Here is a 44922-nt window from a genome sequence, read left to right as displayed (position 1 = left end):
ACACCCGTGTTGTCCGACTTCACCCGGACCTTCACGTTGTAGTCGACCACGCGCTTGACTGGCACCAGAATTTTCATGGGTGCATATCTCCTTGCTTGAATGATTCGAAAAGAGCCGCGCGGATCAGCGCCGACTGTCGGGCTCGACGAGGACGAGCGCAATCGATGCATCGCTTCCCGACGACCGAGGCGCGAGATGAAGCGCAGGCGCGCCCGGCATGCGCGTCAACACGTGACCTTCCGCCAGCATGATCTCGTCGTCGCTGTCGGCAGCGTGGACGAGGCAGCGGCCATTCATCGTCAGCACGAGCGCGACACATTCGAGGGGCACGAACGCGGCGTCGCGCAATGGCTCGATGCGTGCTCGATAGCGCCCGCGCAACGCCATGACATTGAGCGCGACAACAGGGCCGTCGTGCAACGTGGCTTGCCACGCAACGCCGCCGTCGTATTCCATGGCGATACCGCGCCGCAAGTGACATTGCACGGCGTCGTCTTGCAGCGTGACGCCCGCACCGGTCATGACGAGCGATTGCCGCGTCATGCCGGGAAAGCGCGAATACGGACCGTCGCGTTCCACGTCGGCCAGGCTGATGCGCCAGCCGCCCTCCGCATCTTCCGCGAGCGCGCGCGTGGTGCCGCCGCCGTTGCGCCACGCCTGCGGCGCAAAAGACGCGAGCGGTGCAATGGCGACGCCCTCGGGCGCGCGCGCTTCAGGAGACGGCGCCGACACCGTACTTTCCAGTGAGCAGCGCGCCGGTCTCGAAGCGTTCGATCGAGTAAGGCGCGAGCGAGACATCGGTTTGCAAGCCGAGTGCGGCTTGCGCAAGCACCTTGCCGACCGTTGGCGAGAGCTTGAAGCCGTGCCCCGAAAAGCCGTAGCCGACGACGAGCCCTTCGATGCCGGGCAGCGCGCCGAGCACCGGATTCCAGTCGGGCGTGACGTCGTACACGCCCGTCCACGACGACGCAATGCCCGCCGTTTCGTATGCGGGAAACCGTTCGGCGACCTGAGCGCCGACCTCGACGACATAGTCCATCGAGATGTCGCCCTGTTCGGTATCGGCCGTGGCGAGTTTTTCTCCGGCGGTGCCTTCGCTGACGAGCATCTGATTGCCGCCATAGCAGCGGTAATAGAGCATGCCGGGCGAGGCCAGATCCTTGAACACCGGCATGGTGTAGGTGTAGGCCGCGCCCTCGCATTCGAGCGCGAGCACCGCATGACGCTCCGGCGAGACGGGCAGTGTGCGGCCGGTCCATCCGGCGAGTTCCGGGGTCCAGATGTTCTGCGTGCTCACGACCATTGCCGCTGAAAAATCTCCGATGCTCGTCGAAACGCCGCTCACCTTGCCGTGCTCGATCAGCAAGCGGTTCACGGTGACGTTCTCGCGGATCGTCACGCCGCCGCGCCGCGCCGCGCGAGCGAAACTGGTCGCCGTGAGATACGCATCCGCGAAGCCCGCCTCGGGTTCATAGCCGATCAACGCGGCGTCGTCGAACTGCGCGATGGGCATGAGCTCGTGAGCCTGGCGAGCATCGAGCAATTCGAGCGGAATGCCTTGCTGCTTCTGCTGTTCGAGCGATGCGCGCAGCGGTTCGACCTTGTCGCCATCGGCCGCGACGATCATGTAGCCGCACTTCACGAGTCCGCACGAGGCTTCATCGTCGCCGACGTAGCCCGCGAAATCGTTGAACACGGCCCACGACTTGCGTGCGAGTTCGACGTTTTCCTTGACCGAATAATGCGTGCGCAAAATGCCCGACGATTGCGACGTCGTGCCCGCGCCGATGGTCGCGCGATCGAGCACGAGCACGCTTTTGGCGCCAAGCTTTTGCAGATGAAACGCAACGGAACTGCCGATCACGCCCGCGCCGATCACCACTACATCGTACGTATTCACTGTCGCGCTTCCTTTCTCATGCGGATGATGTTTGCAGTGTGCCGGGTTGCCGCCATCGCGAGCGCTTCATAAGCAAAAGCGATGGATAGCAGCAGTACCGGCGCGTTCGAACGTCAGCCAGCGCCTTCCAGGCCTCGCATGACTTCGGCCTGCACCGTTTCCCAGATCGACTTCTTCATCTCCAGATACGCAGGCGATAGCTGCACTTCGGCGGTACGCGGCAAGGGCAGGTCGTTGCGGATGTCCTGCACGATGCGCCCCGGTTTCGCGCCCATCACGATCATGCGCGTGGAGAGCAGCAGCGCTTCGTCGATCGAATGCGTGATGAAGACGATCGTCTTGCCGCTCTTCTCGTAGATCGACAGAAGCTGTTCCTGCAGCACTTGCCGCGTCATGGCGTCGAGCGCGGCGAAGGGTTCGTCGAGCAGCATCACGTCCGGGTCGTTGGCGAGTACGCGCGCAATCGACACGCGCTGTTTCATGCCGCCCGAAAGCGCGCCGGGATAGCTGTCCTCGAAGCCTTTCAGCCCCACGGCTTCGATATAGCGACGCGCGGCATCACGCCTTTCAGCCCGGCCGACACCGCGCATCTTCAACCCGAACGCGACGTTCTCGCTGACCGTTTTCCACGGAAACAGCGCGTATTGCTGAAAGACCATGCCGCACGCCGGCTCGACATCCTTCACTTCGCGGCCATTGACGAGCACGCGGCCCTGCGTCGGCGGCTCGAAGCCGGAGATCATGTTGAGCATCGTCGATTTGCCGCAACCCGACGCGCCAAGCAGCACGAGAAACTCGCCCTTCGCGACATCGAGATCGACTTCCTTGAGCACTTGCAACGCGCCGAAGGACTTCGCCACGCCTTCGAGGCGAATCATAGGGGCATCTATCGTTGCCATGCGAGCACTCCGCGTTCGATGAGCCTGAACAAGCCATCCGTGATGAGCACCGTGATGCTGATCAGCACCATGCCGAGCACGACCGTATCGGTCTGGAAGAATTCGCGGCCGTTCATGATCATGAAGCCGAGCCCTTGCTGCGCGGCGACGAGTTCGGCGGAAATCACGCAGGTCCACGAGAGGCCGAGAATCACTTTCATGCCCGACAGGATCTGCGGCATGCAGCCCGGCAGGATGACTTCGCGCATGACCTGCCAGCGGTTCGCGCCGAGATTGCGCGCCGCGCGCACGAAGATCGGGTCGATGTTGCGCGTGGCGTCGATCACATAGAGAAGGGCAGGCGCGAACGATCCCATGAAGACGATGCTGTACTTCTGCGTCTCGGTGATGCCGAACCACAGCAGCGACAGCGGTATCCAACTCATCGACGGCAGCGGGCGCAGGAAGGACAGCAGCGGGTCGAACACGGCGCGCGCCACGCGCGAGGTGCCGAGCGCAATGCCGAGCGGTATCGACACGACCGCCGCGGCGAGAAAGCCCACCATGACCCGGCGTATGGAGGCCAGCACGTTATCGAGCAACGTATGCTGATTCCACATGCGGATGCCGCGGCTCAGCACTTGCGACGGCGCGGGCAGAAACACCGCATCGACCAAACCCGCGCGGCACACGAGTTCCCAGAGCAGCAGAAAGCCGATCAGCGAGCAGGCGCTGACGACGAAAAGCCCGCCGCGCTTCGTCCATTTGTTGTCGGATGCCATGCTGCGCGCTCAGAGATACGACGCGTTGATCCAGTCCGCCACTTTCGGCGACTGGTCGATCTGCTTGAGATCGACGAGCATGTCGCTCAGCTTTTGTACGCCGTCGACGAACGGTCCCGGCTTTCCGCCGCTGCCGACGAATAGCGTCTTTTGCTGCGCGTGGGAATACCACTGCGTCTGCTTGAGCACGGCCATCTGCTCGTCCTGCGTGAGATTCGTGAGCGTCATCAGAATGGGCGCGACCTTCTCCGGCTCGTGCGTCATCATGTCGTTGGCTTGCGCGACACCTTGCAGAAAGGCTTTCGGCACATCAGGATGGGCGCTGGCGAATGCGGTGCGCACCAGCAGCACGTCCGGGCCCGGCGTCAACTGATATTGCTTATAAAGCGAGAACGAGGAATCGTCGAGCAGCAGTTTGGTATCGGGCAGCGCCTTGATGCGGTCGAACGTCGGTGTCCATGCGGCGGCGGCATCGATCTGATTACCGCGATACGCCGCCAGCAGTTCCGTCGCCGGCAAGTTGATGATGCTCACGTCCTTCGCCGGGTCCAAGTTCGCCTGGCGCAGCACGTCGAGCAGCAGGACATGCGAGCTCGACGCATACGTGACGCCGATCTTCTTGCCCTTGAGATCGGCGAGCGACTTCACATTGCCACGCACGAGAAGGCCTTCCGATTTGCCGAAGTTGTTCGGCGTCGAGATGAGCTGAAACTGCTTCGCGCCGCTTGCCATCAGCGCGAGCGCCGAGACGACGCCGGTCCCCGCAATGTCGATGTTCCCCGCCATCACCGCGCCCATGCGCGCCGACGAAGTGGAGAACGATTGCCAGCGGCAGTCGATGCCGAGCTTCGTGAAGATGTCCGTCTTCATCGCGACATAGGCCGCGTAGTGCCCGAGCCATGCCGAGCCGCCGTAGTTGACGACGGTCGCGGCGCGCGCGAATGACGCAAGGCCCGAGGTGGCCGCGGCTACGCCGACGAGTGAAGCCTGCTTCAGAAAACTACGGCGGTTTGTGGTCATCGTCCTGCCCTGTCTCTTAGGTTGAACTGCGTGTATCCGCTGTCAGCTACGGATGGTAGAGGCGAACGCATCCCTGCCATTAAGCCGCGCGGCCGAATCAGAAACTCTTATGTTTTGAAGCAGTTCCGCTAATTTCATGCGGCGCTTTGCGCGGCGAACGCGGCGGTGTAGGCATCGAAAAGGTGGGGCGGCGCGCCGGGCAAAGCCGCAAGCAAGCCGGGTGCAATTACGTCGCGCGTCACGGCCACCGACTCGCGCGCGACGGCCTCTGCCATCGACGACCATTCGGCCTGACGCGTGAGAATGTAGAAATGACGATGCCCGATGCGCGTCGTGGCCAGCGGCACGACCGCGATATCCGCCAGATGCGCGCGCGATTGCCAGAGACACAGCGGCGACGTGATGGCGCAGCCGAATCCCGAGCCGACCAGACTCAGAAGCGGGTCGGTATCGTCAAATTCATAGCGGTTCGGGGCGTTGAAATTCATGTGCCTGATGAGCCGCTCCACTTGCTGCCCGATGAGCGAGCGGCCCGTATAACGCAAGAGCGGCAACTCGCGCAGCACCTCATGAAAGGACTCGGGCGCGCGCTTGCCGCTGAAGCGCCTCGGCGCGACCGCAATGAAAGTCTCGGAGAAAAGCGGCCGTAGTTCGACGCGTCGTGGATCGAGCGTGGCTTCCGTGCAAATGGCGAGATCGAGTTCGCGATTGGTAAGCTGTTCGCTGAGGGTCGGCGTGAGGCCGGACCACATCGACAAGGTTTTCATGCGCCCGGAAAGACGTTGCACGAGATGCGGCCCGACGCTTCCGGCGAAGGAATCCACGCAACCAATGCGCAGACTCGGCACGCCTTCGCTCGTCGCCGTACGCACGTCGTGCGAGACCGCCTGCGCGTGTTCGAGCAGCGCGCCCGCGCGATCGAAGAGAATGCGGCCCGCCGCGTTGGGCCGCACCGGACGGAACTCGCGATCGAAGAGCGCCACGCCTTGTTCGCGCTCGAGCGCCGCGATGAGCTGGCTCACGGCGCTTTGCGTGACGCCGAGTACGCGCGCCGCTTCCGTCATGGAGCGGGTTTCGCAGACCGCGACGAACGCCTGCAACGCGCGCAGATCGACCCCGACGAACGAATTTCGCATGCTTTCTCCTCGGCCGATTCCGCCGCAGATGCAGCGCGTGTCGCCGCTCAGATCCCATACCGTTGCGGCACTTCTGGCCATACGCTTGTTTTAGCGACCATAATAGCGCTCACATGCCTGGCCCCAAGCCGCCTTCGCGAATGCGGAGGTTCGAATCGTCCATTGCGAATCGCGCGTTGCTCAAATCCGCTTCTTCGTCCGCCGCCGTGCCTCGCCAGTTCGTGTTCTTGCTGGCCGATGGCTTGTCCATGATGAGCCTCTCGTCCGCCATCGAGCCGTTGCGCTCGGCCAACCGCCTCGCTGGCGAAACATTGTATGCGTGGACGCTCGCCAGCCTCGACGGCGAGCCGGCGCCTGCATCGAACGGCATCGCGCTTGCCGCGCGCAAGTTCGACGACGTGCTGGCCGGCGCGGACTATGTGTTCGTCTGCGGCGGCCTGCGGCTCGCGCCCGCGCTCGAACCGGCCTTCGTCGCCGCGTTGCGACGCGCGGCGCGCACCGGTGCGGTCATCGGATCGCTTTCCACGGGCACTTATCTACTCGCGCTGGCAGGCCTGCTCGATGGCTATCAATGCACCATCCACTGGGAAAATCTGCCGGCTTTCACGGAGGCTTTTCCCGACCTGCTGTGCAGCAGCAAGCTGTATGAAATTGATCGTGACCGCATGACGTGCTCGGGCGGCATTGCTTCGATGGACCTGATGCTGCATCTCATCAAGATGCAGCACGGCAGCGATCTCGCGGTGCGCGTGGCGAACCAGTTCCATCACGAGCGCATGCGCGACACCGCCGACAGCCAGCGCGGCTGGCGCGACCAGAATCACGCGAGTCTGCCGCGCGGCATCCGCCGGGCAATCGAGATGATGCGCGCGCATGTCGAGACGCCGTTGCAGATCAACGATATCGGCTCGGCTATCGGCATGACGTCGCGGCAGATGGAACGCCTGTTCCTGCGGCATCTGAACGCGACGCCCGCACGCTACTACGTGCAGTTGCGGCTGGAGCGCGCGCACGAAATGCTCACGTATTCGAGCGTGCCGGTCGCGGATGTCGCGGTGGCGACGGGATTCGCGTCGCCTTCGCATCTGGCGCGCTGGGTCCGGCGCGCCTACGGCATCAGTCCGACGGAGTTGAGGGCGGCGCAGACGCAGTCGTGAGCAGGCGGGCGTAAGGGCGACGCAATGCGCTCAGGCCGCTTCCAGCACCGGCGCCGATGCGCGCAGCGGCAACGGCAGCCAGCCCTGAAGCTCGCGCCAGTCCGGTTCGAGATGAGCGAAGCGCGCCAATCTCAGCGACGACAAATCCGCAAAACCGCAGCGCCCGTCCATCACGAGGTCGCGGATGGCGTGACCGCTTGCGGGCGAAAGGCCGAAGCCGACGCTCGATAGCGTGGCGACCGTCACATTGCCTCGTTCATCCGGACGATCGATCACGGGCCGTCCATCCGGCGTGTTCTCGATATATCCCGCCCAACTGCGGATGACTTTAGCGTGCGCCGCCTTGGGCAGCAACGCAGCCAGGCGCGCCGCGATACTGCACTGAAGCGGAGTCGATTGCGGCCGCACCTTCGGCACATCGTCGAGGCCGATCCATTCGTGCGGACCGCCGCCGTAAGCGAGATTGCCGCGCAGCGTCTGCCGTCCATAGAGGCCATTGCCGTCCACGCCGCCGATGGCCATTGGCGGCAACGGCTCGGTGACGATCATCTCGGCGCGTGCGGCGGCGAGCGGCACATCGATATCGAGTTGCGCCGCGAGCACGCCGGTATGCGGCCCGGCCGCGATCACGAGATGATCGCAGGCAATCTCGCCGTGAGCCGTTTTCACCGCGCTCACGCGTCCGCCTTGCCGGACGAATCCTGTCACCGGCGTGTGCTGGAGAATGCGCCCGCCGTGATCCTCCAGCGCCCACGCATAAGCCTGCAACGTGCGATGCGGATTCGCATGTCCGCCGAAGTGATAGAAGTAGCCGGCATGGACGTTGTCGCCGGCGAGCGGCACCAGTTCGCGCACCTGTTTGGCATCGAGCACGTCCGAGCGCAGGCCGTGGTGTTCGCCGTTTTCGAGCGCGCGCCGGTACAACACGAACTGCTGTTCATCGAGCGCAATGCGCAGACGCTCGGCGCGGAACTCGGTCGGATAGCCGAGCAGGTCGTCCATCATCGGCCAGAGACGCTGTTCTTCGAGAAAGAGCGGGCTGTGATGATGCGAGCAACCGCCGCCGTTGCGGCCCGACGCGCCCCAGCCGATCATTCCCGCTTCGAGCACCAGCACGTCGACACCCTCGCGCGCGAGCCACCATCCCGCCGACAAACCCGTTACGCCGCCGCCGACGATAACCACCGAAGCGCCCTTCGGCGTGCCGCTGTCCTGTTGCGTGTCTGCTTTCATGCTTGTCTGTCCGGAAGATTCGATTCGAGTGCGACGGCCGGTCGATGCTTCGTTCATTCGCTCGCCACCGGTTCGCCCTGACGGCGTGTGGCCGCGCGATACAGCGGATCGACACGCCAAAACGGCACCCATTGCGACGCCATGCCGAACCAGCTGTCCCAATGCGCGCCGGTCTCCTGCGCTTCGGCCACCTCGGCTAGCTGCCGCAGCGCGAGCGGCCGGACGGGCGCGCGGAATGTGGCGAGCGGAATCCGCGGCAGCGCGCAGCCGGAGCCTATCGCGAGCAGCGCGGCGACTTGCTCGCGGCATCGGCGGCCCTGGCACGGGCCCATGCATGCGCGCGTGAGACGCTTCACCGCGTCGGGACTGGGCGGCCCGCTTTGCGCGAGACCCGCGACGCCGCGTGTGTCGTGAAGCGCGTCGGCGGGCTGCCAGCCGAGGTAGCGCGGCGGACGCACATCGAGGATTTCGCGCGCCGTCACTTCCTCGCACTGGCAGACGAACGGCTCGCCCGCCGCGCCGATGACGCTTGCCCGCACCCATTCGACACGCGATAGCGCGATGTCTTGCGCGGGCGCATCGGGTTGGCGCGCGGGCGGCGCGTCGGCGAGAGAAGCGCTTTCATCCAACAACGATAAAGCCGCGCGCGCCGCAAGGCGGCCTTCTTCACGCGCGATCGTTTCGTCGCGGCTCTTCGCCGGCCAGACGCCCGCGCAGTCGCCTGCCGCGTAGGCGAACGGCAACGAGGTGCGCTGCATCGCATCGACACGGGCGATATGACCGCCGCGCGCGGCATCGAACGCAGTCGCGCAGCCTGCCGCTTCGAGCAGCTCGATTGCAGGCAACGCGGCGATGCCGAGCAGCACGGTATCGCAATCGAATGTCGTCAGGGCGGTCGTGTCGGGCGTGGCTGCGTCGACGGAAGTCACGCCATAAGCATCGCCATGTGCATGGCGCACGACATGACGCGTGAGAATGTGCGCGCCGCTCGCTTCGAGTTGCGCCGCGAGCGCCGCATCGCCGACGATTTTGCCAGCCTGTTCGATCACCGCGACGATCTGCACGCCGCGCGAGACGAGTTCGAGCGCCACGTTCAGCGCATCCGTGTCGCTGCCGACGAGCACCGCGCGCCGCGCGTCGAGCGCGCCGTAGAGAACCGCGAGCCGCCACGCGGCGCTCGCACCCATCACGCCCGGCCGTTGCCAGCCGTCGAAGGCAAGTCCCATGTCGCGCCGCCCCGACGCAACGATCACCTGATTGAACTGAAGCAGCCAGGTATGTTCGGCGTCCGCGAGACCGGCCACGTGCGTGCCGATCCAAGCGTTCGCCGGCCCGTGCGGGAAGAGTCCCCACACTGCCGTGCCCAGCTTCACGTCGATACCCGCTTCGAGGGCGTCGCCCAGTTCGGGACGGGCGTCGAGCATGGCTTCGAGCATCGCGTTGGCGTTGCCTGCCTCCGCGCCCATGCGGCTGCCGAAGTGCAGCGGCACGTCTTCGCCCATGGTTTCGAGCGGCACGGGGTTTTCGTCGACGAGCGTGACGCGTGTACCGCGACCGGCCGCTTCGAGTGCCGCCGCGATGCCGGCCGGCCCCGCTCCGACGATCAGCAGATCGGTCGATTCGCCGATGGGCGGCGCCTTGCCCGCCACGGACGCGGGATCGTGGAACGGCGTTGGGAATGCGTCGGGATTTACTGGCATGGCTCGTTGTTTCGTTGGCTGATCGGAGTGTTCATGTTTGCGACGCACTGGGCGGCGTGCCCAGCACGAGTTCGCACAGGCGCCCGGCGCGGGCGTGCGGTTCGGCGAGCGCATCCACCGCGTCTTCGAGTTCGCGCGCGAACCGTGCGCCGAAGCGCGCGCCGCAGAGTTCACGAAATTTGTCGCGCTCGGCGTCGGGTGTCATCGGGCGCGCGAGGTCGCCGCTTGCCTGCATCGGACCGGAATCGAGGCGGCGGCCGTCGCGCAGTTCGACCGTCACGCGCGCCCAGCGCTCGGCGGGAAACGCGGCGCTGAACGCGGCGTGCTCCTTTGCGACGAGGCGCGGCAGCAACGCGCACGCGGCGGGATCGGCAAGGCCCGAATCGCCGATGGTGCCGGCATCGACACGGCCATGCGCCAGCGCCGCCGCGACGGGAAACAGCACGCCATACTGCGCTTCCTCGGTGGTGCGTGGCAGCGCGGACCAGAGACGCGTCGCCTCGTGGAAAGTTTCGATCTCCACGCGCTCGATGTTGGCCGCATCGAAGCCGTCGAGCGCGCGCACTGCAAGCGCGGCGGCGATTGCCGGATGCGCCCAACGGCACACTGGATACGGCTTCATATACTGTTCGAGGATCAGCCAGCGATCGCCGAGGTCGGACCAGCAGGCGGGCGCATCGCGTTCGACGGTGGTCGCGGGCGCGCCGGTGTAGCCGCGCGCGGCAAGCAGGGCGGCGCTGATGCCCGCCAGCGCGCCCCAACCCGAGCCGTCCTTCAGCATGGTCGGATGATCGATGCAGCGCATCATGTCCGAACGCGGCCCGTGATATTCGGCGATGCCGAGCGCGTGGCGCGTCGCCGGTATGTCGAAGCCGAGCGCGCGGCTCGCGATAGCGGCGGCCGCCAACGCATTCCACGCGCCCGAGGTGTGATATTCGCGGCTCGTCGCATGCAGCGCGATACCGGCACGCGTGCCTATTTCATAACCGAGCACCGTCTGCACGATGAACTCGCGTCCGCTCATGCCGGGCACGCGCTCAGTCATGGCGAGCAGGGCCGGCAAGACGGTGACGCCCGCGTGGCCCTTGGTGAGCGCGTGGCCGTCATGGCCGTCGAGACTGTCGATGGTCGTTGCGCCCGCGAACGCCGCGCCCGGAGCACTGACAATGCGCCCGTCGAACAGCATGCGCGCGGGGGTGCGTCCGGCCGCGAAACAATCGAGCGCATGCTCGCGCGCGATTGTCGAAAGCCGTGTGGACGTGCCCGCCGCCGCGACGCCGAGCAGGTCGAGAATGCGGCGCTGCGCGTCGCGCACGACGGCAGCGGGAAGCATGTCGAAGCCAAGCGTGCGCGTGAAGCGGCTGGCGTCGTGATGAAGCGTCGGTGCCGTTTGCATGTCAGAAGGCGATTTCGACATCGGTCAAGGGACGGCTCGAACACGCGAGAATCCAGCCTTGCGCTTCTTCGGCCGCGGAAATTCCGCCTGCATGTTTCATCGCGACTTCGCCCGAAAGGTGGCGCACTTTGCACGTGCCGCACAGGCCGCTCGCGCAACCGCACGGAATCACCACTTGCTGACGCGTGGCCGCGACGAGCAGCGTTTCGCCCGCGCGCACATCGAAGCGCCGGCCGTTCAGCCACGCGTTGAAAATGGCATCGCGCTGTTCGTCGGACGAAGGTGCGCCGGTCGTCGCGGCTTCGCTTTCCATCGGCTCGATCACGGGACCGAAATGCTCCATATGAAACGCCGCGCGGCGGGCGCCTTCGGCCGCATGAATCTGCCGCACGCTCTGCATGAAACCGGCTGGACCGCAGCAATAGACCGTGCGGCGTCCGAAGTCCGGCGCCATTGCCCAGAGCGCGCCGCGCGACATGCGTCCGCGCAGACCGAACCAGCCGGGTGCGGGCGCGCTCAGCCACACGTGTACTGTCAGATTGGGCATGCGCGCCTGAAGCGTCGCGAGTTCATCGGCAAAAAGAATGTCGTCCACGCCGCGCGCGCAATGAAGCCAGGCGATGTCGGCGTGCGGCGAGCGGCGCGCCAGCGTGCGCAGCATGGACATCAGCGGCGATGCGCCCGAGCCCGCCGACACTAGCCCGAGAGGCGTATTGGCCGATGCATCGAGTGTGAAGCGTCCGAGCGGATAGCGCGTGTCGATGCGCATGCCCGGCGCGAAGCGCTCATGCAGCCAGCGGGTGACGACGCCGCCGGACTGCGCCTTGATCGTCAGTTCGAGCGCGTCCGCTTCGAGCGGCGTCGAGGCGATAGAAAACGTGCGGTCGAAGCGCCGCCCCTCGATATCGAGCGTCAGCAGCATGGCCTGGCCCGGCGCGTAGCGGCGCGCGCCGTCGGGGTGCGGATCGCGCAGGCGAAAGGTCTTGACGCCCGGCGCTTCGTCACGCACGCCGATGCACTCGAGCGTGCGCGATGCGGGCGTGTCGCAGGCGAAGGCGAGGGTGCCGTCGAACGCCGTATCGGAAGATGTCGGCACATCAGCCATTCGACACCTTCAGCGCGATTGAGCGCTGCCCGTGTGCGCCGTCCAGATGTGACGCGAGCTTCCTTGCATACCAGTTCGTGAAGTTGCGCAGCATGAACTCGGACGGCGCATACGGTCCCGGCGCATAGCCGAGTGAGCCCACGCCCAGCTGATTGTTCGCCGCGAGCCGCGCGTCCTGCACGTTGGTCGCGTTCCATACGGACGTGAGCGTATCGACGTCGTAATCGACGCCTTCGACGGCATCCTCGTGTACGAGCCACGTCGTGCGCAACACCGTGCGCGTGGCCGACAGCGGCAGAATGCGGAAGTGGATGATGTGGTCGGCGAGAAAATGATTCCAGTTGTTCGGCACGCGAAACATGCGCACCGAGCCGAGATCCGGATCGGTGAGGTCGCCGAGCAGCTTGCCGCACGCGGGCGATCCATCCGGCGTGAAGGACACCGCGCCGCGATGAAACGGCAGCCGGATGCAGCGGAATTCGTCGCCGCCATCGGCGGGCAAATGCGGCAAGCCGTGACGGTCCCACTTCGCAGCCTGGGCTTCCATCAACAGACGGAAGTCGCGCGAGCCAGCGGGATCGTCGGGCAACGCGAATTCGACGAGCGTCGCAAGCAACTCCGGATGATTGGCCGCGCAGTGATAGCACTCGCGATTGTTCTCGATGACGAGCTTCCAGTTGGCTTCCTCGATCATCGTCACGCTGGCCGCGACCTTGGTGCGCCACGGCTGATGCGGCGCGAGGTAGGGCGTGACCGCGTCGCGAAAGCGCGTGATGTCGGGCGGCGTCGCGGCAAGGCAGATATAGACCATGCCGCACACGATCTCGACATGCACGGCGCGCAAGCCGTAGCCCTCGCGCTCGAAGCCCGCCGGCATCTGCCGCGCATGCAGGAGCGCGCCGTCGAGGTCGTACACCCACTGGTGATACGGACAAGTAAGCCGATGCGCATGCCCTTTCTCTTCGAGACAGATGCGCGAGCCGCGATGCCGGCAGGTATTGAAGAACGCGCGGATTTCGCCGTCCATGTCGCGCAGCACGAGCACCGATGTCGCGCCGATTTCCAGCGTCAGATAATCGCCCGGTTCGCGCAGTTCGCAGCTGTTGCAGGCGAACAGCCACTCGTCGTTGAAGACGGCGTCGAGGTCGAGCCGATGAAAGGCTTCATCGGTATAGAAAGGCTGCGGCAGCGAGAAGTTGTCCTGGCGCTCGGCCAGGGCGGCGCGCACGCGCGTCGGGTCGATCATCGTCACACTCCCATGCGAACGATCAGTTGAATCGATTGTCGGTCGCGGATATGACCGGTGCGGGCAGACACACGACCAACGCGATCACGAAACCGACACGATGCCGCTTTCGAGTGCGTGGATGCCGCGGGCATCGCGCAGGGTCGGCAAGTCGAAGCGCGCGGCGCGCACGGCTTCGTAGTCGAGCGTCGCCACGACCAGTTCCTCACGTGCCGATTCGCTTTGCGCGAGCGTTTCGCCGCGCGGCCCGACGACGCGCGAGCCGCCCCAAAAGCGCAGGCCGTTTTCACGGCCGACGCGATTGGCGAACACGACAGGCAGACCGTAGACGAGTGCATGGGCGCGCAGCACCGTGTCCCAACCGCGCGGATTGTCGAAGGCGTCGCCCACGGCTTCGACTGCCGAACTCACCGGCGCCGCGCATAGCGTCGCGCCGTCGCAGGCAAGCCGATGCATCACCGCCGGGCTCCACAAATCCGCGCACACGGGCGTGGCGATCTGCCAGCGCGGATCGGCGGGCAGCGTGAACTGGTCGAGCCGCGCGCCGTGTCCGTAGTGCTTGCCGTCGTCGAGCCGGCCGTAAGTGGCAAGCGCGATCTTGCGATGCACGTGCACCACGCGTCCCGCGTACAGTGTCGCGACGCTGTTGTAGAACTGCGCGCCCGCCGCTTCCTCGACGAAGCCAACCACGGCGGCAAGCGGCGAGCACGCTTCAGCCAGCTCGAGGAGCGCGGCGGCATTGCGCGGCAAGGCGAGCCTCAAGGCATCGGCGCCCGCACTGTGACCGGCAAGCGACAACTCGGGAAACACGAGCAACTGAACGCCGCGCCCGCGTGCTTCGTCGATAAAGCGGCGATGCGCCGCCAGATTCGCGGCCAGATCGCCCGCGACGGTTTCGGTTTGCGCGGCGGCGACGATAAAAGGCTTCATCGGACGCGCGTCAGATCAGTCCGGCGGACTTGAGGAAAGTAGCCGACACCTCGTCGAGCGACCTCTTCTGGACGTCGACCTCGGCGTTGAGTCGCGCCATCGTTGCGTCGTCGAGTTTGGCCGACAGCGCGTTCAGGATGCCCGCGAGGTTCGGATTCGCGTCGAGCGCCGCCTTGCGTGCGACCGGCGTAAGCGCGTAGGCGGGGAAGAAACTCTTGTCGTCACGCAGCACTATGAAGTTGAAAGCGGGCACGCGGCCATCGGTCGTGAAAACGAGCGCGGTGTCCACCTGACGGTCCTTCAGCGCTTGATAGGTGAGACCCGAATCCATCCGCTTGATCTGCGACGGACCGAAGCTGAAGCCGTATTCTTTTTGCAGCGGACGCAGGCCGTCCGGGCGCGCATAGAACTCGGAGTTACACGCGAAGGTCAGTTCCTTGCCGCTGTTGAGCACCTTGGCGAGGTCGCTCATGGTCGTGACGCCGAGCTTCTGGGCGACATCGCGGTTCATGGCGATGCCGTAGGTATCGTTCGCCTTCGACGGGTCGAGCCACACGAGACCTTTCTGGGCATCCAGTTCCTTGACGCGCGCATAAGTTTGCTGCGGGTCGAGCTTGTCGGTCACCTTGTTGTAGGTGATGAGCGAAGTGCCGGTGTATTCCCAGTACACGTCCACCTGACCGTTTTCCTGCGCCTGACGCAGCACCGTGCTGCCCATGCCGTCTTTCTTGACGACCGTGAAACCCTTCGCCTTGAGCAGTTGTGTGGTCATTTCCGCCAGCAGCACTTGTTCGGTGAAGTTCTTGCCGCCGACCGTGACGGTTGGCGCAGCCTGCGCGGCCTGCAGGGCCATCGTTCCGAGGGCAAGCGTGAACAGGGATGCGCCGAAAAGACGCGACCACAGTTTGCATGACAGCAAAGGCTTGAGCATGAGCTTCGTTATCCAGGAAAGATCAGCGTTGAGGACTGACGCCGCGCGGCACGAGCCAGTGCTGCATCTGCGCGACGAACAGGTCGGTTGCGACCGCGAGCAGGGCGGTCGGGATGGCGCCCGCAAGCAGCATCGTGAAATCGTTGAGGTCGATGCCCGTGAAAATAAGCTCGCCGAGACCGCCGCCGCCGACGAGGAACGCGAGCGGTGCGGTGCCGACTGTGATGGCGAGCGCGGTGCGCACGCCCGCGAGAATCACGAACATGGCGTTGGGCAATTCCACCTTGAAGAGAATCTGCCGTTGCGTCATGCCGATGCCGTTCGCGGCCTCGATCAGCGCGGGCGGCACGGCGCGTATGCCTTCGTATGTATTCATCGCGATGGGCAGCAGCGTGGCGAGCCATAACGCGAGAATCGCGGGCTTCGCGCCGATGCCGAGCACGCTCATGGCGAGCGCGAGAATGGCGAGCTTGGGCACGGCCTGGCCCGCGTTGAGCGTGAACATCACGAACTGCGCGGCCCGGCCGTTGTCGGGGCGACTCAGCCAGATGCCCGCGGGCACCGCAACCACGATAGCCGCGACGCCCGCGATCAGCACCATCAGCATCTGCTGGCCGGACTGATAGACGATGTCCGCGCGATACTGCCCGATCGATGCGAGCCAGTCGTCTGCATGCGCCGATGCGCTGGCCAACGCCATCATCGCGCCTAACGCAATACGCGAACCGCCGCGTCGATGGTTCATCGCGCGCCTCCGAATGCGAGTTCGGGATGCGCCCCGTCATCGCGCGATGCATCGCCTGCTTTCGCCGCGTCGCCAGCGGACGAGGCCAAGCCGCCTTCGGGCAATGCCGCGCCGGACACGCACGCCGCGCGCGCCATCAGCGCGATGCGTTCATACGTCACGTAGCCGATGAAGCGTCCGTCCGCGTCGACGCCCGGCAGCCACGACGCGCCGTGCGCGAGCAGCATCGACATGACCGCGCGCAGGTCGTCGCCCGCGCGCACCACGCCCGGCAACGCGCGCAGACTCGGCGCTTCGAGCGTGGCGCCGCTGGCGTCGAGTTCGGCCGCGCCGACGTGGCCGGCCGGTCTGCCGTGGGCGTCGAGCACGACCAGTGCGTCGGCCACGTGATCGCGCAAGAGCGCACGGGCATCGGCGCTCGGGTAGCCGAGCCGCGCGACGCGCGCCGGTTCCAGCGCCGCATCGACGGCGCGCATCAGGCGCAGACGCTTGAGCGCCCGGTCAGTGCCCACGAAATCGGCGATGAACGCGCTCGCGGGACGCGCCAGCAGTTCATCCGGGCTCGCCAGTTGTTCGAGCTTGCCGTTGCGGAAGATCGCGACCTTGTCGCCCATTTTCATGGCTTCGTCGATGTCGTGGCTGACGAACATCACGGTCTTCTTCAGGGTCGTCTGAATATGGCGGAATTCGTCCTGAATCGACGCGCGATTGATCGGATCGATGGCGCCGAACGGTTCGTCCATCAGCATCACCGGCGGATCGGCGGCGAGCGCGCGCGCCACGCCCACGCGCTGCTGTTGCCCGCCCGACAGGTCGCGCGGATAACATCGCATGTAGATGGCCGGATCGAGCGTGACCATCTCCAACAGCTTTTCGGTGCGCTCGCGGATGCGCGTTTTGTCCCAGCCGAGCATCTTCGGCACGATACCGATGTTCTCGGCGACCGTCATGTTCGGGAACAGGCCGACTTGCTGAATCGCATAGCCGATGCGCCGCCGCAACTCGACGATATCGAAGCCCGCCGTATCCGCGCCGCCGATCAGAATCTGCCCTGAGGTGGGCTGCACGAGCCGGTTGATCATCTTGAGCGTCGTCGTCTTGCCGCAACCGGACGGCCCGAGCAGCACGCAGAGTTCGCCTTCGCCGATCGTCATCGACACGTCGTCGACGACTGGCTTTTCGCCGCGCTTTTCGAATCGCTTCGTCAGATGTCGAAGATCGATCATCGTCCCTCCGCTGTGGATGAAATCGGCGTCGCGGCCGTCGCGGCCGTCACCAGCGGCCCGCGCGTCGCGTTGCGGCGCCAGAAGAAGCGCGCCTGGCGCGGCCGCATGCCTTCCGGCGTCAGGCGCCATTGCAGCGCGCCCAGGCCGAGGTCGGCGAGGATCGCGAGCAGCGCGACGATCACCGCGCCCGCGATCAACTGGCGCGGATCGGATTGCGAAATGCCCCGGCTGATCAGCCGCCCGAGCCCGCCCGCGCCGATATACGTGGCAATCGCCGCAATGCCTATATTCATGACCACCGCCATGCGTACGCCCGCCATGATGATCGGCACGGCAATCGGCATCTCCACGCGGTAGAGCCGCTGCCACGCGGTCATCCCCATGCCGTTGGCGGCTTCGCGCAGCGCGGGATCGAGGTTGCGGATCGCGGCGTAGGTGTTGCGCACGATCGGCAATTGCGCATACAGAAAGAGCGCGATGGCGGCAGGCAGAAAGCCGATGCCCTGTCCGATCAGCGAGAGTACCGGAATCAGCAAGCCGAAGAGCGCGATGGATGGGATCGTCATGAGCATCGCGGCGGCGTACAACACCACGCGCGCGAGCCGCTCGTTGAGCGTGATGACGATGCCGAGCGCGACGCCCGTCACGATGGCGCAGCCGACGCCGGCAAGCACCAGCAACACGTGATCGACCAGCATGGAAGCGATCGACGCCGCGTTGCTCCAGATAAAAACCAGTGTCTCCACTGCGGCCTCCCGCGCCTCGATGCCCGTGACGAATGAATGTACCGGTCCAAAATCGCCGGAACCGGCACAAACTCGACGTCTACTGTCATTAATGCGACACGGGCCCCGATCTCGACAAACGACGCACGATCATTTTGCATAAGGCAAACTTATGGCCCATGCGGGCGTTTGCGCGAGACGCGCGGCTTCCAGCCCAGTGCGTGCAACATGAGCGCCGCACGGCGGGACTTGGCCGGGCGCGTGCCTGCAAACCACGGAAACGCGATGAGACGCACCCCACCACCTATCGATCTACGCGCATTGCAGGCCTTCGTCGCCGTTTGCGAGACCGGTTCGATGACGGCAGCCGCGAAACATCTGGGCGTGAGCCAGAGCGCGGTGAGCCAGTCGATTGCGTCGCTCGAGCGCGAGCAGGGCGCTGGCTTGTTCGATCGCGACAGCCGCCCGCCGCGTCCGAATCTGGCGGGACGCGCGCTGCTCGAACTCGCCGGGCCGCTGCTCGACCATGCGCAAATGGTGAGCACGCGTATCGGCGATGCGTCGCTGGCGGGAGCGCTGCCTCTGCGGCTTGGCTGCGTCGATTCCTTCGCGGCGACGGTCGGCCCCGAACTCATTCGCGCGATGTCCGGTTCCGCGCGGCAGATTGCCTTGTGGTCGGGACTCACGCCGGGCCTGTCCGACCAGATGCACGCGCGCGAGGTCGATATCGCGGTCTGTACGCAAACGGTGCTGAACGACAGCCGTATCGTCGAGATGCCGTTGTTTTCGGAAGCGTTCGTGGCCGTCGTGTCGCGACGCTGGCTCGATGAGCGCCAAGGAGCGTCGTCATGGCGGCAGCTTGCAACGGAACTGCCGTTGATCCGTTATACGGCGCGCTCGGTGATCGGCCAGCAGGTGGAGCGCTTCGCGCGGCATCTGGGTATCGAAAGTCCGCGCCGCTACGAGTTCGATGCGACCGATCCGCTCCTGAGCCTCGTCGCCGCGAAACTCGGCTTCGCCATCTCGACACCGCTGTGTCTCTGGCAAGCGCGGCATTATCTGGATGAAATCGCCGTGCTGCCTCTGCCCGCGAGCCGGCTTGGGCGACGCGAGTTCTTTCTGCTGCATCGACAAGGCGAATGGAGCGATTTCGTCGATGAGATCGCCGTGCTCACACGCCGCGTGCTCGACCATCTGATTCGTCCCGCGCTCAAGCGTGCCTTGCCGACATTGCGGGACGACGCGTTGCTTTGAATGTACTGCTCTCAACCTCGATTACCCTTCGCTACTCACGCCATGAACGAAATCTTCACCCTCACTCGCGGCGATGCGCCGCTCCTGCTGTCGATTCCGCACCTCGGCACGATCATCCCCGACGACCTGCGCGGCCAATACACGGACATTGCGCTGACGGTCGCCGATACCGACTGGCATCTCGACCGCCTCTACGCGTTCGCGCGTGAACTCGGCGCGACCGTGCTCGGCGCGCGCCTGTCGCGTTATGTGATCGACCTGAACCGGCCGTCTTCGGACGAAAGCCTCTATCCGGGGCAGACCACGACGGGCTTGTGCCCGGACCTGACGTTTCGCGGGGAGCCGGTTTATCGCGAAGGCTGCGTGCCCGACGCCGCCGAAAAGCAGCGCCGCGTCGCGGCTTACTGGAAGCCGTATCACGACACCATCGCCGGCGAACTCGCGCGCCTGCGCGAGAAGCATGCAAACGTGCTGTTGTGGGAAGCGCATTCGATCGCAAGCGTATTGCCGCGTCTGTTCGAGGGCAAGCTGCCGGATCTGAACATCGGTACGCAGGACGGGCGGACGGCAGCGCCGCCGGTGTTGCAGGCGGTCGTCGACGGGGCTGCGGAGAGCGGCTATACGTGGATTGCCAATGGCCGCTTCAAGGGCGGTTTCATCACGCGGCACTTCGGCGCGCCGGAGAAGGGCGTTCATGCCGTGCAGCTGGAGATGTGTCAGAGCACGTATATGGACGAGACGCCTCCGTTCGACTATGCGCCAGCGCGTGCCGATGCCGTACAGGCGGTGGTCGAGCGGATGGTTCGGGGGGCCGTGAAAGCGGTGGCTGGGATATCGTCAACGACTGGTGGATGACGAACTCGCTGGAGCATCGAGCGGGCATGCGTGGACACAAAAAGCCCAGCAGCATTCAAGGCCGCCGGGTTTAATTCAAGTCATTGGATTGCCATCGCGGTCGCCTTTACAGATTGTTCGGTTTTCGCCGTGGCTTCGGGGTTGAGCGCTTGCGGTGCGATGTCGAGCGTTACGTGGTCGAGTTGAAACACTGACATCGCTACGCGTGCTGCGAATAGTCACGCGTGGCTTCGGGGTTGAGCGTCAGCGTTTTGCACCTCCAGAAGCGTCGCCTTCACTATGTCGCTCGCGGGTCGTCCGGCGCGAATCAGGTCCGACAGCACGCGCAGATAAGGCGCGACGTGCGAAAGGAACCTGTACTACCCATCGCATGGAAAATTCAGACCGGCTTCGCCGTCGCGCGTCACGGCGAAGCAAATGAGATTCTTTTTTTCTAGGGTGCTTGCCGAAGTTCTGGTGTGTGCCACTGATCATTTAGAAGCTCAGGCTTGGGCCAGTAATACCGCATTGTCACCATGAAAGGGCCGGCCGGCGAGGGTAGCCAATTTGCCTCCTTGGCCTTGCCGGGTGATGTGCTTTGGACGTAGATCGTCGTACCACCATCGCGATCGGTTTTCAACGAAGGCAGCATCGGAGAATTGATCAAGTAGCGATCGATGGAGTTCTTCACCAGCAACTGGCTTGGCAAGGCATACATGGTCATCGACCAGAACGCATTGACGGGTGGCAGTTGGCCTTTCTCGAAGTGCAACGTATACCGATGCCTGCTGCCGTCAAGTTGCTGGCCGCTCGAATCCTTTTCGAGGATCGGATAGAGCGCCTCCTCCCGCGAGTTCGCGCCGATCCCAACCTGCGTACCTGTAGCCCGTGCAACATAGTCGTTCTTCAGGTACGCGCGTGTTCCGAATAACGTGTCAGTCTTCCCACCAAGGGACGCGCGCTTTAAGTCGATCTCTTTCTGACCGTCTTCCATTCCGGAGAGCAACGCCGCTTTCTGTTCCTCGGAAAGCGCGCCGACGTCGAACGGTCGTCCCGGAACGATTCCAATCGTCGTGAACCGGCTTCGCAAGTCGCTCTCCGTTGGGTTGACTGGCGTGAACTGCAAGGCGAACGCGAGTTGGTTGAAGAACTCGAGCGACGTGTGCTGCATGTCAGGTCGTAATGGCTTGATCCATTGAATCGAGGGTGCCGAGGGCGGGGCCGCGCTACCAGCAAACGAAGAAAGAGTTTGCACCCGATAGCCTTCCTGGATTGTCTTGACGTTATCGAGATCGCCTGGGTTGAAGAGCTGGGTGCGGCCAACGACACTAACGAGCTCGGTTTCTGAGCGGATAACCTGCGTGATACCGGGCGGCGGCGCTTCCTTCCAGTTGGGTCCGGCAATCAAGAAATTGCCCCCACCATTACCAGTGGTGCGAGTGCCGATATAGGCAAAGTTGAAGGTATAAAGGTCCATCAGTTGGAACACGAAATAGCGTTTCGGCTCCATTGGCGGGATCGTGATGACAACCGGCTCGGCGCGAAGGTCGAGGCCGGCGAACGAGTAAGGTGTGTCCGAGTTCGGTGTGACGAAGGCAGTGTCGTCCGGCGTGAAAACCCGAGAGATATTCAGGATGGTGTTGAAAGGACCTTTGTACTGCGGGTTGCTTGAATCGATCGAGAACGCGTACATGGTCGTGTAGGTCGCGACCATGGGTGTTCCATAGATATACGCGTCCTTGGCGACGGCTCGAATTTCATTCGTACTGGCAGTAATCGCAAGCTTCGTTGGCGGCTGGGACGAATTGATCGAGTGAGTCGTGTGGCAGGCGGTTAGTGTCACTGCAATCAGTGCGGCCGCGATGGCTCGTTTGTTGTTTGCAGTCGCGCTGCGCCGTTGCAGCGCGCAGCACGACTCCATCGGCAAATTGGTCACGGCAGTCACAAGAGAGACGAGCTTACGTGCTCTTTTCATCGCGAAGCCCTTTTTCTTTGAAGTACGGTTCAATTCACAGCAGACGGCAACGTCGCTTACCTGAATGTCCTACTGAAATGTCGCGCTCATCGAGAGTTGCATGAGATTCCCTTCGGATGACGGCTTACTTGAAATTCGTCGACCCGCCGAAGCGACGCTGACACTGGCGTGACTGACTGTGCCCGATCGTGTGACCATCGGGCCAATGCCGAGAGCGTGCCACGTGCACCGCCGTGGGCTTCTTCACAGCACGCTCCCATAGTGTTGATCAACCGTCCAATCAGTCGAATTCAACGCTTCTGCGGAACCGGAAATTTCCACGTTCCATTAAAGACCGACGGGTCTGGTCCGTAGATTCGCGCGATGACATCATAGGGGCCGTTTGGGGCTGGCAGCCAGTTCGATTCCTTGTCTGCTCCAGGCGAAGCGTGCTGTAGATAGATATCGAGCGAGCCATCGGCACCGTATTTGATGCCTTTGGTGCGGTCGCCGATTGAGTATCGCTTGATGGGATTCGCGACGAGGTGCCGGCCTGGCAAGTCGTACATTGTCATTGACCAGAAGAAGCGTGCAGGCGGCAGATCTTTCTTGTCGAAATGAACGACGTAAGGTTGCGAGCCCATCAATTGTTGGTGATCGGCACCCAGTCGAGTGCCGACATACACCGCCTCTTCCTTGGTGTTGCCGTAAATTCCCATCGCGGCAGCCACGGCGCGCGTCAGATAGTTTCCCTTAAGGTCGTCCCGCGTGCCGAAGAGGTCATAGGAACTGGTCGTGTGCTTCATGGCATCGTCGAGCGCGGCTTTTCCATCCGCGACGCCCGCCACGATGCTCTGCTTCATGTCCGGCGACAAGGCAGATGCGTCGAAACGCCGGCCCGGCGCAATGCCAATCTTGGCGAAGCGCCGCATGAGTTCCGCTTCGGACGGTGCGGGCGGTTGCGTGAACTGCAGCAAGAAATTCAGATAGGCGATGAAGTCGATAGACGTTGCCTTCGCCTCGTTCCAAACCGGAAAGTTGAGCTTAGGCGCTGCAGCGGGAGCATGATCGTGTTCAAAGGCAGAGAGCGGCGTGACCCGGTATCCTTTCTGCACGGCCTGCATGCTCTTAACGTCCTCAGGACCGTTCAGGGCGGTACGGCCGAGCGTTAAGATAAAGTCCGTCTCCGAACGAAACACCTTGTCAACACCCTTTGGCGTTTCGCCATGCCAGTTCGGCCCTGCAAAAAGATAATGACCCGCGCCATTGCCCGTGGTTCGCGAGCCGACATATGCAAAGTTGTACGTGAAAAGGTCGATCCACTGGAACACGTAGTAGCGCTCGTCAGGGACACGCGGCACGGTCAGCACCCAAGGTTCCCGTCGCAAATCGAGCCACGCCCAGGAATAAGGCGTGTCGTTGTTGGGCGTGACAATGTCCTTGTTCTCGGGACTATAGGGCTGCGAGTAATTGCGAAATTTGCCGAAGCCGCCTACATAGCTCTTCGACTTGGGGTCGACCGCTTGCTCATACATTGTTTTGTAGTTGAACAGCATCGGGTAGGCGTAGATGAACGCATCCTTGGCGATGCCGCGCGCCTCCTCCGGACTGACCGTATCTTGCGAGTAAGCGCCGGGCGCGAGAAACAACAGGCTCAGCGCAATCGTCCCGAAACGAGTGATGACTCGATGCATGGCGTCTCGTCCTTTGACGTTGCCGTCTATCTTCCGAAAGTCATATTGAGTCCCGCGAAAATTTGCCAGCGCGGAACACCTGCGCCCGAGTGAGCAACGGAATATTGAGGTTCGACGAACGCGTTGTAGATAGTCGATCCGCCTTTCCACGCCTTTCCGGCACCCAGGCCAACAGGGATGTAGTAGCTGCCGTGCTGAAGATCGAAGGTCCAGATTCCCGTCGACCGGATATACCAACCATCGGGGAGATTGAAAATGCCGAACGGCTCCGCCGTTAACGACTGAACCGTCGGCCGGCTGCTCTGTCCGGCGAATGAATGCTGCCATTGAACCAACGCACCGATGAGCCGGGCTTTATTCGCGTTCACCACGACCGCCGCGAGCCCGGCCTGCCACTTGCCGCTTCCGAGGCTCGGGTCGGTCGCTGTCGGCAAAGTGATGAGCGGGCCAATGCCGATCTGCGTCTGTCCCTGACTGAGCAGAAAAATGTCGAAGAGATTGATGTCGCCCAGTCCGGTGTTGTAGCCGCCGGTTGGATCTGGCCTCGTGCTGAGTGGTGCCGTCAATCGAAAAATTTCAGGCACCGGCACGATGCTGTTGGGACCGACGGGAACGGTTGGTCTCAGCAGGAAGTCGTTGGTATGTGCGTGCGCGCCATGTACGCTCGGCACGTAATAGTCTTGAATGTTGAACGACGCCGCGAGATTGAGCGGGTTGTTACTTTTGTTTGCGTCATCCGCGGAACTTTGGGCGCGCGACGCGTTACCGAAAAGCAGAAGCGAGGCCGCGGCAATCGTGCTGATTGTGGATCGACATCCGGCCAGCAACGATCTCGTATATCGCTCACACATCAGCCGTCCTCACAAACAGCAGACACGTATCAGGGTCGTGCGCACACGCTGGAAGCGTTCCCCGGCACGGGTAAACGACCAGCGCCGCGACCGGTTTTGGTGGCCCTACAAATGATAGATAACATTGTTGGAAGGGCAACGTCAAGATGATTGCCACCCTACGACAAACGTCGTGCAAGCGATATTCCGGACACGCGGCTTTATGCCGAAGCATTCGATCCTGCGCGTCCGCTCGCGACGCCTGCTGGCCTCAGAACGGATAACCCGGCGATCGCGCAGGCGCTCGCGGCGGCGGCGGTGGCGCTGGAGACGAATGGTTTCGCGTTCGATTCGACGCGCGGCGAAATGCTTTATGCGCTCGATGACAACACGAAAATCCCGCTCTACGGCGGTTGCGATTCCAAAGTTTATTTCCATGGTGGCGTGTCCGTCGCACGACCTCGTTAAGCACGGCCTGCTGCTCGATCGCGATGCACATGGCAATAGCTATGTGCAGGTGGTCGGCTTCGGCGCAAATGGACCGCAGGCTGACACCTTGCTCGCGCATTCCGAATCGGACGATCCGGCATCTCCGCGTTATCGCGATGGCACGAAGCGTTACGCGCGCAAGGAGCGGACGCGTTTTGCATTCACGGAACAGGATATCGATAAGTCGCCCGGGGTGGTCGAGACGGTTTTGGAAGGGCGTCGAAGCGGGCGCTTTTGAGATTGTGCTATGACACGATCGATGCTGAAGACCACGCGACGGCGGCGACGTAGCCTGCCGGCGCATCGAGCGCCGCGGCGCGAATATCGCCCGCCGCGCTCGATACGGCGAAGCGGCCCTCCAGACAAGGCAGCACCGAAAAGCTGGTGAGACCGAACTGTGCGCTAACCAGGCCTTCGCCGCGTGCCTTCAACACCGATTCCTTGCCGCTCCAGCAAGCGAAAAAGCTTGCGCTGCAAGCAAGTTCGGGCAGTGCATCGAGAGCGCGCCGGTCGGCATCGGCAAAAACGGCGGACTGCAGTTCGAGCCAGTCGAGCGAAGACCGCGTCTCTTCGATATCCACGCCCACGCGCCGCGATGCCGATAAGGCGATCAGTCCATAAGCACCCGAATGCGAGACGTTGAAATCCGGCGCGTGAGGCATTGCGAGAAAGGGTCGGCCATTCGCGTCGGTTTCGAGGACGAGGCCTGCGGGATCGGCATCCAGCGTGAGAGACAACACGTGTCGCAAGGCGGCGCGTACGGTGGCGAAGCGCGCGGCATCGGCCGGATGCCGATAGCGACTCGCGCGTGCGAGTTCTTGGGCGTTCAAGACGCCGGCGGCCGCTTCCGTCAACGACGCGGTTACGTCGATTTCAACTAGCCACATGTAGACGTCGTCAGGGACATCGCGATGAAGCGGAGGCTTCGATAAGCATGGTTTCGGCATGGACGATAGTTCGATGCGTGTTGCGATTCTGATGTTGACGATCCACAAAAGGTCGCTCTTTCTGCGTCACGTCGCTTCCAACAAACGGTATTGCGCAACGCTTCAAGGAGTCGACGACCGAAGCAAACGCGGCGATCCACAGCATCGGGGATGTGCCATCGCATTTTGCTTGAATGTTTGCAGGTGCGCATTAGAGGGCGCGTTGACTATCGCCAGCTTTCATAGCTGGCGACAGACAGAAGCAACGCCTCCGATGACGGTTGAGCCACCCTAGCGACATTATAAAAATAATGTCCAATCGACTAGACTTAGAAGACAGGTTTCTCGTGAATTACGTCGTATTTCGTGAGCCAACAAAACTGGCATTGTCCGCCTACACCGTCTCCGGCACAAATTGGATCGAGGCGCCCAAGTTCAAATGGATCATGAAGAACAATGAGCCTTCAGCATTGCCCTAAAGCATTCGACAGATCGGCGATCAAATCGTCAGGATGCTCCAGCCCTACCGACACACGAATGAGTCCTTCTGACACGCCCGCGGCGGCGCGTACTTCAACGGGAACACCAGAGTGTGTCGTCGATGCCGGGTGACAAATAAGCGACTCCGTGCCACCGAGACTCACGGCCGATTTAAACAAGCCGAGTCCGTTGATGAGCTTGAATGCTTGTTCGCGCCCGCCGTCGAGAACGAATGCGAATGTCGATCCCGGCCCGCTGCATTGACGTCGATACACCGTCTGATAAACCGGGTCGTCGATGAGTTCGGAATGCAGCACCTCGATCGGTGTGAAAGGGTTGTTTGCGAGCCATCGCGCGACGGCCGTGCCGCTCTGCGCTGCGCGCTCCATCCGCAAAACGAGGGTCTCCATCGAACGCGTGATCATCCAGCAGGAGTGAGGGTCGAGTTGTGATCCTAGCGTGCCGCGAATCGCGCGAACTCGCGTGATCAGAGGTTTGCTGCCGGTGACGCCTCCCGCAACGAGATCGCTATGCCCCCCGATGTACTTGGTCAGCGAATACACGCTCAGGTCGATGCCTTGATTTACCGGTTGCTGAAACAACGGCCCGAGCAAAGTGTTGTCGCATACGGAAAGAGGGCGATAGCCATGCCGCGATTCAAACGCATCGATTTCCTGACGCAGACCGTCGAGATCGAACAACGCGTTGGTCGGATTGGCCGGCGTTTCGACGTAACACATGCCGACACGGCCTTTCTTCGCTGCCGCTTCCAGTGCGGTGGAAATCGCTTCACGGGAAAGGCCATCGGCAATCACGTGCGAACGAATACCCCAGTCAGGAAGGAATTTGGAGATCAAAGTTTCGGTGCCGCCATAGAGCGGCGCGGACTGCACGACGCAATCGCCGGGTCGGAGGAACGCGAACAGGATCGCGGCAATCGCCGCCATGCCGCTAGACGTGACGGCGGCGGCTTCTGAGCCGTCCAGCAGCGCGAGACGATCCTCGACAATCTCGAGATTGGGGTGATTGAAACGACTGTAGACGAGACCGGCGCTCTCTCCATCGGGCGAAGGCTTGCGCCCGGCGACCATATCGAAAAACGCCGCACCGTCTTCGGCCGTGCGGAACGCGAAAGTCGATGTGAGAAACACGGGTGGCTTGACTGAACCCTCCGAAAGAAACGGGTCGTAACCATACGACATCATTTGCGTTTCGGGATGCAGATCCTGATTGGCGATCTTGCGCTTGTGATAGTTGTGATAGGCCATTCGTCACTCCATGCAGGTCAGGAAGAATCGGTTCCGGCTCACATCGATCGCGCAGGGTCGCATGCACAGTGCTCCGCTCTCGGCGCGTCGATGCTCGGCCATGCTACTCCCGTCTGGATCGTGTTTAAGCTCGCAGGTCTCCATTGCCATTCGAATGCGCCGGGTTTCGCGCGCCGTGAATCCGAGTCACGCAGCAACGTTCGAGCACTCCCATCATCAAGGCGTCTTCACGGTCATCAGAAACCGTCATCAACCTTATCAATAACTTTTGTTGGCGCTATGACAGGTTGGCGGTGGAAACTGCGCGTGTTGTCTAAGTCATTGAAAGTAAACGAATTTATTTGATTTAAAAGGAAACTGAGATGCTTGATCGCACGAGCGTTCGGGACGGGTCGGCACGTCTGTCGACAAAGAACTTCTCCGACGAACTAGAAGCATTAGCCCGATCCGCCATGTCGAGTGGAGCGCTCGATAACGACTTCTACTCTCTATGGACCCGTGAGCGCTTGAACGCACGGCAGATCGCAATCTTTGCGAGAAACTACGGCGAATTCAATCGCGCGTTCCCAGAAGTCTTGGCGGTGATGATAAGCAGCACGCGCAACGTGGTCGCGCAAGCGGAATACGCGAAGACGTTGTATTCGGAGATGGGATACGGCAATCCGGAGAAGGTCCACTCGATTCTCTTCGACGCTTGGTTGAGCGATCTCGGTCGCAAGATTGGAGAAGGTTCTCGTCTCGATTGGGCTTCGGTTCAACATGACTTGAAGGTTCTGCCGGAAACGCAGGCGCTCATCGAAGGAGAAAAGCGTCTTTATGGCGATGACAATGCAACTGCCGCTGGAGCACAACTGGCGCTCGAATGGCAGGCGTACACGATGCTCCGAAAACTCTATGACGGAGCTTTGGTCTACAAGGACCTATGGGAAGAAGAGGACGAGTTTCACGAGTCCTGCGAGTACTTTTACGCACACATCGGCGCTACAGAGAAAGAACACAAAGTCGAGTCCCTCAGCGCGGCGAAGCAATTCGTATCGGACACAGACGCGCTCACGAGATTAACCGCAGGCTTCAACACGCACCTGCAACTTTTCGAGCGCTTTTGGAATGCGGTCGCCCGCGAGATGATGTCCGTTAAAAGCCACTGACCCAGCAGTACTTCAAAAAGTCCCGCCCACGCCGCGCGCTTTTCGCAGCAAGATTCTTGCGACAAGGGCGCTCGCGCAGCTCCATTCAAACGCTCGTTGCGGTCGAGTTTTCATGCTCGACTGCTGGCTCAACTCGGCCTAAACAATCGATGAATTCGCGAATAATTGGTAAGTCGCACTTTATTATGGCTCCGTGCGAACTCAACGCAGTTCTTAGCTTTACCGATGACAACAAGCACTACAGCGAGTTTCACTTCGGAGACTGGAAGAGCTTCGTCATCTGGAATCAAACAGGAAGCGACGACGATGGCGTCGTGCTAGAACGCGGGTCATCGGTCAGGCCGACATCACGCGGGAATCTTCTCCCTGCGCTCAACGATTGGATAAGCGCGACGTTCGACACGTCGTTGCTTCGACTTGCTCGAATTCATTCGCTTGGCGACGGCGTGTTGGTTCCCCACAGAGATTTTGTGGAATTCGCGGCTGCGCCATGGACTCGTGTGCATGTACCGTTACTGACGAATCGTATCTGTCTGCATTCCGATGGCGACACGGTCTTTCGCATGCGTCCAGACGAGATCTGGTTTCTCGATGCATCGAATCTGCATTCGGCCATCAATTACTCGGCTGGGCGCCGCTTGAATCTTTGTCTCGACTTTGATTTGGACAAGCTGCCCATCGAGAGCGTATTCAATGCCGGTGCGGGCTCAACCGGGCACGTCGTGAATAGACCCGAAGTCGTGCAGCGAATGCCTTTGGGTGATTCATTCCAGGAAGAGCTTCGTTCACTCGCCGCCACGCTCACTCTTGCAAACTTTCATCAGGCGGTTGGCCTTTTATCGAAAGTCCATTTCTATCGGCAAGCGCATATCGCCGAGTTCTTCGAGTGGCTGCCTTACGTAGCGGAACATTCGCGCGACGCCTCGTTGCGATCGAAGGCAGATCGCTATGTTCGTTTTCTCCGCGACAAACGCAGCGTTGGCGAGCGCTTCACGCTGCAAGACGAGGTGCAAATTGGCCTCGACGCGTGAAAGTTATCAGGTATTTCCGTGGTGGACAGCCAGGTTCTGGACCTGGTTGACAGGAAAGCCGGCGCCCGGACAAACACCTCTTTTCGAACCGACGCCGACGCTTTACGCCTTGAGTGCGGTGGCGACTTATTTGACAGGTCTCTCGCTTGCCGTCATTGCCTTCAAGACCGGAGGTCCGTGCTTCATTCTCGCGCTATCGTGCGGCTGGATCATGGCGGTGAATGGAGCGCGTCGCATGATCAGCACGGTCGCGCACCAGTGCATTCACGGTCGCTTTAAAGGGATAGCTTCTCGTGATCTTTTCATCGCCGATCTTCTCGCAGTAATGACGCTGACGCAGACCGCGGGTGACTATCGTGAAGAGCACTTCAACCAGCATCATCGGCCTGCCGTATTCACGACAATCAGCGATCCGGCTGGCGCCTTTTTATGGCGCGCTGGCTTTAAGTCTGGAATGTCGGTCAGGGCACTCTGGCTTAAGCTCTTCGTCACTCTGCTGTCGCCGCGATTCCACGCCTCGTTCTTCGTGCATAGGCTCATGAGCCTGGTTCGAAATCTGCCACCGAAATTCAAGCCAGTCGCTGCGGCTGGCGGTGCACTAGCGTGTTGGGGCGCAATTGAACTCTGCCCCGTAACAACGCTGGTTTTCGGCCTGCTGTTTCCAATCGTTGTTCTTTACCAAATAAGCGTGCTGCTTGAATTTATCAGCGAGCACGCGTGGTTTGTGCCGGCGCAAAGGTGGGATCAGCCTAAGTACATCCATGCGACGCATTCGTGGGGGCGTTTTTGCGGACGAAGAACTCCTGAGCGGGACGAAAGGCATGTCGCGCTTTACGTTTTGTCCTGGATTGCATGGACCGTCGAACACGCGATTTACCATTTGCCAGTCCGTTTGCTTGTCATTCCCGGCGATCTATCGCAACACGATTTTCATCATCGAATGCCATCTACCTTGCGCTGGACTACCGCAACGTACGCACGAGAAGAAGACCTGAGATCGGGTGACTCACGTTGGCCTCCTTACCAGGAGTTCTGGGGTCTTCACAATGCGATCGCGCATGTCTTCAATGGAATGGCTAAGACAGCTTCGCATGTCGATGCCGGTACTTCAGACGCGGCGAGCGAAGCGGAAATCTGAAGCCGTATCAAGACGAGACCGCCGAAAAGCGTGTCGCGCCTAAAGGCTCACCGTACTGGCATCGATACAAAGACGCATTTTTTGTCACCGCGCGTAGGCGAGTAGGCGCGATGAAGCCGTCAGCCCGGATATCCGCAGATGGCTTATCTCGGCTCGTCAGTCGATGATCGCCGGCGCAGTTAAAGACTGTATGGTGCTGACTTTGCGCTCGCACAGACGTGCCGCAAAATGCTTGCGGATGATTTCGGAGACGTTGCGAACGACCGGTGACACATCGGATCGGCGTGAATACAATTCAATCGCGGTCGGCTCCAACGTTGGAAAACCGTCCGAAGGTTCCAAAACTCGGTGATGCTCGGTCACGGCGCTCTCGATCATGATCGACACGGCACTGCCGGCTTCCACGGCAGCGAGAAGTCCCTCGTGATTCAGACTCGTGTAGGCAATGCGCCAATCTTTCTTTTTCGCGTCGAGCGCTGCGATTCCCGCGCGCCGATAAAGGCATCCGTCTGGAAACACCGCCAGCGGCACAGGCTTTTGCTGATAGACGTCGCTACCCTGTTTGCAGACCCACATCAAACGCTCATGTCCCAAGGGCACGCCGTCGGGGCGGGAGGGATATTTCGTCGCGATAACCAGGTCGATGTTTTCAGTCTCCATGGACTCAAGCATCTTCCAGCTATGGCCGCAGCGGATTTCCATTTCGATGTTGGGAAACGTCGTCCCAATGGCGCCGAGAATGGGCGGCAACAAGCACGATGCGAATGTTTCCGAAGTCGCGAGCGTGAGTTTGCCGGCCGCAAGGCTATGCTTGAGCGAGAGAAACGCGTCTTCATGCGCTTCGATCAGCCGCTGGGCGATTCCGACGAACCGCTCGCCAATCGAGGTTAGCGTTACGGCGACGGTGTCTCTTTCGAACAGGCGCTCGCCTATCGATTCTTCGAGACGCTTGATCTTCATACTCACAGCCGACTGAGTACGATGAAGACGCGCGGCCGCCTGCGTGAAGTTGCGCGTGTCCGCGACCGCAACGAAAGCTCGGACAAGATCTAAATCAAAGTCTTGTGGCCTCACCTGGCCTTCTCCCTAAACAACGCGTGCGCCAAGTCGGCTACGGCGATTTCTCTCATGTCGATCAAACATCCAGTGCGCCTTACGTGCTTAACCAAGTTCGAATCTGCACGGCCGCAGTAATTGAGTCTGCTCCGTTCGACCTTGTAATCGCAAAATAACGAAAGTTATAGTCAGTGGATTCAGGTATTTTACCTCGTAAAACCGCCCGGTCAGTTATAAAATTCACCGCCGCCTAGTTTTAGTATGATTAATAATTTAGTTCTTACCTGCTCGATACGGACCTTCACCTGATGCAACCCGTCAGGCGCTTCTATCACCGTAGATCGCACGGTGGCGCCTAAACGAAAACCGCGAAAATCGAGGCGTCCTCAAAGCTTACCTCCATCATATTATCAACGCCAAAAATGGTGGGGCGTCGTCAAGGTTATATTCAGCAATTTTGGCCTTTGAATAAGGCAAAGCTTCTTGATGAGCGGTTGCTCAGTGTTGATGAACGGGAGCGATCCAAAGATGGCCGTCTGTGAAGGGCGTCGTATGGCGGCATCGATCTTTATGAGGTAAAGCCTCGCAGCTTATCCAAGAGCTGCTATTGATTTTTGCATTGAAGAAAGAAAAATCGACAATAGCTTCAATTACGGAGGGCGCCCCAAATGCAATCGGTAACAAGTCGAGCGTCAATCTATAGCTTAAATGCGTATGAGCCGTCCAATCGCGGTTAAAAGCGACGAGTTCATATGAATAATCGAAGCGGGCAAATCGACGAATTTAGCAGCATCGAGAAAACACACTAGCACCACGCGCCGACGAAGCCTGCAAGTGCGGAAAGGAGAGGAACAGAAGGTTGTTCACGGATGCCAAAACGCGCGAGTCACGATAACGAAGAAGGGAAGCTAAGATTGATTCCTGCGCCCCGGCCGGCTTGGCGACCGACCGGGGCGCAGGGCAGACAAGGCTCTGCTTGCTTATCGACTGCTCTCTCAGGTCCCTCACGCGCAAACGAGACAAGCGATACGCTGTCGCTCCAGTCGCTCCCTCCGACTTCAACGAATCTGGGAACGCTCACGCAAGGCGAACGCTACGCGTCACAACATACGCCCGCGCAAAAGGCGAAACGTCTTGTGACAAATTTTCGTATGCGTGCTTTCTAACGGCCAATTCATAAACTTCATTAGGCATATCAGCGACGCGAATGAGTCAGCGGAGAGCGTTCACGTAGGCCGTCCGAGGTGCCTTTACTTCCGGCCGAACTCATCTCTAAGGTGAATGGCCGCCATCAGGATAATTCGTTGGGCGGTATTAAAAGGAGTCTGTAGATTTCAGGTAATTTAGCAGGGAAAGGCAATGAAAGAGCGTCGCGGAATTTTGGAACTTGTCTTTGCCATGCTTCTTTCGGGGAGCATCGGCATTTTCGTCGTTTCCTCGAATCAGCCACCCGCGAACGTCGTTTTCTTCAGATGTATTATCGCGTTCATTTGTCTGGTTCCGTATTGCGCTGCCCGTGGTCTTATCCGCCGAGAGTATTTTCAAGTCCGGCTGCTTTTGCCCATCATCGTCTCGGGAATCTTTCTCGTTCTAAATTGGCTGCTGTTATTCAAAGCGTATCCTCTTATCGACATCGGGCTGGCTACGGTCATTTACCACGTCAACCCGTTCCTGGTGATTTTGGGCGGCGCCGTGGTCCTCCGGCAAGCGGTAAGCCGGAACGACATCTTATGGTCGGCCGTGGCGTTCGCCGGTTTGGTCTGCCTGGTCGGGACCGCCAATGGCGCTCTAATGCTGGGCTCGAACGTGTTTGCCGGCGTCGTCCTGACGCTCTCAGCCTCCGCGCTGTACGCCGGCACAGTGTTGTTGTCTAAGGCTTCCGCGGGCGTTCCTCCCGCTGTCGTCGTCCTGGTGCAGACAGCGGTGGGCTCGCTGTTTCTCGCTCCGCTCGCCGATTTCTCGGTTTTGCCGACGAGCACCAGCGAATGGGCTTGCCTCGCGACCCTCGGCGTCGTTCACACGTTTTTTCTTTACTGCCTGGTGTTCTCCGCGTATCAGAAACTCAGCGTCAAGGCGATCGCAATACTTTCGTTCATCTACCCTCTGTCCGCTGCTGCGTTCGACTACATCGTCTACGGCCACAAGTTCAGCATGGGTCAATGGCTTGGCGCGGGACTGGTGCTGCTGGGTATTCTGGGCGTTAAAACGGGATGGGCGCCGATCAAACTGCGGCGCGCGATGGCCCAGTGAGTTGGTTTGCTCATCGCGTTTTCCAATGCCGCGCACTTCTTTCCGCGACGATAGAACGATGAAACGAATCCGCGCGGAATAACGTCGACAACAAGATTCATCGACCCATCTGCGTCAAATCCCACATCGATTTTCATGTACATCAGCGCGCAGCGACGGCGTTGATCATCGAAATCCGCTTCGCCAGCGATGAAGCCGTCGACTGAGATATCAGCGTAAGGCTCACCGGCCACTCTTAGGCGCAAGCGACCGAAGTTCCTTCCCAAACTTACAGTTCTCTGGGTTTGCCCCAATGTTCAACCAACCAAGATTGAACGACATTCAATCTAAGAACGGCGCTGAATCTTCATCGGGTCGCCGTTTGTCAAGGCATCGAAAAAGTTCTGCTTCGGGAGCGTTCTCCATGAATCAAGCATCGGCGCGAGCACCGGCGACCCATCCACCTTCGGCGGCGCTAAGGCGCGCGAAGCGGATCGGCTGGCTATGCCTGCCACCGTCGACGTTCATTGCGCTCATCGTGCTGTGGGCGGTTGCCATACCTGTGTTCAAGATCCCGCCTTATCTGGTGCCTAGCCCGGCGGGGGTGTTCGCGCGCATCGTCACCGACTGGCGGGATATCTGGTCGAACTCGCTCATCACCATCGCGGAGATTTTGCTGGGCTTCGGCGTAACGGTGGTGACCGCCATCCCGCTTGGTCTTGCAATCGCGCTTTCGCGAGTTGCGCGGCAGATCGTGTATCCGCCGCTCATGTTCATGCAGCTGGTGCCAAAGATCGCGGTCGCGCCGCTCTTTCTCGTGTGGCTTGGATTCGGCATGGAGTCCAAGGTGCTCTTGACCGTGTTGATGACCTTCTTCCCGCTCTTGCTCGCGAGCATCAGCGGATTCCAGATTCTCGACACTCGCTTGCTGTATCTGACGAAGTCGATGGGCGCATCGTCCTGGCAGACCTTCCGCTTCCTTCGCCTTCCCGCGGCGCTGCCCGTGATTTTCTCGGGTATCAAGACTTCCGCCACGATCGCGTCCACCGCGGCAATCGTCGCCGAGTTCGTCGGCTCGAACAAAGGTCTGGGCTACGTGCTCCTGCGCGGGACCAGCACGATGGATGTCGAACTGACCTTCGCCGTCCTTGCCGTCCTCACGCTGATCGGCATTGCGATCAACTATGTCGTCGAATTCGCCGAATGGGCCATGACGCCGTGGCAACGTACGAAGTTCAACTGAGGTCAACGCTCGCGCATTGGCCTAAGGCCAGTCGCCTACAACAAACGGACCGAGCGGGTCCAACTACACAGGGAGCGCGACTATGCGCAGCACCATCGGCAAACTGTCTTCGGTAATCTTGACTTGCGCGCTCGCGACGGGTCTATGCGGGACGGCCGTCGCCGACACCGAGGTTCCTTTCCAGCTGAACTGGACCGCAGGCGGCGCGAACGCCGGTTTTGCGGCAGCGGTGGCGGAAGGGTTCTATAAGCAGGTCGGGCTCGACGTGAAAGTGACCGAAGGCAACGGCTCCGGCAATACGGCGCAACTCGTCGCAAACGGGCGCGCTCAACTTGCCTATGCCGACGCTGTTGCCGTGAGCCAGCTGATTGCCAAGGGCGCGCCGATGCGAGTCATCGCCACGATCTATCAATCGAACCCGAACGAAGTGTCGGCATTGAAGAAGTCGGGCATCAAATCGATCAAGGATCTCGCCGGGCACAAAGTGGGCGTTCCTTCCGGCTCCTCGCAAACGACCATGCTTCCGCTTTTCCTGCAGGCAAATGGCCTCAAGGAGTCGGACGTGACGCTCATCAGCATGCCCGTGGCAAGCATGGTGCCCGCGCTGCTGCAAGGCCAGGTCGATGCGATCCTAGGTTCCATGGATTCCTACCAGTTGCAACTCGAAGCCCAGGGCGCCGAACTCGTGAATTTCCGGTTTGCGGATTATGGCGTTCCGACGGTGAGCACGTCGATTTTCGCATCCAACGAATATCTGAAGGCCAATCCGGATCTCGTGAAAAAGTTCGTTGCCGCGAGCCTGAAAGGATGGAGCTTCGCCATGGATAACCCGGCGAAGGCGGTAAAGGATCTCAAGACGGTGTTCCCCAACGTCAACGAGAAGCTCGCGACCGCCGAGTTGGCCGCCATCACGCCGTTGTTCTGCAGCGGCGGCGCCAAAAGCGTAGGCAAGGCCGAGGATGCGTCATGGACCAGGACGCAAGATCTGCTCGCACAGGTCAAATTGCTTCCCGCCGGACAGAATCCGAAAACGTACTACACGGACGACTTCTTGCCGCCGGCGAACCAGTTGCGCGCGTGCAAATGAGCCGTCCGTTCGGACAGACTTTTTCGCACGACGGATATCGAATCACGACTAACGAGAAACACATGGGATACCGCTACTCGGATCTTCACGTAGGCATGCAATTTCGCAGTCCCGGACGAACGATCACGGACGCGGACCTCGTCGGGTTCGCGGGACTGACGGGCGACTTTTCGGAGTTGCATACGAGTGATGTGTACGCCAGAGCCAGCCAGTTCGGGCGGCGCGTCGCGCACGGCATGCTTGGACTCGCGTACGCGCACGGCTTGATGTGGGCGCGCACCGGCGAGTTGCGCGAGACCGCGATTGCCTTTCTCGGCATCAATGACTGGAAGTTCGTCGCGCCGCTGTTCGTTGGCGACACGATGTTTGTCGACTACGCGATCAAAGAGCTGCGCGACAGCAAGTCGAAGCCCACGCAGGCCATCGCGCTCTTCGACGTGAAGCTCGTGAATCAGGACGGCGAAGTCGTGCAGCAGGGCACCAAGGCGCTTTTGTGCTCCAAGGAGCCGCTGGCCGCGGTCGAGAAGTCCGCCTGAATCAATGACATCGAGCCGATCATGCCTACTTCCGTACACGACGATATAACGCCGGCCGGTGTGCCGATCCGCATCGAGAGCGTTTCGAAGACTTTCGGCGAGGACACGGAGAAGCCGTTTCGCGCGCTGAAGCCAATCAACATGAACATCGAGGCGGGCGAGTTCGTGTCCGTCGTGGGACCGTCGGGCTGCGGCAAGAGCACACTCATGCTCATGGTCGCGGGTCTGCTTGCGCGCTCCGACGGGACGATCGTCGTGGGCGACCGGACTGTGGACCGGCCCGTGACGGATGTCGGCATCGCGTTTCAGGATCACTTGCTGCTCGACTTTCGCACGGCGATGGAAAACGTGCTCCTGCAGGCCGACATTCGCGGATTGCCCCGTGACAGGATCGAAGCGCGGGCGCGTGAGCTCTTCAACCAGTTGCGTTTGCAGCCTGCGGTCGACAAGTATCCCCGGCAGCTTTCCGGCGGCATGCGCCAGCGCGTGTCGCTGATTCGAACGCTGGTCCACGATCCTTCGCTCATTCTCATGGACGAGCCTTTCGGCGCGCTCGATGCGCTCACGCGTTTGCAGGTTCGCATGGATCTCGAAGCACTGTGGATGCGGCGCCGTCCCACTGTGCTGTTCATCACGCATAGCGTCGAAGAAGCCGTGGGACTGTCCGATCGCATCTTCGTCATGAGTCCGACACCGGGAGAAGTGGTGGACGAGATCGTCGTCGAGCTGCCGCGCCCTCGGCCGATCGTGCTCGGCGACGCTCCGGAGTTTGCGCGCTATGTCGACAGCATCTATGGCCACTTCGCACGCATGGGCGTGTTGCGCGGTATCGACGTTCCGCGTTCCCGCAGCGAGCAGACGTGAAGAACGGAGACCTTTTCATGGACAAATCCGGTTCGCCTCCCATCTCACACGCTGATGCCGCGAGCGAAGTCACCTTGTGGATAAACGGCCATGTCGCGGAGATCGGGCTCTCGAACGGTCCGCTCAATCTCGTCACGCGCGCTCTGCTGCGTTCGCTCAACAAGGCGATCGACGCACTGGAGGCGCAAGCCGATCTGCGGTGCGTCATCGTGCACGGCGGCTCGGCGCGGGCCTTTTGCGCCGGCAGCGATATCAAGGAGTTCGCGGAAATCTTCGCCGACGCGAGCGAGAGAAAGATTCTTTTCGAGGACATGGTGCTGCGGCGCCTCGCCCGATTGCCCGCGCCGACCATTGCCGCAATGGACGGCCCCGCGCTCGGCGGTGGCCTCGAACTCGCGCTCGCGTGCGACCTTCGCGTTTGTCGTGCCGAGGTGGTGCTTGGACTGACCGAGTCGCGTCTCGGCGGTCTGGCAGGTAATGGTTCGCTGCGACTGACGCGGCTCATCGGCCCGGCTCGCGCGAAGGAGATGCTCTTCACCGGAAACACGATCAGCGCGCAACAAGCGCTGGCCTGGGGACTCGTCAACCGTATCGCGGAGACGGGCGCCGCACTCGAAACAGCACGCGCGCTGGCGCTCGAGATCTGCGCGCGCGGCCCGCTGTCGAACCGCCTGGCCAAGCAACTCGTCGATGCCGCGCAGGATCAGCCGCTCGATGCCGCGTTGTCGCTTTCAACCGTCGTTCAGCAAAGGATCTTCGACAGCCACGACCTTCACGAAGGCGTCGCCGCGTTCTTTGCCAAACGAGAACCCGAGTTCCTCGCACGATGAAACCCGACAGCCAAACCACGCCGGATAGCCTTGCTGCCAGCGCGCCCACGCACGACATGCCCGGTGCGACCAGCGCCGCGCTGCTAGGCCATGGCATCGTTCTCGTGTGGAACGACATCGAATTCGAAGGGCGCGAGCAGTTCTACGCGTGGCACGACAAGGAGCACATTCCCGAGCGGCTCGCCATTCCTGGCTTCAGGCGCGGCAGGCGTTTTCGCCGGGCAGGCCATTCGCCCGAGTGGTTGACCATGTACGAGGCGGCCGATCTCGACGTCATGGTTTCGCCCGCATACATGGCGCGCCTCAATGCCCCGACGCCCGCGACCACGAAGACGCTCACGTACTTTCGCAATACCTCGCGAGCCGTTTGTCAGCCCGTTTGCAGTATCGGCGAGAGCAGCGGCGGCTATTTGTTTGCCGTTCGTATCGACCGGACGGGCGCAGCGAACAACACGCCGGAAGCTTACCTGCGCGACGTGGCTTTTCCACAGGCGATGCGCGCGACCGGCGTGCTCGCGTGTCATCTCTTCGCGTCGGATCAGGCGAGCTTCTTCGACACCGAAGAGGCGCGCACGCGCGAGTTCGATGTTCCGGCGTGGATCGTTCTCGTCGAGGCATCGACGGAAGAGGCCGCAAGCGAGGTGCATGCCCTGATCGACGTTCCGCATTTGCGCGATGCAGGCTTGCACATCAGGCCCGACGCCGCCGTCTATGCACTTGAAATCTGCCGCCTTGGCGCTTCCTCGCACCAATCCTGAACTCAACCCGCTCAACCCGAACATGAAACTCGTCCGACACGGCCAGCCCGGCCAGGAACAACCCGGCATTCTCGATGGCGACGGTCGCGTGCGCGATCTCACTGGCCATTGCGATGACTTCAATCCCGCGTTCTTTGCAAGCGGCGGCATCGAGCGCTTGCGCGCAATCGATCCGCACACGCTGCCCCTCGTCGATGCGTCCGTGCGCCTCGGCCCTTGCGTGGCGCAGCCCGGCAATTTCATCGCGGTCGGCTTGAACTACGTTCAGCACGCAATCGAAACCCATGCCGATATCCCAAAGGACCCCATTCTCTTCAACAAGGCGCCGTCCTGCATCTGCGGACCCGATGACGACGTCATCCTGCCTAAAAATTCCGTCAAGTCGGACTGGGAAGTGGAGCTGGCGTTCGTCGTCGGCCAGGAAGCGTACTACGTGAGTGAAGCCGAAGCGCTGAGCCGTATCGCGGGTTACTTCATCTGCAACGATGTCTCGGAGCGCGAGTTTCAACTCGAACGCAGCGGTCAGTGGGTGAAGGGGAAGATGTCGCCGACCTTTGGCCCCATCGGTCCGTGGCTCGTTACCTCCGATGAGATCGAGGACGTGCAGAACCTCGGCTTGTGGCTCGAACTCAACGGCGAGCGCATTCAGAACTCGAACACAAACGACATGATCTTCACGGTCGCGAAACTCGTGTCGGACATGAGCCAATACGTCCGTCTCATGCCCGGCGACATCGTGACGACGGGCACGCCGCCCGGCGTAGGTCTCGGCATGAAACCGCCGAAATACCTAAAGCCAGGCGATCGCATGCGGCTGGGTGTCGAAGGCCTGGGCGTGCAAGAGCAGCGGGTCGTCGAATGGCGCGACCGATGACCGGCGCGACAGCCTGACGAGACCGATTCCCATCCCGATTACGGAGCGATCAGCGAACCATGGAACGAATAACCGCGGACGAAGCGGCTCAACTCGTCGCCGATAACGATGCCATCCTGATCAGCGGTTCCGGTGGCGGGCATTCCGTGCCCGAGGCGCTTCTGGCTGCCGTCGAGCGCCGCTTCCTGGCGGAACGGAAGCCGCTTGGATTGACCTCGGTGAGCATCGTGGGTGTGGGCGACCGCGGCGAACTGGGCGCATCGCGCCTCGCTCACGAAGGTTTGCTGCGACGGGCCATTACAAGCGCGCTCGTCGATTCGCCGGGACTCGTAAGACTCGCGGCGGAAGACAAGATCGAGGCTTACACATTCCCGCAGGGCGTGCTGTCGCAATTGATGCGCGAGATGGCGGGCGGCCGTCCGGGTCTCTTCACGAAGACGGGCTTATACACCTTCGTGGACCCGAGGCAGCAGGGTGCGCGGCAAAGCCCCTGCACGCCGCCCGCTTTCGTCGAAGTGACCGAGATTGCCGGCGAAGAGTGGCTGTTTTTCAAGCACATTCCGGTCGATGTCGCGTTCCTGCGGGGCACGACGGCCGACGAAGACGGCAACGTGACAATGGAGCAGGAAGCCGTATTCGGCGAGATGCTGGCAATGGCGCAAGCGACGCGGCGCGCCGGCGGCATCGTCGTGGTTCAGGTGAAGCGCATGGCGCGAAACGGTACGCTGCCCGCCAAGCACGTCAAGATTCCCGGCATTCTCGTCGATTTCGTCGTGGTGGAATCGGGACAGCGCCAGACCTACGCGACCGACTACGACCCGAGCTATTCCGGCGAGTTGCGTGTTCCTGTCGACCAGATCAGACCGCTGCCGTTCGGGCCGAGGAAGGTCATCGTCCGGCGCGCGGCAATGGAATTGTTCCCCGAGGCGATTTGCAACCTGGGTGCGGGCGTATCCACGGGGCTATCCACCGTTGCGGCCGAAGAGGGGCTGCTCGAAGCGGTGCATCTGACCAACGAGCAGGGACTGATCGGCGGCGCGCCCATTACGGGTCGCGATTCGGGCGGCGCCCAGAACTTCGCCGCGATGATCGAACAACCGTCGCAGTTCGACTTCTACGATGGCGGCGGCCTCGATCTCGCCTTCCTCTCGTTTGCCGAAGTGGACGCTCAGGGGAATGTGAACATCAGCCGGTTCGGCGACAAGATCATCGGTGTTGGCGGCTTCATCAACATCAGCCAGAACGCGAAATGCGTGATCTTCAGCGGAACGCTCACGGCGGGCGATCTCGACATTGGCTGGGAGGACGGGAAGACCGTCATTCGCAGGGAAGGGCGGCACATGAAGTTCGTGCCGAAACTCGAACAGGTTTGCTATAGCGCCCGGATTGGTCAGCAACGCAAGCAACTCACGCTTTTCGTTACCGAACGGGCCGTGTTTCGCGTCGGGCCGCAAGGGCTCGAGCTGATCGAGATCGCTCCGGGGCTGGATGCCGAACGCGATGTCGTCGCCCACATGGGTTTTCGGCCCGTGGTGTCGTCGCAGTTGCGTGAGATGGATGCCAGACTCTTCGAACCGGGCGTAATGAACCTGGCGCAAGACGTGCGCGCCAAGGCGCGTCGCCACCGTAGCCAGCGCGTGGCGCAATGGTACGAATCGCGCGGGAGAGGCTGAACATGGCGGACAGCATTCGGATCTCAGGCGCAACGCGTGTCTATGGCATCGTAGGCGATCCTGTCGTGCAGGTTCGATCTCCGGCGGTCTATACTGCGCGCTTCGCGCAGGAAGGCGTCGATGCCGTGCTCGTCCCTCTGCACGTCCATGCAGATCGCTTCGACGACGCATTGCCCGCGCTGCTGGAGATTGCGAACCTCGACGGCTTGCTCATCACCGCACCGTTCAAGAAGCGCGCTTGCGCGTTTGCCCGACAACTCGGCGTGGCCGCGAAGACAGTCGGCGCGGTGAATGCGCTGCGGCGCGAGGCCGACGGTTCGTGGACCGGCGACATGTTCGACGGCGCCGGTTTCGTGCATGGCGTCGAGGCGCGGGGCTTGAGCGTCTCCGGCAGGCGCACACTGTTGTTCGGGGCGGGAGGCGCGGGCAGCGCGATTGCCGCGGCGCTTGCCGAAGCCGGCGTCGCTTCGATCTCCATTCTGGATATCGATGCCGAGCGCGCGGTTATCGTGGCAAGAAACTTGAGCGAAGCGTTTCCGCATACGCGAGCTGCTGGCGTATCGGACGCACGCGGCGAGTTCGACCTGATCGTCAACGCATCGCCGGTTGGCATGTCCGCGGGCGACGGCTTGCCCGGCAACCTCGGCCCGCTGAAGAAAGACGTGCTCGTGGGCGATGTGGTTTTATCGGAAGAGCCGACGGCGCTCATCGCCCATGCGCAGCGATTCGGCTGTGCATGGGTCAACGGAAAGGACATGCATACCGGTCAGATCGAATCCATCACTTCGTTTTTTCTGACCGATAGATAGCATGTGTCGTCAGTGGCGCACGCGGCGAAATTTCAACCTCAACACGTCTGGATCGCTATGTCGCATGTTCCCGCTGAACGGTGTCTGGAAATCATCGCGCTCCTTGCCGAGGGCGCGAACACCTTGCCCCTCGGCGAAATCGCCGAGCGCCTTTCATTGCCGAAGAGCGGGGCACACCGGCTGCTTTCGACGCTCGTCGATCTTGGCTGGGTTGCCAAGGAGCCCGACACCGGCTTCTATCGGCTGACCATGCGCCTTGCGGTGATGGGGCAGCGGTTTTACGCGGCCACCGGCATTCCGAACATCTGTCAGCCGGTACTCGACAGGCTTGCGCACGAGACGCGAGAGTTCGTGCGTCTAGCCGTTGCGGACGGCGACACCCTCGTCTGGCTCGCGCAGGCGCAGGGCGCGACGGCAGGTCTCATCTACCAGCCACCCAGTTCCGCGACTGGGAGAGTCACGGTCTACTCGACGGCAACCGGCAAGGCATGGCTCGCTTCGATGCCTCGTGACCGGGCGATTCAAATCGTGGCCAGCATGGGCTTCGGCGAAGCCGACCGGCAAGGACCCAATGTCGTGCGGTCTATCGAGGACCTTTTGAAGGAACTCGCGCTTACGGAAAAGCGTGGCTATGCGGTTGCGGTCAGCGAGGCCGAGCCTGGTGTTTCGGCTGTTGCCGTGCCGATAAGGGTGAACGGTCTTGGAACCGCGCTCGGCACGGTCAGCGTTGCGGGTCCAAGTGTTCGCATGACGACCGAGCAGATCGAGGAAATCGCCCCGAAGTTGCAGAGCACGGCGTCCGAACTCGCGGAACTGTGGCCGCTGAGACCAAGCGGGACCGCGCTGCGTGAGCGAACGACGATGGTGGCTTGAGAGGTCCGTGGGCGACTGTGGAAATCGGATGCATCGAAAAGAATTTCACGCAGGCTATGTGACATACAAAGGATGGCGGAGAACGTAATCAGGGGATAAACGTTCGCCGATCTTGTGTTCTTCGACGATAAACCCTAAGGCCATCAAAAGGGGCGGGAGAAATACACAGGTGACTTCACCTTGTATGTAAGCCCAATGTGCGAGATAGCTTCCTTCGTCGCTAAAAATATTTCTGCACGAGGCGCACCTGGTAAAGCCGCCGCTGTATGGCCGGGCTTTGCGAATCGCCTCTTGTATCATGTCCAGTCTTTCTATCGACGCGCGCAAATCCTGCTCGGCCAGCCTGCGTTTATCGTCATCATGGGCCTGATCCAACGCGCACCATGCTAAAGACACGGTGATAAGGGCATAAGATTCTTGCTTGCGGAGGCCTGCAGCCATCTCATGGGGTCCCGATCCACTTCGCTTCGTCAGCGAGCGTAGCGCACGAATGGCTTCGTGCTGGCGTCCAGGCGTCTCGATAGTTGTTTGTCTTATGTTACAGGAGTTTAAGTGGCGGCTGATGGGGTCGCTGGGCGGGGTTTGTAGGAAGGCGCTGGATTAGCGCTTCGTGTAATTTTCGTTTCGACGTCCGGCTTGGATTTTGCGGTTCGTGTCGGGTGCGGGAAGGCCATTTAGCAAATGGTGGCTGGGATCGTTGTGAGCGCTGTAGCGGGTGGCGTTGGTGACTGGTCGAACTCGTAGCCGTGCGGGAACTTTGTGGCTTCAGGGAAAGTAAGCTTGGATCGGAAGTGTTGCGTCGTTTTGTGGTCGGCTTGATCTTATTAGACATAATGTAAATTAGCGCAGTTTTGCGTTGTAGCGGCTAGATTGTAATGTCCGTATATGGACTCCTCCTCGTTTGCAAACACTCTGCGTGTCAGCCCTAGTATCG

General features: G+C 61.4%; 42 protein-coding genes and 1 pseudogene. 18 read left to right on the top strand and 25 right to left on the bottom strand.

Annotated features, from left to right (window positions below; all coding sequences use genetic code 11):
• The 8 genes and pseudogenes from NCT04_RS32445 to NCT04_RS32410 form a co-directional block, all read right to left on the bottom strand.
• Positions 1-77, bottom strand: a pseudogene (locus tag NCT04_RS32445) (electron transfer flavoprotein subunit beta/FixA family protein); the annotation flags it as partial.
• Positions 78-123: 46 nt separating this feature from the next.
• On the bottom strand, positions 124-732 hold the full coding sequence (locus NCT04_RS32440; RefSeq protein ID WP_250469926.1) for a HutD/Ves family protein: 609 nt from the start codon (positions 730-732) through the stop codon (positions 124-126).
• Complete coding sequence (locus NCT04_RS32435; protein ID WP_250469925.1) at positions 713-1900, bottom strand: NAD(P)/FAD-dependent oxidoreductase; 1188 nt, start codon at positions 1898-1900, stop codon at positions 713-715. The genes NCT04_RS32440 and NCT04_RS32435 overlap by 20 nt, the downstream gene beginning before the upstream one ends.
• 113 nt (positions 1901-2013) lie before the next feature.
• Entirely contained in the window at positions 2014-2799 is a 786-nt protein-coding gene (locus tag NCT04_RS32430) for an ABC transporter ATP-binding protein (protein ID WP_244831429.1), read from the bottom strand.
• The gene (locus NCT04_RS32425; RefSeq protein WP_244831428.1) at positions 2787-3560 is read right to left on the bottom strand and encodes an ABC transporter permease; all 774 of its coding nucleotides are present in this window, start codon (positions 3558-3560) and stop codon (positions 2787-2789) included. Before NCT04_RS32425 ends, NCT04_RS32430 begins: the two co-directional genes overlap by 13 nt.
• 9 nt (positions 3561-3569) lie before the next feature.
• Positions 3570-4580, bottom strand: coding sequence for an ABC transporter substrate-binding protein (locus NCT04_RS32420; RefSeq protein ID WP_250469924.1), 1011 nt, complete (start codon positions 4578-4580; stop codon positions 3570-3572).
• 134 nt (positions 4581-4714) lie between these two features.
• Positions 4715-5716: a LysR family transcriptional regulator gene (locus NCT04_RS32415; RefSeq protein ID WP_250469923.1), complete on the bottom strand. Its 1002-nt coding sequence runs from the start codon at positions 5714-5716 to the stop codon at positions 4715-4717.
• Positions 5717-5825: 109 nt separating this feature from the next.
• Positions 5826-5966, bottom strand: coding sequence for a hypothetical protein (locus tag NCT04_RS32410; protein ID WP_250469922.1), 141 nt, complete (start codon positions 5964-5966; stop codon positions 5826-5828).
• Here NCT04_RS32410 and NCT04_RS32405 point away from each other — a divergent pair.
• Complete coding sequence (locus NCT04_RS32405; RefSeq protein WP_250469921.1) at positions 5965-6873, top strand: GlxA family transcriptional regulator; 909 nt, start codon at positions 5965-5967, stop codon at positions 6871-6873. The genes NCT04_RS32410 and NCT04_RS32405 overlap by 2 nt on opposite strands.
• Before the next feature lie 30 nt (positions 6874-6903).
• On the opposite strand, the gene NCT04_RS32400 is transcribed toward NCT04_RS32405, so the two are convergent.
• The 10 genes from NCT04_RS32400 to NCT04_RS32355 all read right to left on the bottom strand — a co-directional run bounded on the left by NCT04_RS32400 (position 6904) and on the right by NCT04_RS32355 (position 18131).
• Positions 6904-8106 (bottom strand): NAD(P)/FAD-dependent oxidoreductase, encoded by a 1203-nt coding sequence (locus NCT04_RS32400; RefSeq protein WP_250469920.1) that lies wholly within the window; start codon positions 8104-8106, stop codon positions 6904-6906.
• 53 nt (positions 8107-8159) lie between these two features.
• A complete protein-coding gene (locus NCT04_RS32395; protein ID WP_250469919.1) occupies positions 8160-9806 on the bottom strand; it encodes an FAD/NAD(P)-dependent oxidoreductase in 1647 nt (548 codons plus the stop codon).
• 31 nt (positions 9807-9837) lie between these two features.
• Complete coding sequence (locus tag NCT04_RS32390; RefSeq protein ID WP_250469918.1) at positions 9838-11202, bottom strand: MmgE/PrpD family protein; 1365 nt, start codon at positions 11200-11202, stop codon at positions 9838-9840.
• A gap of 1 nt (position 11203) precedes the next feature.
• Positions 11204-12307, bottom strand: a complete 1104-nt coding sequence (locus NCT04_RS32385; RefSeq protein ID WP_250469917.1) for an FAD-binding oxidoreductase — start codon at positions 12305-12307, stop codon at positions 11204-11206.
• The gene (locus tag NCT04_RS32380; protein WP_250469916.1) at positions 12300-13553 is read right to left on the bottom strand and encodes an aromatic ring-hydroxylating oxygenase subunit alpha; all 1254 of its coding nucleotides are present in this window, start codon (positions 13551-13553) and stop codon (positions 12300-12302) included. The genes NCT04_RS32385 and NCT04_RS32380 overlap by 8 nt, the downstream gene beginning before the upstream one ends.
• A gap of 84 nt (positions 13554-13637) precedes the next feature.
• Positions 13638-14483: a nitrilase-related carbon-nitrogen hydrolase gene (locus NCT04_RS32375; RefSeq protein ID WP_250469915.1), complete on the bottom strand. Its 846-nt coding sequence runs from the start codon at positions 14481-14483 to the stop codon at positions 13638-13640.
• A gap of 10 nt (positions 14484-14493) precedes the next feature.
• Positions 14494-15336 (bottom strand): glycine betaine ABC transporter substrate-binding protein, encoded by an 843-nt coding sequence (locus tag NCT04_RS32370; protein WP_502800721.1) that lies wholly within the window; start codon positions 15334-15336, stop codon positions 14494-14496.
• Between the two features lie 100 nt (positions 15337-15436).
• Positions 15437-16159, bottom strand: a complete 723-nt coding sequence (locus NCT04_RS32365) for an ABC transporter permease (RefSeq protein ID WP_250469913.1) — start codon at positions 16157-16159, stop codon at positions 15437-15439.
• Positions 16156-17385 (bottom strand): ABC transporter ATP-binding protein, encoded by a 1230-nt coding sequence (locus tag NCT04_RS32360; RefSeq protein WP_250469912.1) that lies wholly within the window; start codon positions 17383-17385, stop codon positions 16156-16158. Before NCT04_RS32360 ends, NCT04_RS32365 begins: the two co-directional genes overlap by 4 nt.
• On the bottom strand, positions 17382-18131 hold the full coding sequence (locus NCT04_RS32355; RefSeq protein ID WP_244831416.1) for an ABC transporter permease: 750 nt from the start codon (positions 18129-18131) through the stop codon (positions 17382-17384). Before NCT04_RS32355 ends, NCT04_RS32360 begins: the two co-directional genes overlap by 4 nt.
• Before the next feature lie 264 nt (positions 18132-18395).
• Between NCT04_RS32355 and NCT04_RS32350 the strand changes: the two genes are divergently transcribed.
• Both NCT04_RS32350 and hutG read left to right on the top strand, forming a co-directional pair.
• Positions 18396-19364: a LysR family transcriptional regulator gene (locus NCT04_RS32350; protein ID WP_250469911.1), complete on the top strand. Its 969-nt coding sequence runs from the start codon at positions 18396-18398 to the stop codon at positions 19362-19364.
• 42 nt (positions 19365-19406) lie between these two features.
• A complete protein-coding gene (gene hutG / locus NCT04_RS32345; RefSeq protein ID WP_244831414.1) occupies positions 19407-20219 on the top strand; it encodes an N-formylglutamate deformylase in 813 nt (270 codons plus the stop codon).
• Between the two features lie 433 nt (positions 20220-20652).
• Here hutG and NCT04_RS32340 read toward each other — a convergent pair whose 3' ends face one another.
• From NCT04_RS32340 to NCT04_RS32330, 3 genes are all read right to left on the bottom strand, one after another.
• Entirely contained in the window at positions 20653-22173 is a 1521-nt protein-coding gene (locus NCT04_RS32340; protein ID WP_250469910.1) for a DUF1254 domain-containing protein, read from the bottom strand.
• 290 nt (positions 22174-22463) lie between these two features.
• Positions 22464-23846: a DUF1254 domain-containing protein gene (locus tag NCT04_RS32335; RefSeq protein WP_250469909.1), complete on the bottom strand. Its 1383-nt coding sequence runs from the start codon at positions 23844-23846 to the stop codon at positions 22464-22466.
• A 26-nt stretch (positions 23847-23872) separates the two neighbouring features.
• On the bottom strand, positions 23873-24673 hold the full coding sequence (locus NCT04_RS32330) for a hypothetical protein (RefSeq protein WP_250469908.1): 801 nt from the start codon (positions 24671-24673) through the stop codon (positions 23873-23875).
• Positions 24674-24899: 226 nt separating this feature from the next.
• On the opposite strand from NCT04_RS32330, the gene NCT04_RS32325 reads away from it, so the two are divergent.
• Positions 24900-25403, top strand: coding sequence for a penicillin acylase family protein (locus NCT04_RS32325; RefSeq protein WP_350030051.1), 504 nt, complete (start codon positions 24900-24902; stop codon positions 25401-25403).
• A gap of 7 nt (positions 25404-25410) precedes the next feature.
• Here NCT04_RS32325 and NCT04_RS32320 read toward each other — a convergent pair whose 3' ends face one another.
• Positions 25411-26112 carry a 4'-phosphopantetheinyl transferase family protein gene (locus NCT04_RS32320; RefSeq protein WP_250469907.1) on the bottom strand — a complete coding sequence of 234 codons (702 nt, stop codon included), beginning with the start codon at positions 26110-26112 and terminating at the stop codon, positions 25411-25413.
• A gap of 443 nt (positions 26113-26555) precedes the next feature.
• Positions 26556-27839, bottom strand: a complete 1284-nt coding sequence (locus NCT04_RS32315; protein ID WP_250469906.1) for a cystathionine gamma-synthase family protein — start codon at positions 27837-27839, stop codon at positions 26556-26558.
• 362 nt (positions 27840-28201) lie between these two features.
• Between NCT04_RS32315 and NCT04_RS32310 the strand changes: the two genes are divergently transcribed.
• From NCT04_RS32310 to NCT04_RS32300, 3 genes are all read left to right on the top strand, one after another.
• The gene (locus tag NCT04_RS32310) at positions 28202-28987 is read left to right on the top strand and encodes an iron-containing redox enzyme family protein (protein ID WP_244831408.1); all 786 of its coding nucleotides are present in this window, start codon (positions 28202-28204) and stop codon (positions 28985-28987) included.
• Positions 28988-29172: 185 nt separating this feature from the next.
• Entirely contained in the window at positions 29173-30018 is an 846-nt protein-coding gene (locus tag NCT04_RS32305; protein WP_250469905.1) for an aspartyl/asparaginyl beta-hydroxylase domain-containing protein, read from the top strand.
• A complete protein-coding gene (locus tag NCT04_RS32300) occupies positions 30002-31156 on the top strand; it encodes a fatty acid desaturase (protein WP_250469904.1) in 1155 nt (384 codons plus the stop codon). Before NCT04_RS32305 ends, NCT04_RS32300 begins: the two co-directional genes overlap by 17 nt.
• Positions 31157-31312: 156 nt before the next feature.
• On the opposite strand, the gene NCT04_RS32295 is transcribed toward NCT04_RS32300, so the two are convergent.
• Positions 31313-32230: a LysR family transcriptional regulator gene (locus NCT04_RS32295; RefSeq protein WP_250469903.1), complete on the bottom strand. Its 918-nt coding sequence runs from the start codon at positions 32228-32230 to the stop codon at positions 31313-31315.
• A gap of 1341 nt (positions 32231-33571) precedes the next feature.
• Between NCT04_RS32295 and NCT04_RS32290 the strand changes: the two genes are divergently transcribed.
• The 11 genes from NCT04_RS32290 (at position 33572) to NCT04_RS32240 (ending at position 43988) form a co-directional block, all read left to right on the top strand.
• Positions 33572-34462 carry a DMT family transporter gene (locus NCT04_RS32290; RefSeq protein ID WP_250469902.1) on the top strand — a complete coding sequence of 297 codons (891 nt, stop codon included), beginning with the start codon at positions 33572-33574 and terminating at the stop codon, positions 34460-34462.
• 403 nt (positions 34463-34865) lie between these two features.
• Positions 34866-35684, top strand: a complete 819-nt coding sequence (locus NCT04_RS32285) for an ABC transporter permease (RefSeq protein WP_250469901.1) — start codon at positions 34866-34868, stop codon at positions 35682-35684.
• A gap of 82 nt (positions 35685-35766) precedes the next feature.
• Entirely contained in the window at positions 35767-36771 is a 1005-nt protein-coding gene (locus NCT04_RS32280; protein ID WP_250469900.1) for an ABC transporter substrate-binding protein, read from the top strand.
• Positions 36772-36833: 62 nt separating this feature from the next.
• A complete protein-coding gene (locus NCT04_RS32275) occupies positions 36834-37307 on the top strand; it encodes a MaoC/PaaZ C-terminal domain-containing protein (RefSeq protein WP_250469899.1) in 474 nt (157 codons plus the stop codon).
• Between the two features lie 21 nt (positions 37308-37328).
• The gene (locus tag NCT04_RS32270; protein ID WP_250469898.1) at positions 37329-38171 is read left to right on the top strand and encodes an ABC transporter ATP-binding protein; all 843 of its coding nucleotides are present in this window, start codon (positions 37329-37331) and stop codon (positions 38169-38171) included.
• A gap of 17 nt (positions 38172-38188) precedes the next feature.
• The gene (locus NCT04_RS32265; protein ID WP_250469897.1) at positions 38189-39001 is read left to right on the top strand and encodes an enoyl-CoA hydratase/isomerase family protein; all 813 of its coding nucleotides are present in this window, start codon (positions 38189-38191) and stop codon (positions 38999-39001) included.
• Positions 38998-39759: a hypothetical protein gene (locus NCT04_RS32260; protein WP_250469896.1), complete on the top strand. Its 762-nt coding sequence runs from the start codon at positions 38998-39000 to the stop codon at positions 39757-39759. The genes NCT04_RS32265 and NCT04_RS32260 overlap by 4 nt, the downstream gene beginning before the upstream one ends.
• A gap of 22 nt (positions 39760-39781) precedes the next feature.
• On the top strand, positions 39782-40633 hold the full coding sequence (locus tag NCT04_RS32255) for a fumarylacetoacetate hydrolase family protein (protein WP_250469895.1): 852 nt from the start codon (positions 39782-39784) through the stop codon (positions 40631-40633).
• 59 nt (positions 40634-40692) lie between these two features.
• Positions 40693-42306 (top strand): acyl CoA:acetate/3-ketoacid CoA transferase, encoded by a 1614-nt coding sequence (locus tag NCT04_RS32250; protein WP_250469894.1) that lies wholly within the window; start codon positions 40693-40695, stop codon positions 42304-42306.
• A 2-nt stretch (positions 42307-42308) separates the two neighbouring features.
• Complete coding sequence (locus tag NCT04_RS32245; protein ID WP_250469893.1) at positions 42309-43115, top strand: shikimate dehydrogenase family protein; 807 nt, start codon at positions 42309-42311, stop codon at positions 43113-43115.
• Positions 43116-43172: 57 nt separating this feature from the next.
• Positions 43173-43988, top strand: coding sequence for an IclR family transcriptional regulator (locus NCT04_RS32240; protein ID WP_250469892.1), 816 nt, complete (start codon positions 43173-43175; stop codon positions 43986-43988).
• A 54-nt stretch (positions 43989-44042) separates the two neighbouring features.
• Here NCT04_RS32240 and NCT04_RS32235 read toward each other — a convergent pair whose 3' ends face one another.
• Positions 44043-44429 carry a hypothetical protein gene (locus NCT04_RS32235; protein WP_250469891.1) on the bottom strand — a complete coding sequence of 129 codons (387 nt, stop codon included), beginning with the start codon at positions 44427-44429 and terminating at the stop codon, positions 44043-44045.
• Positions 44430-44922 lie beyond the last annotated feature (493 nt).

The organism is Caballeronia sp. GAFFF2 (genome assembly GCF_023631485.1).
Classification (GTDB): Bacteria; Pseudomonadota; Gammaproteobacteria; order Burkholderiales; family Burkholderiaceae; genus Caballeronia.
This window is presented reverse-complemented; position numbering and strand designations above follow the sequence as displayed.

Coding starts and splice junctions, on each gene's coding strand:
- NCT04_RS32430 (WP_244831429.1), bottom strand. CDS start 2,799: ATGGCAACGATAGATGCCCCTATGATTCGCCTCGAAGGCGTGGCGAAG.
- NCT04_RS32425 (WP_244831428.1), bottom strand. CDS start 3,560: ATGGCATCCGACAACAAATGGACGAAGCGCGGCGGGCTTTTCGTCGTC.
- NCT04_RS32420 (WP_250469924.1), bottom strand. CDS start 4,580: ATGACCACAAACCGCCGTAGTTTTCTGAAGCAGGCTTCACTCGTCGGC.
- NCT04_RS32415 (WP_250469923.1), bottom strand. CDS start 5,716: ATGCGAAATTCGTTCGTCGGGGTCGATCTGCGCGCGTTGCAGGCGTTC.
- NCT04_RS32405 (WP_250469921.1), top strand. CDS start 5,965: ATGATGAGCCTCTCGTCCGCCATCGAGCCGTTGCGCTCGGCCAACCGC.
- NCT04_RS32410 (WP_250469922.1), bottom strand. CDS start 5,966: ATGGACAAGCCATCGGCCAGCAAGAACACGAACTGGCGAGGCACGGCG.
- NCT04_RS32400 (WP_250469920.1), bottom strand. CDS start 8,106: ATGAAAGCAGACACGCAACAGGACAGCGGCACGCCGAAGGGCGCTTCG.
- NCT04_RS32395 (WP_250469919.1), bottom strand. CDS start 9,806: ATGCCAGTAAATCCCGACGCATTCCCAACGCCGTTCCACGATCCCGCG.
- NCT04_RS32390 (WP_250469918.1), bottom strand. CDS start 11,202: ATGCAAACGGCACCGACGCTTCATCACGACGCCAGCCGCTTCACGCGC.
- NCT04_RS32385 (WP_250469917.1), bottom strand. CDS start 12,307: ATGGCTGATGTGCCGACATCTTCCGATACGGCGTTCGACGGCACCCTC.
- NCT04_RS32380 (WP_250469916.1), bottom strand. CDS start 13,553: ATGATCGACCCGACGCGCGTGCGCGCCGCCCTGGCCGAGCGCCAGGAC.
- NCT04_RS32375 (WP_250469915.1), bottom strand. CDS start 14,483: ATGAAGCCTTTTATCGTCGCCGCCGCGCAAACCGAAACCGTCGCGGGC.
- NCT04_RS32370 (WP_502800721.1), bottom strand. CDS start 15,336: ATGGCCCTGCAGGCCGCGCAGGCTGCGCCAACCGTCACGGTCGGCGGC.
- NCT04_RS32365 (WP_250469913.1), bottom strand. CDS start 16,159: ATGAACCATCGACGCGGCGGTTCGCGTATTGCGTTAGGCGCGATGATG.
- NCT04_RS32360 (WP_250469912.1), bottom strand. CDS start 17,385: ATGATCGATCTTCGACATCTGACGAAGCGATTCGAAAAGCGCGGCGAA.
- NCT04_RS32350 (WP_250469911.1), top strand. CDS start 18,396: ATGAGACGCACCCCACCACCTATCGATCTACGCGCATTGCAGGCCTTC.
- hutG (WP_244831414.1), top strand. CDS start 19,407: ATGAACGAAATCTTCACCCTCACTCGCGGCGATGCGCCGCTCCTGCTG.
- NCT04_RS32340 (WP_250469910.1), bottom strand. CDS start 22,173: ATGAAAAGAGCACGTAAGCTCGTCTCTCTTGTGACTGCCGTGACCAAT.
- NCT04_RS32335 (WP_250469909.1), bottom strand. CDS start 23,846: ATGCATCGAGTCATCACTCGTTTCGGGACGATTGCGCTGAGCCTGTTG.
- NCT04_RS32325 (WP_350030051.1), top strand. CDS start 24,900: ATGCCGAAGCATTCGATCCTGCGCGTCCGCTCGCGACGCCTGCTGGCC.
- NCT04_RS32320 (WP_250469907.1), bottom strand. CDS start 26,112: ATGCCGAAACCATGCTTATCGAAGCCTCCGCTTCATCGCGATGTCCCT.
- NCT04_RS32315 (WP_250469906.1), bottom strand. CDS start 27,839: ATGGCCTATCACAACTATCACAAGCGCAAGATCGCCAATCAGGATCTG.
- NCT04_RS32310 (WP_244831408.1), top strand. CDS start 28,202: ATGCTTGATCGCACGAGCGTTCGGGACGGGTCGGCACGTCTGTCGACA.
- NCT04_RS32305 (WP_250469905.1), top strand. CDS start 29,173: ATGGCTCCGTGCGAACTCAACGCAGTTCTTAGCTTTACCGATGACAAC.
- NCT04_RS32290 (WP_250469902.1), top strand. CDS start 33,572: ATGAAAGAGCGTCGCGGAATTTTGGAACTTGTCTTTGCCATGCTTCTT.
- NCT04_RS32285 (WP_250469901.1), top strand. CDS start 34,866: ATGAATCAAGCATCGGCGCGAGCACCGGCGACCCATCCACCTTCGGCG.
- NCT04_RS32280 (WP_250469900.1), top strand. CDS start 35,767: ATGCGCAGCACCATCGGCAAACTGTCTTCGGTAATCTTGACTTGCGCG.
- NCT04_RS32275 (WP_250469899.1), top strand. CDS start 36,834: ATGGGATACCGCTACTCGGATCTTCACGTAGGCATGCAATTTCGCAGT.
- NCT04_RS32270 (WP_250469898.1), top strand. CDS start 37,329: ATGCCTACTTCCGTACACGACGATATAACGCCGGCCGGTGTGCCGATC.
- NCT04_RS32265 (WP_250469897.1), top strand. CDS start 38,189: ATGGACAAATCCGGTTCGCCTCCCATCTCACACGCTGATGCCGCGAGC.
- NCT04_RS32260 (WP_250469896.1), top strand. CDS start 38,998: ATGAAACCCGACAGCCAAACCACGCCGGATAGCCTTGCTGCCAGCGCG.
- NCT04_RS32255 (WP_250469895.1), top strand. CDS start 39,782: ATGAAACTCGTCCGACACGGCCAGCCCGGCCAGGAACAACCCGGCATT.
- NCT04_RS32250 (WP_250469894.1), top strand. CDS start 40,693: ATGGAACGAATAACCGCGGACGAAGCGGCTCAACTCGTCGCCGATAAC.
- NCT04_RS32245 (WP_250469893.1), top strand. CDS start 42,309: ATGGCGGACAGCATTCGGATCTCAGGCGCAACGCGTGTCTATGGCATC.
- NCT04_RS32240 (WP_250469892.1), top strand. CDS start 43,173: ATGTCGCATGTTCCCGCTGAACGGTGTCTGGAAATCATCGCGCTCCTT.
- NCT04_RS32235 (WP_250469891.1), bottom strand. CDS start 44,429: ATGGCTGCAGGCCTCCGCAAGCAAGAATCTTATGCCCTTATCACCGTG.